The 57,671-nt window shown below is 43.4% G+C and carries 54 protein-coding genes and 2 pseudogenes (1 of these 56 running past the window's edge); 23 read left to right on the top strand and 33 right to left on the bottom strand.

The annotated features are described in order from the left end of the window. Positions 1-910: the 3' portion of a transglutaminase domain-containing protein gene (locus tag IM475_RS03325; protein ID WP_287726677.1), read on the top strand. The gene continues 755 nt to the left of window position 1, outside the view; the window shows 910 of its 1,665 coding nt (coding positions 756-1,665); its start codon lies beyond the left edge, outside the window; the stop codon is at positions 908-910. Here IM475_RS03325 and IM475_RS03320 read toward each other — a convergent pair. The 3 genes from IM475_RS03320 to IM475_RS03310 all read right to left on the bottom strand — a co-directional run bounded on the left by IM475_RS03320 (position 907) and on the right by IM475_RS03310 (position 1,993). Continuing rightward, the gene (locus IM475_RS03320; protein WP_149976144.1) at positions 907-1,173 is read right to left on the bottom strand and encodes a hypothetical protein; all 267 of its coding nucleotides are present in this window, start codon (positions 1,171-1,173) and stop codon (positions 907-909) included. The two genes, IM475_RS03325 and IM475_RS03320, sit on opposite strands and share 4 nt — an antisense overlap. A gap of 138 nt (positions 1,174-1,311) precedes the next feature. Continuing rightward, positions 1,312-1,707: a helix-turn-helix domain-containing protein gene (locus IM475_RS03315; protein WP_353737434.1), complete on the bottom strand. Its 396-nt coding sequence runs from the start codon at positions 1,705-1,707 to the stop codon at positions 1,312-1,314. Beyond that, positions 1,694-1,993: a type II toxin-antitoxin system HigB family toxin gene (locus IM475_RS03310; protein ID WP_287726675.1), complete on the bottom strand. Its 300-nt coding sequence runs from the start codon at positions 1,991-1,993 to the stop codon at positions 1,694-1,696. Before IM475_RS03310 ends, IM475_RS03315 begins: the two co-directional genes overlap by 14 nt. A gap of 337 nt (positions 1,994-2,330) precedes the next feature. On the opposite strand from IM475_RS03310, the gene IM475_RS03305 reads away from it, so the two are divergent. The 9 genes from IM475_RS03305 (at position 2,331) to grrA (ending at position 11,119) form a co-directional block, all read left to right on the top strand. Further along, complete coding sequence (locus tag IM475_RS03305; RefSeq protein ID WP_502865432.1) at positions 2,331-3,101, top strand: sirohydrochlorin chelatase; 771 nt, start codon at positions 2,331-2,333, stop codon at positions 3,099-3,101. Then, complete coding sequence (gene folK, locus IM475_RS03300; protein ID WP_052588148.1) at positions 3,098-3,562, top strand: 2-amino-4-hydroxy-6-hydroxymethyldihydropteridine diphosphokinase; 465 nt, start codon at positions 3,098-3,100, stop codon at positions 3,560-3,562. The genes IM475_RS03305 and folK overlap by 4 nt, the downstream gene beginning before the upstream one ends. Before the next feature lie 170 nt (positions 3,563-3,732). Beyond that, positions 3,733-5,097, top strand: coding sequence for a GTP-binding protein (locus IM475_RS03295; RefSeq protein ID WP_287726674.1), 1,365 nt, complete (start codon positions 3,733-3,735; stop codon positions 5,095-5,097). Positions 5,098-5,236: 139 nt separating this feature from the next. After that, positions 5,237-5,758, top strand: a complete 522-nt coding sequence (locus tag IM475_RS03290; protein WP_287656747.1) for a hypothetical protein — start codon at positions 5,237-5,239, stop codon at positions 5,756-5,758. Between the two features lie 178 nt (positions 5,759-5,936). Further along, a complete protein-coding gene (locus tag IM475_RS03285; protein ID WP_287726673.1) occupies positions 5,937-7,790 on the top strand; it encodes a peptidoglycan D,D-transpeptidase FtsI family protein in 1,854 nt (617 codons plus the stop codon). A gap of 91 nt (positions 7,791-7,881) precedes the next feature. Continuing rightward, the gene (locus IM475_RS03280) at positions 7,882-8,160 is read left to right on the top strand and encodes a hypothetical protein (protein ID WP_287726739.1); all 279 of its coding nucleotides are present in this window, start codon (positions 7,882-7,884) and stop codon (positions 8,158-8,160) included. A 412-nt stretch (positions 8,161-8,572) separates the two neighbouring features. Further along, positions 8,573-9,742 (top strand): PQQ-dependent sugar dehydrogenase, encoded by a 1,170-nt coding sequence (locus tag IM475_RS03275; protein ID WP_287726672.1) that lies wholly within the window; start codon positions 8,573-8,575, stop codon positions 9,740-9,742. An 88-nt stretch (positions 9,743-9,830) separates the two neighbouring features. Next, positions 9,831-10,730 carry an extracellular substrate binding-like orphan protein GrrP gene (gene grrP, locus IM475_RS03270; protein WP_287726671.1) on the top strand — a complete coding sequence of 300 codons (900 nt, stop codon included), beginning with the start codon at positions 9,831-9,833 and terminating at the stop codon, positions 10,728-10,730. 14 nt (positions 10,731-10,744) lie between these two features. Beyond that, entirely contained in the window at positions 10,745-11,119 is a 375-nt protein-coding gene (gene grrA / locus IM475_RS03265) for a GrrA/OscA1 family cyclophane-containing rSAM-modified RiPP (RefSeq protein ID WP_287726670.1), read from the top strand. 59 nt (positions 11,120-11,178) lie between these two features. On the opposite strand, the gene IM475_RS03260 is transcribed toward grrA, so the two are convergent. Beyond that, a complete protein-coding gene (locus IM475_RS03260) occupies positions 11,179-12,279 on the bottom strand; it encodes an alkene reductase (protein WP_287726669.1) in 1,101 nt (366 codons plus the stop codon). 664 nt (positions 12,280-12,943) lie between these two features. Here IM475_RS03260 and IM475_RS03255 point away from each other — a divergent pair. Further along, on the top strand, positions 12,944-14,518 hold the full coding sequence (locus IM475_RS03255; RefSeq protein ID WP_287726668.1) for a B12-binding domain-containing radical SAM protein: 1,575 nt from the start codon (positions 12,944-12,946) through the stop codon (positions 14,516-14,518). A gap of 131 nt (positions 14,519-14,649) precedes the next feature. Here IM475_RS03255 and IM475_RS03250 read toward each other — a convergent pair whose 3' ends face one another. The 3 genes from IM475_RS03250 to IM475_RS03240 form a co-directional block, all read right to left on the bottom strand. After that, positions 14,650-16,494: an AAA family ATPase gene (locus IM475_RS03250; RefSeq protein WP_287726667.1), complete on the bottom strand. Its 1,845-nt coding sequence runs from the start codon at positions 16,492-16,494 to the stop codon at positions 14,650-14,652. Between the two features lie 83 nt (positions 16,495-16,577). Further along, entirely contained in the window at positions 16,578-18,479 is a 1,902-nt protein-coding gene (locus IM475_RS03245; RefSeq protein WP_287726666.1) for an ArsA family ATPase, read from the bottom strand. A 12-nt stretch (positions 18,480-18,491) separates the two neighbouring features. Further along, on the bottom strand, positions 18,492-19,175 hold the full coding sequence (locus IM475_RS03240) for a GvpL/GvpF family gas vesicle protein (RefSeq protein ID WP_287726665.1): 684 nt from the start codon (positions 19,173-19,175) through the stop codon (positions 18,492-18,494). Positions 19,176-19,267: 92 nt separating this feature from the next. On the opposite strand from IM475_RS03240, the gene IM475_RS03235 reads away from it, so the two are divergent. Further along, positions 19,268-19,600, top strand: a complete 333-nt coding sequence (locus tag IM475_RS03235; RefSeq protein ID WP_353737433.1) for a gas vesicle protein — start codon at positions 19,268-19,270, stop codon at positions 19,598-19,600. 123 nt (positions 19,601-19,723) lie between these two features. On the opposite strand, the gene IM475_RS03230 is transcribed toward IM475_RS03235, so the two are convergent. From IM475_RS03230 to IM475_RS03180, 11 genes and pseudogenes are all read right to left on the bottom strand, one after another. Further along, a complete protein-coding gene (locus IM475_RS03230; protein ID WP_287658240.1) occupies positions 19,724-19,987 on the bottom strand; it encodes a gas vesicle protein GvpG in 264 nt (87 codons plus the stop codon). A 14-nt stretch (positions 19,988-20,001) separates the two neighbouring features. After that, positions 20,002-20,736 carry a gas vesicle protein GvpF gene (gvpF, locus tag IM475_RS03225; RefSeq protein ID WP_287726664.1) on the bottom strand — a complete coding sequence of 245 codons (735 nt, stop codon included), beginning with the start codon at positions 20,734-20,736 and terminating at the stop codon, positions 20,002-20,004. 15 nt (positions 20,737-20,751) lie between these two features. Beyond that, positions 20,752-21,225 carry a gas vesicle protein K gene (locus IM475_RS03220; RefSeq protein WP_287726663.1) on the bottom strand — a complete coding sequence of 158 codons (474 nt, stop codon included), beginning with the start codon at positions 21,223-21,225 and terminating at the stop codon, positions 20,752-20,754. A gap of 510 nt (positions 21,226-21,735) precedes the next feature. Beyond that, positions 21,736-22,047 (bottom strand): gas vesicle protein, encoded by a 312-nt coding sequence (locus tag IM475_RS03215; protein WP_353737432.1) that lies wholly within the window; start codon positions 22,045-22,047, stop codon positions 21,736-21,738. Beyond that, positions 22,004-22,414, bottom strand: a complete 411-nt coding sequence (locus IM475_RS03210) for a gas vesicle protein (protein ID WP_287726661.1) — start codon at positions 22,412-22,414, stop codon at positions 22,004-22,006. The genes IM475_RS03215 and IM475_RS03210 overlap by 44 nt, the downstream gene beginning before the upstream one ends. 29 nt (positions 22,415-22,443) lie before the next feature. Continuing rightward, the gene (gene gvpN / locus IM475_RS03205) at positions 22,444-23,484 is read right to left on the bottom strand and encodes a gas vesicle protein GvpN (RefSeq protein ID WP_287658243.1); all 1,041 of its coding nucleotides are present in this window, start codon (positions 23,482-23,484) and stop codon (positions 22,444-22,446) included. A 730-nt stretch (positions 23,485-24,214) separates the two neighbouring features. Beyond that, the gene (gene gvpC, locus IM475_RS03200) at positions 24,215-24,853 is read right to left on the bottom strand and encodes a gas vesicle protein GvpC (RefSeq protein ID WP_002803850.1); all 639 of its coding nucleotides are present in this window, start codon (positions 24,851-24,853) and stop codon (positions 24,215-24,217) included. A 440-nt stretch (positions 24,854-25,293) separates the two neighbouring features. After that, positions 25,294-25,509 carry a gas vesicle structural protein GvpA gene (gene gvpA, locus IM475_RS03195; protein WP_002735503.1) on the bottom strand — a complete coding sequence of 72 codons (216 nt, stop codon included), beginning with the start codon at positions 25,507-25,509 and terminating at the stop codon, positions 25,294-25,296. A gap of 374 nt (positions 25,510-25,883) precedes the next feature. Beyond that, a complete protein-coding gene (gene gvpA / locus IM475_RS03190) occupies positions 25,884-26,099 on the bottom strand; it encodes a gas vesicle structural protein GvpA (protein ID WP_002735503.1) in 216 nt (71 codons plus the stop codon). A gap of 830 nt (positions 26,100-26,929) precedes the next feature. Then, entirely contained in the window at positions 26,930-27,199 is a 270-nt protein-coding gene (locus tag IM475_RS03185; RefSeq protein ID WP_194016327.1) for a hypothetical protein, read from the bottom strand. Between the two features lie 219 nt (positions 27,200-27,418). Next, positions 27,419-27,490, bottom strand: a pseudogene (locus IM475_RS03180) (helix-turn-helix domain-containing protein); the annotation flags it as partial. Between the two features lie 324 nt (positions 27,491-27,814). Between IM475_RS03180 and IM475_RS03175 the strand changes: the two are divergent. Together IM475_RS03175 and IM475_RS03170 are read left to right on the top strand one after the other, a co-directional pair. Continuing rightward, complete coding sequence (locus IM475_RS03175) at positions 27,815-29,152, top strand: helix-hairpin-helix domain-containing protein (RefSeq protein ID WP_287726660.1); 1,338 nt, start codon at positions 27,815-27,817, stop codon at positions 29,150-29,152. A 74-nt stretch (positions 29,153-29,226) separates the two neighbouring features. Continuing rightward, a complete protein-coding gene (locus IM475_RS03170) occupies positions 29,227-30,261 on the top strand; it encodes a M42 family metallopeptidase (RefSeq protein WP_287726659.1) in 1,035 nt (344 codons plus the stop codon). Here the strand turns inward: IM475_RS03170 and IM475_RS03165 are convergent. Further along, complete coding sequence (locus IM475_RS03165; protein WP_287726658.1) at positions 30,258-30,749, bottom strand: hypothetical protein; 492 nt, start codon at positions 30,747-30,749, stop codon at positions 30,258-30,260. The two genes, IM475_RS03170 and IM475_RS03165, sit on opposite strands and share 4 nt — an antisense overlap. A 213-nt stretch (positions 30,750-30,962) precedes the next feature. Between IM475_RS03165 and IM475_RS03160 the strand changes: the two are divergent. The 6 genes and pseudogenes from IM475_RS03160 (at position 30,963) to IM475_RS03135 (ending at position 39,371) form a co-directional block, all read left to right on the top strand. Beyond that, positions 30,963-32,541 (top strand): annotated as a pseudogene (locus IM475_RS03160) (hypothetical protein). A 129-nt stretch (positions 32,542-32,670) separates the two neighbouring features. Further along, a complete protein-coding gene (locus tag IM475_RS03155) occupies positions 32,671-33,114 on the top strand; it encodes a hypothetical protein (protein WP_287726657.1) in 444 nt (147 codons plus the stop codon). 118 nt (positions 33,115-33,232) lie between these two features. Continuing rightward, on the top strand, positions 33,233-34,693 hold the full coding sequence (locus tag IM475_RS03150; RefSeq protein WP_287658249.1) for an efflux RND transporter periplasmic adaptor subunit: 1,461 nt from the start codon (positions 33,233-33,235) through the stop codon (positions 34,691-34,693). 61 nt (positions 34,694-34,754) lie between these two features. Next, the gene (locus IM475_RS03145) at positions 34,755-35,132 is read left to right on the top strand and encodes a four helix bundle protein (RefSeq protein ID WP_287658250.1); all 378 of its coding nucleotides are present in this window, start codon (positions 34,755-34,757) and stop codon (positions 35,130-35,132) included. A gap of 25 nt (positions 35,133-35,157) precedes the next feature. Next, positions 35,158-38,223, top strand: a complete 3,066-nt coding sequence (locus IM475_RS03140; protein ID WP_287726656.1) for an efflux RND transporter permease subunit — start codon at positions 35,158-35,160, stop codon at positions 38,221-38,223. A 155-nt stretch (positions 38,224-38,378) separates the two neighbouring features. Continuing rightward, entirely contained in the window at positions 38,379-39,371 is a 993-nt protein-coding gene (locus tag IM475_RS03135; protein WP_287726655.1) for an aldo/keto reductase, read from the top strand. 165 nt (positions 39,372-39,536) lie between these two features. On the opposite strand, the gene IM475_RS03130 is transcribed toward IM475_RS03135, so the two are convergent. The 6 genes from IM475_RS03130 to IM475_RS03105 form a co-directional block, all read right to left on the bottom strand. Beyond that, positions 39,537-40,388 carry an ADP-ribosylglycohydrolase family protein gene (locus IM475_RS03130; protein WP_287726654.1) on the bottom strand — a complete coding sequence of 284 codons (852 nt, stop codon included), beginning with the start codon at positions 40,386-40,388 and terminating at the stop codon, positions 39,537-39,539. 8 nt (positions 40,389-40,396) lie between these two features. Continuing rightward, on the bottom strand, positions 40,397-41,158 hold the full coding sequence (locus tag IM475_RS03125; RefSeq protein WP_287726653.1) for a helix-turn-helix domain-containing protein: 762 nt from the start codon (positions 41,156-41,158) through the stop codon (positions 40,397-40,399). A gap of 26 nt (positions 41,159-41,184) precedes the next feature. After that, positions 41,185-41,931: a pseudouridine synthase gene (locus tag IM475_RS03120; protein ID WP_287726652.1), complete on the bottom strand. Its 747-nt coding sequence runs from the start codon at positions 41,929-41,931 to the stop codon at positions 41,185-41,187. Positions 41,932-42,584: 653 nt separating this feature from the next. Beyond that, positions 42,585-42,809, bottom strand: coding sequence for a hypothetical protein (locus IM475_RS03115; RefSeq protein ID WP_002738113.1), 225 nt, complete (start codon positions 42,807-42,809; stop codon positions 42,585-42,587). After that, positions 42,787-43,074: a BrnT family toxin gene (locus tag IM475_RS03110; protein ID WP_159249585.1), complete on the bottom strand. Its 288-nt coding sequence runs from the start codon at positions 43,072-43,074 to the stop codon at positions 42,787-42,789. Before IM475_RS03110 ends, IM475_RS03115 begins: the two co-directional genes overlap by 23 nt. 4 nt (positions 43,075-43,078) lie before the next feature. Beyond that, entirely contained in the window at positions 43,079-43,288 is a 210-nt protein-coding gene (locus tag IM475_RS03105; RefSeq protein ID WP_002735725.1) for a type II toxin-antitoxin system HicB family antitoxin, read from the bottom strand. 456 nt (positions 43,289-43,744) lie between these two features. On the opposite strand from IM475_RS03105, the gene IM475_RS03100 reads away from it, so the two are divergent. From IM475_RS03100 to IM475_RS03090, 3 genes are all read left to right on the top strand, one after another. Next, entirely contained in the window at positions 43,745-46,426 is a 2,682-nt protein-coding gene (locus IM475_RS03100) for a HEAT repeat domain-containing protein (RefSeq protein ID WP_287726651.1), read from the top strand. A 1-nt stretch (position 46,427) separates the two neighbouring features. Then, entirely contained in the window at positions 46,428-46,937 is a 510-nt protein-coding gene (locus IM475_RS03095) for a HEAT repeat domain-containing protein (protein ID WP_002782678.1), read from the top strand. A 458-nt stretch (positions 46,938-47,395) separates the two neighbouring features. After that, positions 47,396-47,752: a hypothetical protein gene (locus IM475_RS03090; RefSeq protein WP_287726650.1), complete on the top strand. Its 357-nt coding sequence runs from the start codon at positions 47,396-47,398 to the stop codon at positions 47,750-47,752. 19 nt (positions 47,753-47,771) lie between these two features. Here the strand turns inward: IM475_RS03090 and IM475_RS03085 are convergent, their stop codons facing one another. The 8 genes from IM475_RS03085 to IM475_RS03050 form a co-directional block, all read right to left on the bottom strand. Further along, a complete protein-coding gene (locus IM475_RS03085) occupies positions 47,772-47,879 on the bottom strand; it encodes a putative toxin-antitoxin system toxin component, PIN family (RefSeq protein WP_080602295.1) in 108 nt (35 codons plus the stop codon). Positions 47,880-48,035: 156 nt separating this feature from the next. Then, on the bottom strand, positions 48,036-50,822 hold the full coding sequence (locus tag IM475_RS03080; protein ID WP_287726649.1) for a cation-translocating P-type ATPase: 2,787 nt from the start codon (positions 50,820-50,822) through the stop codon (positions 48,036-48,038). A gap of 223 nt (positions 50,823-51,045) precedes the next feature. Continuing rightward, positions 51,046-52,152 carry a hybrid sensor histidine kinase/response regulator gene (locus tag IM475_RS03075; protein ID WP_287726648.1) on the bottom strand — a complete coding sequence of 369 codons (1,107 nt, stop codon included), beginning with the start codon at positions 52,150-52,152 and terminating at the stop codon, positions 51,046-51,048. Between the two features lie 104 nt (positions 52,153-52,256). Further along, complete coding sequence (locus IM475_RS03070) at positions 52,257-52,694, bottom strand: pentapeptide repeat-containing protein (RefSeq protein ID WP_287726647.1); 438 nt, start codon at positions 52,692-52,694, stop codon at positions 52,257-52,259. Positions 52,695-52,808: 114 nt separating this feature from the next. Next, positions 52,809-54,281, bottom strand: a complete 1,473-nt coding sequence (locus IM475_RS03065) for a BCD family MFS transporter (RefSeq protein ID WP_287726646.1) — start codon at positions 54,279-54,281, stop codon at positions 52,809-52,811. A 72-nt stretch (positions 54,282-54,353) separates the two neighbouring features. Then, a complete protein-coding gene (locus tag IM475_RS03060; RefSeq protein ID WP_287726645.1) occupies positions 54,354-55,181 on the bottom strand; it encodes an Rpn family recombination-promoting nuclease/putative transposase in 828 nt (275 codons plus the stop codon). Positions 55,182-55,388: 207 nt separating this feature from the next. After that, a complete protein-coding gene (gene rpoD / locus IM475_RS03055; protein ID WP_409770802.1) occupies positions 55,389-56,639 on the bottom strand; it encodes an RNA polymerase sigma factor RpoD in 1,251 nt (416 codons plus the stop codon). 704 nt (positions 56,640-57,343) lie between these two features. Next, positions 57,344-57,671 (bottom strand): alpha-isopropylmalate synthase regulatory domain-containing protein (locus IM475_RS03050; RefSeq protein ID WP_287726644.1); only part of this gene is annotated, 328 nt, incomplete at its 5' end.

Genomic DNA, 57,671 nt, shown 5'->3' with positions numbered 1-57,671 from the left:
CGGTTATCTGATCGAATTATCCTACGTCGAGGAATTGGAACCTCTATATAATATCGAACTAAAAGATGTGGAATGGCGCATCGCTTTACCCCTAGAAACACCGCGGCAAAAAATTCGCAGCGTCGAAGCGGTGGGATTGCCTTTTACTGAAGAAATTCAGGACGGGCAGCGGGTGGCAGTATTTAAGTTCAAGCAAATAACCGCCAAACAACGTCATATTTTTGGTTGGAAAGTAGTCCTAGAAGTGTGGGGAATTAAATACCAAATTACCCCCAAAGATTGCGAAGATTTACCCCCCTTACCCGCCGATTTTCCCGATCGCTATTTGATCGATAATGATGATCTGGCTATGAGTACAGAAATTATCCTCAATGCTGCCCAAGAAGCGACCGGTCGGGAAACCAATCTCCTCCGAAAAGTTTATAGTATTCGTAACTACGTCTATGATCAGCTTTCCTACGGCATCAAACCCAACATCGACACCCCCGATATTGCCCTGCGGCGCGGAGTCGGTTCCTGTGGGGAATATGTGGGTTTATTATTGGCTTTGTGTCGTCTCAATGGTATTGCCTGTCGTACGGTAGGACGCTATAAATGCCCACCCCATCCCCTCGAACGCAATTTACCCCTCGAACCGGATTACAATCACGTCTGGATGGAATTTTATCTGCCCTCTATCGGTTGGGTTCCCATGGAGTCTAATCCCGATGATATTTTTGAAGGTGGTCCCTATCCCAATCGTTTCTTTATGGGTTTAGCTTGGTATCATACGGAAATTGCCAAAGATATCCCCTTTGAACGAATGCTCAGTGAAGGACAACCGGTGTTAAAAACCCAAGTTCCCATCGGCGATTTAGCGATTAATCACGTTCAATTCATCATTCTTGAGGAATTAGCCCCAAAAGACTAGAATTCTGAGCCATCATCTAGGATGCCCATTTCTCTATCTCTGGCTTCTTTGAGTTCTTTGACCATTTGCAAACCCGCACCCACACAGAAGCCCAGGGCTGCCCCGGCACCGGCAAAATAACGTCCATAGATGATTTGATAGTTATAGGGATTTTTATAGTTGACTTGGCTGGGATTGCGTTCAATGCGGCTAATGCCATAACCGATACCTGCCCCGACTAAAGCCGTCACTAGGCCTGAAAATAGAACTAGACGAAAGTTCATGATCTTATCTCCCGATGGACTCTGACTTTAGATTATCGCTGAAAATTAGTTCCTGGCAAGCGATAGCAATAATTCGTTAAGTAGTCGTGCCAAATTAATTTCCCTTGAGATGTGTAATTAATTTTCCTTAGTTACTTATCAAGTAAATAAACTGGCATCAACCCGAAAATATGCTCCCAAAGACCTAGCTTCTGACTGATTGATGCTGCGTTGTCCATTAATGATTTGCTCCACCGCATCAGGGGAACCCAAAATAGTAATTAGCTCTGGATATTCTATCTCGTTAGCTTCTATAAGATGCCGTAAAGTTGCTAAAGGATTTCTGTCAGGAATTGGATAATTATCTGCCTCGAACCTTTCGATCAAACTAATCAATAACTCCAGTAAAGCTTCCTCCTCTAAACTAAGTTCCGAGCGATGTTCCAACTCTTGAGCAATTGCGATCACTCGCTCGTTTTCCGCCTCTGTGGTGATTGCTTTTGGTTGATAGTGAGCGAGTAATTCTCCATAGGTTTTAGAATTAAAAGTAAGCATCATTTTTCCAAGTTTCTTTATCGTACTCGGCGTGGGTAAGAATATATTTAATATAGATAGTCTGTCGGTTATAAACTAGATCTACAATTAGACGATAGTGATTTCCTTTAATGTTAAAAACAGTGAAATTACCAACAGATTCAGCACTTTTATAAGTGGCTTGCACATCGATTAGATTTTGCCATTCTGCTTTACTAGCGACTCTATACCAATCATAGAGAGACTCGCAGGAATTAGCGTTGGTCATACAGAAATCGCGAAGTATTCGACGGCTAATTACCCGCATAATACAAATATACCTCTGGCAGTTTCTGTCAATAAGTAGTCGTGCAAAATTAATTTCCTAGTGAAGATAGGCAAGAGGCAAGAGACAAGAGGCAAGAGGTGGTTAGATATGTGTAATTAATTTTGCTTAGGTACTTAGCAATTATATCTCAATATCTAGGCTAACTCAAGCCGGCGGGCTGATTTGCTCACACTTTACATTGCTTAAAATGGTAGCACTTCCCACCAATGGGGATGTTTTCCCGCTTACCAGCTAAATTGAGAATATCAGGGGCATTGATGCCTAAAGGGAGAGAAAATGTATTAGGCTAAAACTAAACTATTTTGGCAAGATTTCTTTGAAGACCTCCTCAGCCTACTTATTGGTTTTCCACGGTAGTCGCGATCCGCGTCCAGCCATGGCGGTGACACGATTAGCAGCCTTAGTTCAAGAAAAAATTAGTCAACCCGCCGAAAGATTGGCGAGTAAATCGGAGTTTAGCCCATCTCTAGCGGTTCTAGAAGCAGATAATCGGGTATTAGTAGGGACTGCCGCCCTAGAATTAGCGATAACACCTCTCCATCAACAAATAGAAGCTTTTGCCCAACAAGCACAAAGCCAAGGATGTAACCGGTTGCAGATTATCCCCCTGTTTCTCCTGTCGGGGGTTCACGTTAAAGAAGATATTCCTGCGGCCGTGGCCAAAGTGCAATCGCCGATTGAGCTAGAGTTAAAGCCCCATTTAGGCAGTTATCAGGGCATAAAATCGCTGTTATCCCGACAATTTGCTGATTTAAGCCCCCAAGACCGCATTTTACTGTCCCACGGTAGTCGTCGCCCCGGAGGTAATCGGGAAGTGGAAAATCTAGCGGCGTTTTCTGGAGCAATTACAGCTTATTGGTCGATAGAACCGAGTTTATGCCAACAAATCGAGAGTTTAATTGCTCAAGGTAGCCAAAAAATCGCTATACTGCCCTATTTCCTCTTTACTGGTGGAATTACCGCCGCGATCGAAGCCCAAGTTTTTCAACTATCACAAAAGCATCCAAATGTCAATATATTTTTAGGTAAATCTTTGGGAGCGACAGGGGAATTAGCCCAAATTATTGTTGAGGAAGGATGTGGATGAAACGGGCAGCGATCGCTTTGGGCGGTAATTTAGGGGATTCAGCGACAATTTTAGGGCAAGCTTTAGGGGAATTAGAGCGAGTCAAAGGAATTAAACTAGAAGCTCATTCCCAATGGTATCAAACCGCGGCCGTCGGGCCGCCTCAGCCCGATTATCTCAACGGTTGCGCCATTGTGCAAGTGGATTTATCGCCCTTAGATTTACTGCATAAATTATTAGAAATCGAGCAGTTATTCGGGAGAGTCCGACGGGAAAGATGGGGACCGCGTACCCTCGATTTAGACTTAATATTTTATGATGACCTGATCTTAGAAACGCCCGAATTACAGATACCCCATCCCCGCTGCCGAGAACGGGCCTTCGTGCTGCTTCCCCTGGCAGAAATTGCCCCCGATTGGCGAGATCCCGTAACCGGAAAAACTATCCTTCAGCTATTGGGCCAATTGGGATTGGCGGAGTAGGATGTTAGATGTTAGGGTTTTAGGGTTTTAGGGTTTTCGTTGAAATTCCCCCATCTCTCCTACTCCCCACACCCCCACGTCCCCATCTCCCCAGATAACCTCATCTCAGTTACCGCCCCGAAACTCTACAATAAAGGCAGCAGCATCAATAAACAGTAAAAAAATCAACCGTGACCAAGACCCCATCGCTCGAGGAAACTCATTACAATCAGGCTAAAGCTAGTTTACAACAGGCTTTAACTTGGTATGCCAGTTTTCGCCGCCATTGGAATTATCCCCCCGATCCCCAACTTCAGGCCGCCGTTAAACAGGATTTGCAGTCCCTAAAATCGGCCTTGGATAAACTGGATGAAACGGTGATTCGGGTGGCAGCCTTCGGGTTAGTCAGTCGCGGTAAATCCTCGGTGGTAAACGCTTTAGTCGGTCAAAAAGTCCTGGCAACTGGCCCCCTGCACGGGGTGACACGCTGGCCGCGATCGGTGCGTTGGACACCAGCTACGGGTAAAATTCAGATAGAATTAATCGATACCCCCGGATTGGATGAGATTGAAGGGGAAGCGCGGGCGAATATGGCCAGAGAAGTCGCTAAAAGTGCCGATTTAATTTTATTTATCGTCGCGGGGGATATTACCCGGACCGAATACGAGGCCTTGGCAGAATTGCGCGGGGCGAAAAAACCGATAATTTTGGTGTTTAATAAGATTGATCTCTATCCGGAAGCCGATCGCCGCCAGATTTTTCAGCAGTTACAGAGATTAGGAACCAATCGGAACGAAAAAACGTTAGAAGATTTGTTAACTAGCGATGAGATAGTTATGGTAGCCGCCGAACCGCAACCGATTCCCGTCCGGGTGGAATACCCCGATGGGCGCGTGGTGACTGAGTGGGAAACCCCTCCCCCCCAAATTGAGGAGCTGCAAGATAAACTCTTAACGATTTTAAATCGGGAAGGGCGATCGCTGCTGGCCTTAAATGCTTTAGTGCAAGGGCAAGAAGCGGAGGAAAATATCGCTAGAAAAACCCTGGAACTCCGGGACAGTCAAGCGGAGGAAATTATCTGGCAATACGCGAAATATAAGGCTTTAGCGATTGCGGCCAATCCGATCGCTATTTTAGACCTACTAGGGGCTTCAATCGTCGATTTGACTCTAGTTCGGGCTTTAGCTCGTTTGTACGGCTTGCCGATTACCAGTCACCAAGCTGGTCAACTCTGGCGGACGCTACTTTTGAGTAGTGGGGGGTTGCTGGTGGGGGAAATCCTCGGCAGTGTGATTATCGGTTTGGGCAAAACGGCGGCGGCGGCGGCCAGTATTTTTGAAAATCCCACCTCTTTAACCCTCTACGGTAGCACCGCTCTCCTACAGGGGGCAATTGCTGCTTATGGAACCTATATCATCGGAAAAGCCGCTAAAATCTATCTAGAACGCGGTTGCAGTTGGGGGGCATCCGGACCGAGTACGGTGATCAATCAAATTCTCGCTCAAGTTCATCCGCAAACTATTTTATATCGTTTACGTCTAGAACTAGAGCAGTGATTTTAAAGGAAAAAGTAGAAAGGAAAAAGGAAAAAAGGCAACAGTTATCAATTAAATATTTCCTCCTGATGACCGACTCCTAATTTTAGAAACTTAATTTTTGACAACGACAACTAGCTAGAAATATTGAGAGAAAATCATGTCTGCTGCCCATAAGTCCTATATTCCCATTCCCGTTTCTCGCCAAAAAAGCCAAGCGAGTCAACGCCGTCCCCAGTCACCAGTAAATCAGGCGACCCCAACGGCTAAACCGGCGACTAAATCGGTGGCGAGAGTTCCCGTGGCCCCGACACAAAAACAATTAGCCTCGCGTCAATTACGTTCCCTTTGCCTCCTAGAAAGAATAGTGGCCGTGATTACTTTTTGTCTGTTGGGTTCGACTCTGGGAATATATGCTTGGACGGTATATATTCCCAAGGTTTGGGACAAAGAATTTGGTAAACTGGAAACACTGCAACGTCACGAGCGCCATCTTTTGGCCACCAATGAAACCCTTAAACATCAACTAGCTCAACAAGCAGAAAAACCCGAAACGGGATTGACTCATCCCCAACCCTTCCAAACTATCTTTTTACAGCGTAAATCTGCCCCGAACCTGAAACCTGCCCCCGCTTCTCAACCCCAATCTACCGTCAATTCTCGACCGAGAAGTGCCTATTAACAGTTATCAGTTATCAGTTATCAGTGGGGAAGTTAACAGTTATCAGATGTGAGTTTTTAAGTGTGCAGTATTAAATAGAAGTTTCCTACTGTCTTGTTACTGATTACTGATTACTGATTACTGATTACTGATTACTGCTCACTGATTACTGCTCACTGATAACTGAAAGATACTTCTCATGACTGACACAAAAAGACCCAAATTTAGAGGTAAAAAAACTCGATCGCCCTCTGGCAGGATCCGGGACAGAAAGTCCTATTTAAACGCCAAAAAACAGCAACAACAGTTAAAAAAATTGCCTTTGAGTAACGGGCGATTGCTGGCGGTGTGGTTGATTTTAGTCATGGGTATTTTGGGGTTAGCTTGGCGATTGTACCAATTACAAATAGTCCAAGCACAGGAATTGCAAAAAAGAGCCAGACAACAGCAAACTACCAGTATTAGACCCTATATTCCCCGACGGGCAATCGTCGATAGTAATGGTAATGTTTTGGCGACCGATCGCTTGATTTATACTCTTTATGTACACCCAAAACTGTTTGCTATTCCGCCGGCAGAAGTGGCTGATAAATTAGCTCCTTTATTAAATATTCCCACTAATCAACTGATTCAAAAATTTAAAGAAAAAGAAACAGGAATTCGTTTAGCCAATCAATTAACCGAATCCGTGGCTAGGGGATTAAAACAATTATCTCTTGACGGTGTAGAATTAGAGGAAAAATACGCTCGTTATTATCCCCAAGACGATGTGGCAGCCGACGTGATTGGCTATGTAGATAAAGAACATCGTGGCCAAGCAGGATTAGAAAGAGGTTCCAGTCAGTTATTAGAAAGAGATCCTTTTTCTGTCAATACAAGACGCATGGGAGACGGGCGAATTTTACCAGCTTTTGTTCCCGATGGTATCTTTCAATTTGATGAATTACAGTTAGAAGTAACCCTCGATTTAAAACTACAAAGAGCCGCTAGGACAGCCCTACGAGAACAGCTAAAAAAATTTAATGCTAAACGGGGAGCCGTCATCGTCATGGACTCCCTTGATGGTTCTCTTTTAGCCCTAGTTTGTGAGCCAACTTTTAACCCCAACGAATACTATAAAGCCAATGTGGCTCTATTTAAAAATTGGACCGTAGCCGATCAGTACGAACCGGGGTCAACTTTTAAACCAATTATTATCGCCCTGGCCATGGAAGCAGGGGCAATTAAAGCTAATACAGTAGTCAATGATCCGGGGGCAATTACTGTCGGTCCCTGGACGATTAAAAATGCCTCTAAACAGGGTTATGGGGCGCTAGATATGGCCAGAGTTCTGCAAACCTCTAGTAACGTGGCCATGGTGCAAATTGCCCAAAAAATGGGGCGAGTTAATTTCTATAAAAGTTTATTAGGATTGGAAATAAATCAAAGGGTTGGCGTAGATTTACCTGGGGAAGTGGCAGGATATCTCAAACCCGAACCAGAATTTCTGGATAATGCCATTGAATCGGCCACCGCTTCCTTTGGTCAAGGTTTATCCCTGACTCCTTTAAAGTTAGTACAATTGCACGGTGCGCTGGCCAATGGTGGCACCTTGGTAACTCCCCATGTGATCAAAGGATTAGCCGACGACCGCGGCCGTTTGCACTGGCGGCCCGATTATCCCAGCAAAAAAGTCTTTTCTCCCACCGTGGCCCGGCAAGTGGTGGAAATGATGGAAACCGTCGTCAGCAAGGGGACGGGGGTAGCGGCCCAAATCCCCGGTTATCGCATCGGAGGCAAAACGGGAACCGCACAAAAAGCTAGTCCGACGGGAGGTTATCTACCTAACGCCAAAATTACCAGTTTTGTCGCGATTTTACCGATCGAATCGCCCCGTTATGTGGTTTTGGTGGTGGTGGATGAACCCAAGGGTGCCAATACTTTTGGCTCCACTGTTGCCGCTCCAGTGGCAAAAACGGTGATGAATACGCTCATTTCCCTCAAAGGTATCCCCCCCACCTCCAAGGTCGTTCCGGAGGGTTCTCCGACCAATAAACCCCCGCGGCACGATTAATTTAAGGGTTGAGGAGAAAAGCCGCTAAATTGTCCCGTAACTCCCATTCTACACCGGGTTTAATTAACCAAAAAAGTGCCAGAAACAAACGTTGAGAAATCAAAATAGGGACTCACAACCCTTGCGCTTTCGCTCTTCGATCTCGAAGGGTTCCGCTTCCAGACGTGCGAGGTCATTTATTCTGACTTCCCCTACCGACGACCAGCTACTGACTCCTAACCCCACCAACAAACTTTTTCAGCAAACCCTATTTAGTCAATTTTTTGAAGATAAGGGAATCGGGGAATTATTGGGAGAAGAAATAAAAACCGATTATATCATCATTGATATAATCGGGAGAGTCATGGATGAATTCAGAATTTTTGAATGATAGCTTCATAAAGTAAAAAAGCGACTGTCGTATCACATTCTAGTCACATCTAACTTATAAGTTTTTGGGGATGTCTATTGATGGACCATAGAAATACTTAAAAATACTAATAGATTGAACGTTTAGGCTCCACACCCAAGGGATTATACTAGAAACAGGCCATAGTGGTCTGTCAAAAATAATGTTCCGAGAACTCGAAAGCATATTTGATGGGACAGCCCTTCAACCCGATGTTCCCTTGTTCCCTTAAATCTAGCGGCGGGTACGGGGGTACGGATTCTTGTCGAGAGCGTATTGCCCAATGAAGTCAAACCGCCTAAAATGTTTCTTAAAACTGCCCGGTTTCTAAAATAGGGTGAGCTTGATTAGTCGGGGAAAATTGACCAATATTTGTATGGGGAGTTACCAACTAATGCTTACTTCTCTTAATCGCATTTTCTCGCCTATAGTATCTGGCGTTTTGCTCACCATAATTATCTCCGGTTGTCAAGTTACAAATGTATTAACTTCGGCGAATAATTCCCAGACAAATCAATGGCAAAAAGTGACCGTAATCGAGGGTTTAGAGCATCCCTGGTCGATGGTTTGGCTACCTAAGGGGGAAATCCTGATCACAGAGCGCCCCGGTCGTTTAAGAGTGGTTAGAGAGGGCAAATTAGACCCAAAAGCCATCGCTGGAGTTCCCGAAGTTTTTGCCGTCGGACAAGGAGGATTGCTCGATGTGGCAATTCATCCCCAATTTGCCCAAAATCGCTGGATTTATCTAACTTATGCCCACGGAGACCAGGAGGCTAATCGTACCCGCGTCGCTCGTGCGGTTTATGATGGTGCAAGCTTGCGAGATGTGCGGGTTATTTTTGAAGTTTCCCAGGCAAAAACCGGCTCTCAACACTTCGGTTCGCGGTTATTATGGCTACCGGATGGCACTTTATTGGTAGCGATTGGGGACGGGGGCAATCCTCCCCTACAATTAGCGGGGGATTTAATTAGAAAACAGGCCCAAAATCTGCAAAGTCATTTAGGTAAAATTATCCGCATCAATGACGATGGTTCCACAGCGAAAGATAATCCTTTTGCGGGTTCTAAAATTTGGAGTTATGGTCATCGGAATATTCAAGGAATCAGCTTTGATCCGATGACTAAAAGAGTCTGGGCAACAGAACACGGAGCGAAAGGAGGGGATGAATTAAATTTAATTGAAAAAGGTAAAAATTATGGTTGGCCATTGGTTTCTGCTAGTCAAGAGTACGGCACTAATACCCCAGTTTCCAGCGAAGAATCTCGCCCAGGTCTGATTGATCCGAAAACAATTTGGACACCTGCGATTGCTCCTTCAGGATTGGTCTTTTACACCGGTAATCGCTTTCCTAATTGGCAGGGAAATTTATTCGCCGGTGGTTTAGTTTCCAGGGATATTCGCCGTCTGTCAGTGGATAAATCGGGTGAAATTATCAATCAAGAAGCGATTCCCATCGGTCAGAGGGTGCGGGATGTGCGTCAAAGTCCCGACGGATTTTTATACCTGCTCACCGATGAAGGTAACGGTCAATTAATTCGCCTTGAACCGCCATCTGATTTGTAAAAGTTCACAGAAATTATTATGGAAACCTTGAAGATTTTTTAGCGACTTCTAGTATAGTTATGTTTGTACGGGAGCAAGCACTCGATTTATGAAGAAAATTTTACAGTTAGTGGGACTAGGTTGCATATTACCTATGTTCCTCGCTAGTGCAAGTTTAGCGGAAACAGTGGTGGAAAAAGTGGCTCGCACGGGGTTTTTGACCGTAGGAACCCGTTTTGATGCGATTCCCTACTCCTACATCAATGATAAGGGGGAATTAGTCGGCTATTCTATGGATGTGTTGGAACGAATTAGAAAACGATTGGAAACTCGTCTCGGTCGTCCCGTCACCCTGCAAATGATTGAAGCTAATCAACCCGGAGAGAAAATTAATCTCATTCGTAGCGGGGACATCGATATCGCTTGTAGTACGGCTTTTACTTGGGAAAGGGCGAAAGTTGTCGATTTTTCCATCAGTTACAGCATTTCTGGGATTAGGATTTTAGCTAAAAAAGGTAGCAATCTCTCCACTCCTCAATCCCTAATCGGTAAACGCATCGCCTTGGTTCCCACTTCTGCGGCCGTCGATGTGATTAAATTAGTACAACCGCAAGCGACAATTGTTACCACCTACAGCACCGTAGAAGAAGCGATCGAAGCTTTAAAAACCGGTAAAATCGACGCAATAGCGGGGGATAGCATCTCTTTAGCGGGAACAATCCTCAGAGATAACCCTAAAATCTACGAAATCGTCCCCGAAGAAGCTCTAGCTAATTTTGGCATCGCTTGCATGGTTCCCGAAAATAACTCTACTTTTTTGGATGATGTCAACTATGCCATTGTTAAAATGATGCAGGATTACATCACCAATGATACGGCCACCGTTAGTCAAATCGATCGCTGGTTCGGTAGTCAAGGCATGGTTCCCATCCCCCCAGAATTATTAAAGGGGTTTTTTGCCTTCAAAGTTATCGAACACGCCCAAATTAATCCCCAAGAAGCCAAATAGGAGCATAAATTCAGGTGAATATCAGCAATAAAACTGGTTTAGTCGGCTTTCTTCTCGCTTTATCTGCCTTCGGTCTGACTAGCACTGCCCAGGCCGCCTCAGACGAGGCTAATCCCATTGAAGCGCGTTTAAGTCGTCTATCTAGCGCTGTACGCGAACGAGTTAACCAACTGCCAGAAGGTACTGCTAATCCTAGTTTACAAGCTTTAGGCTGGGGAGATGGTGGCAATCGCGGTTGGGGGAATGGTCGTGCTGGTGGTTGGGTAAATGGTCGCGGTGGTAGTTTCGTTAATGCGCAGCCCTGGCGCAATGGTTGGTCTGACCGTGGTGGTTTCTTTAATTCCCGACCGCGCTGGGGTAATGGTGGCGGTTTCTTAAATCGTTGGTAAGTAAGGTTGGGTGAGACGATAACTTTATCCTCGTCCCAACCCCGGTTTTACGATGAAATCTAGGGTTTATAACTGGGAAAATCGATATAACCTTCCTTGTCAAAGGAATACCAATCCTTAATCTCAGCATCGGGATTAAGGGGCCAATTATTGGCGAATCTTTCCACCAAATCGGGATTACTGATATAGGGGCGACCGAAAGCAATTAAATCCGCATCTCCTAACTGAATAGCGGCTTCAGCAGTTTCTTTTGTATAACCACAATTGCCGATTAAAGCACTATTAAAAACAGCCCGAAACTCGGATAAAAGCATCGGTTGACCCTTTTGGTGAAAACCAAAAGCCAAGCCATCTAGCAGATGCAAATAAGCTAAATTGTACTCATTTAATCTTTGGGCAATATAGAGAAAAGTTTCTCGAAAATCCTCGGAACCCATGTCATTATAAACCCCATTGGGAGACAGACGCACCCCCACCCGATGACTGGGAAAAACAGTTAAAACTGCCTCGACTACTTCCTGTAAAAAACGATAGCGATTTGCCAAACTGCCTCCGTACTTATCCTGACGCTGATTAGTGGCCGATTGTAGAAAAGTATCGATTAAATAACCATTAGCCCCGTGAATTTCTATGCCATCAAACCCCGCTAATTTTGCCCTCTGAGCGGCTTGGCGGTAATCGGCGACAATTGTGAGGATTTCCTCGGTTTCTAAGGCTCTAGGGGTCTCGTAGGGCTGTTTGCCGATGGGTGTATGCAACTCCCCCTTAATCTTAATTGCGGAAGGGGCAACGGGTAAAGCCCCATTTTCCTGAAAACTAGAATGAGAAGCGCGACCACAGTGCCACAATTGACAAAACATTGGTGTTCCTTTTCTTTGGGCGATTTTTGTCACCATTTGCCATGCTTGCGCTTGTTCATCGGTGTAGATACCGGGGGTATTTTGCCAACCGTTAGCTTGGGGAGAAATTACCGTCGCTTCTGTAATCATTAATCCCGCGCTGGCCCTTTGCCGGTAATACTCGGCCATTATCTCATTAGCAAGACGTTTTTCTCCGGCTCGCGCGCGCGTCATGGGAGCAAGCACAAGACGATTTTCTAGGTTTAAATCTCCCAATTTAAATTGACTTAAAAGAGCCAGGGAAGTAGTGAAGGAAGTCATCGAATTTGCCGATAGAGAATTTAGGTTAATTTTACCGCAATTAGTTAAAACCGGACAATCACACCCCAGGATGATTGACTGTCTATCTGCGAGATTGTCCCTCTCCTAAGTGAGGAGAATTAATCGGATCAACTAGCTGAGTATAATTGATCTTGGTCATAAATATGACTATAATTACTGGTTATTTAATTTATTTATTGTCGAAAATTAAAGAGATATAAACTATGTTTTCTGGTAGTTAAGTCATGATGGTTCGGTATAAAATAGTGTAATTACGCTTATGTTTATCTGACCAGAAATAGTCATTGTCGAGATGTGTAGTAACTGGTGTTTTACCGATCAAATAGACTTCCTAGTGACTGAAACAAAACCCTTACTATTCGGAGCTTGCGAATTTTAAGAGGGTTTTTCAGAATCAGCATTTTTTAGGGAACCTAACCAAAAATACCCAAAAGAGGCACACAGCCCCCAGAGCGCGTTGATAAAAATGGGAAAAAACGAGTTTTTAGCAAGCATCGTGCATTCAATTGTGCTAATCTCCAAAAAATAGCTATTTTTTCACAATTTATTTAGAACTAATTTATGAGTAAAAAAAAAGTCTTGATCGACTTGGGCTTTGTGGCTAGTATGTAAAGCATCTAGCTTCTTCATTGGAGACACCTGAATGAAAGCCCTATTACTATGGCCGCTGATGCCCAACTCCTTTTGGTCCTATCAAGAGACTTTAGATCTAGCCGGTTTAAGATCAACCAATCCGCCCCTGGGTTTAATTACGGTGGCGGCCCTATTGCCATCCGATTGGGAAATCCGGTTTGTTGATCGCAATGTCCGATTGGAAACGGCTTCCGATTGGGAGTGGTGCGATTTGGTAATCATCTCCGCCATGATCATTCAGAAAAAAGACTTTCAAGAATTGATTGCCAAAGGGTTGCAGTTGGGTAAAAAAGTGGCTGTAGGCGGGCCTTACCCCACCTCCTATCCAGAAGTTGCCCAAAAAGCTGGGGCAGATTACCTGATTCTGGATGAAGGAGAACTGACAATCCCTCTGTTCTTGGCGGCCCTGGAGCGGGGTGAACCGAGTGGTGTCTTTAGAGCCAGTGAGAAACCCGATGTAACCATGACACCGATCGCCCGCTATGATCTGCTAGATCTGGATGCCTATCTGGCGATTACTGTGCAGTTTTCTCGCGGTTGCCCCTTTCAATGCGAATTTTGTGACATCATCAACCTCTATGGCCGCAAACCGCGCACCAAAACCCCAGAACAAATGTTGGCTGAGTTGGAGACGTTATATCAACTGGGCTGGAGGCGCTACATTTTTGTTGTCGATGACAACTTCATTGGCAATAAGCGGAATGCCAAGGTGTTTCTGCGGCAGTTGATCCCCTGGATGGAAGAACACCAGTATCCCTTTAAACTGATTACGGAAGCTTCCCTTAATCTGGCCGAAGACAGCGAACTGATCGAGTTAATGGTCAAGGCCGGTTTTATGCTGGTGTTTATGGGGATTGAGACACCAGATACCGATAGCTTAATGGGCATTAACAAGGTTCAAAACACCCGCCAATCCCTGATTGAATCCTGTCACAAAATTACCCGCATGGGGCTGCAGATTATGTCTGGCTTCATTATCGGTTTTGACAATGAGAAACCAGGCGCGGGGCAGCGGATCAAAGATTTTATTATGGAGGCGAGTATTCCCCAGGGGCAGTTTAGCCTGCTCCAGGCCCTGCAAAATACCGCCCTGTGGAATCGCCTGCAACAGGAAGGTCGTCTGGTGGATGGCATGGGTACTTTCCATCAGGGAGCGATGATGAACTTTGAGCCAACTCGCCCGGTGGAAGAGATTACCGAAGAATACATCGATGCTTTCTGGGAAATCTACGATCCTGTTAACTACCTGAAACGAACCTTCAACCATTTCATGATCATGGGGGGATGGCGCGGCAAATCGAACCGTAAATTAGATTGGCAACAGTGGCAATTGTTCCGTTCCCTGCTCTGGCGACAGGGGATTGTCCGACCGACGCGGTTCCGTTTCTGGTGGCAACTGGCGGTGATTGCCTGGGTCAAACCCCGTCTGCTAGAAGAGTATCTAGCAACTCTAGGGATAGGTGAGCATTTTTTTGCCTATCGCTATGAAGTCAGAGAACAATTACTAAAACAACTAGCCGATTTGAAGCAACAGAAAGCAAGGATGACAGAAGCTGGCCCTTTAAATCCACCGATAGCGGCATAAACTAAACTTATACCAATATGGGTGGTGGCTCATTTGATCGCAGAGATTTTGGCAAATTTTCCTTTTTAGGATGGTTTTCCTGAGTTGAGATTCTCCCCCCTTACTTTATTTAAGTAGGGGGGAAAAAAAAATCAATTGGCACGCTGTTCAACCAACAGTTGGTAAGCATGATTAAAATCAGCCGTTGTAATGCGAATCTCAGCCGGGTCAGTCATTCCCTGATGGCGATAACGACGAATTGCCATCAGTGCCGCTTGGTTACATAATAACGCTAAATCTGCGCCATTCCAGCCTTCGGTTGCCTCGGCCCAATAGCCTAAATCCACATCCTCTAAAGGACGTTCATCATTATGGACACCGAGAATTGCTAAACGACTAGAGGCATTCGGTAAATCAACTTTTAACTGTAAATCCAAACGTCCCGCTCGCAATAGGGCAGGATCTAACGCATCTGGGCGATTAGTGGCTCCAATCACTAAAATCGTTGCCCCCGTTTGCAACCCATCTAACTCCGTGAGGATTTGTCCCACAACCCGGTCACTCACTCCTGAATCCCCACTATAACGACCTCTTGCCGGTGCTAAAGTATCAATTTCATCAATAAAAACCACACAAGGTGCTGCCTGACGAGCTTTGGCAAACAACTCACGCACCGCTTGTTCACTCGCACCCACCCATTTACTCAAAAGTTCAGGTCCATTAATACTAATAAAATTAGCTCGCGCCTGAGATGCAACCGCTTTGGCCAATAAGGTTTTTCCCGTTCCGGGGGGACCCCAAAGTAAAATACCTTTGGGAGCTTGGGCTTTGGTTTGCGTATATAATTGCGGATGGAGTAATGCCCCTTCCACGGACTCCTGTAGGGTTTGTTTAATCTGTTCAAGTCCGCCAATATTGTCCCAGTCCACATGGGGAGACTCCACTTCCACAGACCGCAACACCGCCGGTTTAACCTCTTTCAGGGCTTGCAAAAAGTCGGCTTGGACCACCGTCATTGTTTCTGGAATTCGCGAGTCAATTGTAGGAACCTGGCGCCGCAAAGCACTATAGGCCGCTTTCTGGCAAACGGCTTTTAAATCTGACCCGACAAATCCCACCGCATTATCGGCAATCAAATCTAAGGAAACTGATTCATCTAGGGGCATGGAACGGGTGAGAATTTGGAGGATTTCTAAACGGCCCTTGCGGTCAGGCACCCGAAAGAGGACCTCTCGGTCAAACCGTCCAGGGCGACGGAGGGCAGGGTCAAGATGGTCGGGACGGTTTGTCGCCGCTAGAACAATCACCCCTTGACTTTGGGCAAAGCCATCCATTAAACCCAGCAATTGGGCCACCAGTCTTTTTTCTACTTCCCCTTCAACTTTACTACGGTCGGGTGCCATGCTATCAATTTCGTCAATAAAAACGATACAAGGCGCATTCTTACCGGCTTTCTCAAAAATTCCCCGCAGTTTTTGCTCGGCTTCCCCATAATATTTGCTGATCACCTCTGGTCCGACTAAGGCAATATAGTTAACACCGAGTTCTTCGGCCAAAGCACGGGCAGTCAGGGTTTTACCAGTTCCAGGGGGTCCGACTAAGAGAACGCCGCGAGTGGGTTCAAGTCCTAACTTGGCCAACAAGTCGGGGCGTTTCAGGGGAATGGCAATTAGTTCCTTGAGTTCTTTAATCACTTCCGTCAAGCCACCAACGTCTTTCAGGGAAGCCGTGGTCGGTCCTTCGGGCGGTGTCACAGTGTCTTCAACCCCTGAATCAGTGGGAGATGACCGATTGCGATTGACCTCAAAATCATCCCCGCCAGAATTGCTCGGGCGAGAAACTCCCCCTGAACGGGGAATACCGCCAGAACGGGGAATATTACTCAAGGGACGGGAATTAAATTGCATTTCGGTTTTAATTTCCCCTTTTTCGAGTTTCTCTTCCAAGATTTTAGCCAGTTCGACTAATTGCTCGAAGCCTTTGAATAATTCTGCCATAAAATTTCTCCTGAGTCAAGTGAAAGATGGGGACTGGGTGATAGATGGGGTGAAGAAGTCCGACTTGAGCAGACTAATTACCTTTAAAATAACAGATCTGCCGCGCTTTTTACCCGGGCTAGAGGTTCTACTGACCGGGGTAAACTGGGTAAGCGAATCAAAGTTTGATCTGGGAATAAATCCCGATCAATTTCCTCATTAGCATGATAACGATTCTGCACGACGTAACGTTGATAGACTCCCATTTTTTTCAAAGATGCTGTCAATCGCAGTTGTTCGGCAACGATGGCATCTTGGGCTTGCAAAACTCCAATAAATTCTGTATGTTGGGGGTCTTTGAGTTTTTTCTGGGCAGACATCACCTGTTGTCTTAAGATTCGCAATCGTCCCATTAAATCTACACGCCCTAAGACATCTTGATACTTCATCCAAAGCTTAAAAATCCAACTTAACCAATCTCCTAAAGCCGTTGGCATTTCTAAAAATCGCAGGAGATGACCGGTAGGAGCCGTATCTAAAATAATCAAATCTTGTTGTTTCTGGTCTAATAACTCCATTACTTTTACTAGGGACAACATTTCATCAATTCCTGGCAGAGATTGAGCGACAATTTGTCGCCAAGCTTCTGGAGTATAAGCTAGTTTGATGTTCCCTTCTTCCTTACCTTCACCACTAATCATTTCTGCTAGTTCCCATAAATAATCATCCCGAAATTTTTCTAAAACGATATTAGCATCAACTTCTTGACCACTTAAATTATCAGTTAATTGCGTGGATTGATGTCCTAACTTTGTCCCAAAGGCATCTCCCAAAGAATGCGCTGGATCAATAGAAATAATTCTAATTTTTTGCTCGGGATGACGATTCGCTAACGCCCAACCAATGGCCGCGGCAACGGTGGTTTTTCCCACCCCCCCCTTGCCACCAATGATAATGAGTTGGCGTTTGTCGTCAATAAAATCACTAAAACTCGGCAGAATTTTTTGCGGCCATTGAATAGGAGGCGGGGCCATAAATTCTACTTTTTCGATAATTTTAATTTGACTCATGATCTGATCTAATGCTTCACCTCCTAGGGGTTCTTTTGATTGTTGGGGCAGGGTGAAAATTGTCTCTTGACCTGGAATTTTTAGGAATTTATCCAGGAGTTGCTGTTGCTCACTATAGCGATCTAAATTTTGATTAGGATCCGTTAGAATTCGATTAATAAATAAGCTGCCGCAGGGAATATTTAAGTGATGCAAACTATTGAGTAATCGTTCGGTTTCTAATAAACTCATCGGTTCGGCAATTGCCACAATTAAACAAACGGTAAAATCCCGATCTTGTAGGATTCGTTTGCCTTCGGTTAATTCTGCTTGTGTTTTGACTAAAAAGTCATCCACATCATCGGCATTGTAGGTTTTTGAAAAAGTTTGCGAAATAACACGATGTTTTTCTTGAAACAACTCTAAAGAATTTAAAATAATCTCTAAAAAGTCTTTAATTCCCAATAAATTCAAGGTATGACCAGAGGGAGCCATATCAACAACAATTCGATCTACAACATTGTCAATAAGTAATCGCTGAATTTCTAATAGACCCATGATTTCATCTAAACCTGGCCAGTCTAAATCCCAAACAGGAGTTAAATCTTCTCCTTCAACAAAACTGCCCCGTTCTACTAAAAGTTCTAAAAATTTTCCGTATTTTTCTTTAAATTCTAAGAGCAATTTTTCCGCATCTAATGCCCTAACTTTTAAGTTAGGTAAGTCTTTTACAGATAATGCTTGATCGCTAACTTCTGTTTGCAATACATCCCCTAAAGAATGAGCAGGATCGGTTGAGATTAACAGGATTTGTTCCTCGGGAAATAATTTAGCCCAACGGCGAGCAAATCCACAGGAAAGGGTGGTTTTTCCCACTCCTCCTTTGCCACTAAACATAACTAAATGTCGAGTGTCATAACGACTTAGAGAGTTATTTACCAAGTTAAAGTTAGCCATAGAGAAATCAAGTTAAGTAAAGTGATAGGGGGGAGAAACTTGTCCTAATTGTAATTCCCAACGGGGGCAGGCTTTCTGCCAATGCAAGACTTGCTCGATTAGTAAAGGTTCTTCTTGAAAATCAACTAAAAGATAAATTCGTGATTCTGTCCCTGGAGCAGTAATAATTCTCGTTGACGGATAGCTTTGGGTCACTAAATGCACGAAATTTTGCCATTCTGAACCTTGCAAAGTATAAAAATCTTGTTGGGCTTCATAAAGCTGTTTTTTGGCTAAAAAATATTGTCTGCCCTTGCTTTCAGAAAAGAGTACAGGCTCCTCTGGCTTACGGGGAATACATTTTAAAAGATATTCTCCTTTTCCCTCAAGTTCTTCAATTTTTTCTTGATATTCTTGGCCATGAGAACAAAGATGAGTCAGTAAATTTTCTGCCTCTAAAAAAGATGTGCCAAAACGTAAGGGTAAAATAGTGGTTTGTCGAAATAATTCACAGATGACTCGATCATGGCATAAAACCGATTGAATCAAGCGTTCATCATCATTTTGTAAAGTGTCTAAACAAACTTCGGGCTCGACTACGGCCGAGAGCTCTCCACCAGTTATCAGTAACAACGGGTTAGCCATTCCAACGGGTAATGTTAGGCTTTCTATGGGGGTTTTCAAAAAAGCGTAAGTATATAGATTGTACAATTTCATAAGGTTGACCGAAAGAAAATTGACGATTTTTTACGAATTTTTATATTGGGGCGTTGATATGCTAGAATATTCTAAGTTATTCAGGGATTTTTATGACAACCACTCGTCCACCCAGACCAATTAGATCTAAAATTAGCACTATGCCTCGGAAACAATCTGAAGCAGATCACCAACTTGAGCTTTACAAGTTAATTACTGAAAAACAACGTATCCAAGAAAAATTAGAAATGATGGAGCGGCAGATTGAGCAGTTAAAAAGTCGTCTCACGTCTGTGACAGATCAAATTGAGATCACAGAACAAAGTATTCAAAATTTGCGTACAGTCAATCCTCCTAGTGTAGCTAAAAAACCTGATTCCCCCAAAACTGTTGCTCACTCCTCTAATAATTCCAGTAATTTCCAAACTTTTTACCTAGAATATTAAGGCTTAACCAAGGGCTAGTTCTGACCAAGCTTCAACGAGTTCTCCAGCTTGTCAAATCCGCCCTTACTAAGCTTACAATTTGTGATTTTGTTCATGATCTATGTGGTGGGAAAGATTACAAGTTTAGAGAGAAGATTCAGATTCGTTTTCTGCCTCTTCTTCTTCTTCTAAGGCTTGAATTTTTAATAAAAGTTCTTCTTCCTGAATTTCAAACTCCTCCTCAGAAATGTTGCCCATATCGTAAGATAGTTGTAAGGATAATAACAATTTGTGCAAATTTTCCGCCTCATCATATTCTATATCTGCACGCTCTTGAATTTTCTCCCCAATCCAGATCAGACCCCCAATAGGACCGGTAATAGGAAGAAGTAAAAGATCGAGAAACATAACTGATACTCTCCTTAGATAAGTTGGGCAAAGGTATAGGGTGCAGTTAAATTGTTATAGCGAATCCTTAGGCGATCACCAAACTGTTGATCGATCGCTTCAACGTTTTGGCTAAATTCTGGCTCTTGCTCCCAAGGAATTAAATAAGCAGCATTGTAAATCATGTCATCCGTCATCGGATCGCTTTCAATCACCTCTTGGGCCCGATGATTTAATTGCTCTCTAAAGACTTGAATAATGTCTTGTTTCCGTTGCAATACAGTGGCTTCAATGAGTTGACCTATATGGATAATTTCTTCCATATTTAAGTTTTTCCCCATCATCGCATCCCGTTCTTGTTTTAACTTAGGATTAGACTCCAAAGCCGCTTGTAATTCCCACTTATTATCCCAAAAAATCTTAATGCTAACCTCTCGTTGTCCTGACAGTTTAGCAAATAATTCTTTCAGTTGGGTTTTATAGGGAGTAATTAGTTGTTCGGTGACGGATTCCCAGGTTTTGATAACTAAGCCAAACCGCAGGGGCAACAACGTTGTAAACCCTGCTTCCATGACAGTTTCTAATACTTTTTCATGGCAAATTAAATAGCGACGGGATGCCAAATACTTCTCTTTATGAGCAGCGGAGTAGAGAAAACTAAAACCATCAATCATCTGACTGTGAACTGGCTCATTATCAATCCCTTGCAAAACGAGTCCGTCAGGAACTGGTTCGGGAAATATTCCATATAAATAAAGACCCACTGTCATCAGTATTCTCCCAAATTAAAGCGGCTGAGAAGTTAAAACCAAACGAAGCTTTAGATGAATTAGATCTAGTTGAGCTAAACCCAGATCAACATTTCCTTCCACAACAACTCCTGTATTGAGGAGTCGATCCACTAATTCTAACACAGAAGGCTTAATACCCTCCTCTCCCGGGTAATAACTCCCTGCTTCCGGTAAAAGAGTGCCAAACTCTCCTAGGTGGACATTTAAATCTTCTGGCTCAACCTCAAAAATTTCACACAAATAGAGAATTTGTTCTTGCAATTTTTGGATACTTTCTGCGGCTCTATCTAAATCAGACTCACTGAGAACCCCTTTTTCCATCCGGCGAATGATTTGGGCTTCGAGCAATTGGCGTACCAGTTCCACGACAGTTAACAGTAAAGGGGCTAAACCAGCTTGGCTATTACTTTCTGGACGGGTCAGCAAGGCTTGATTATCAGAATCGTAAGGTGTGCAAGCAAGTGTCATGGTTGGAATTGGTAAATGAGCAGTTTTTGATGGTGAGTCTCTAGTGGGGAGCTTGGCCAAGAAATTTTATCTGAGGGAAAATAATGATTTGACATACCCCACACCGTAAACGGACGTGGATTCTTCTAGCATCACTGCTGAGAATTTCTGGCTCAACGAGTCCACTTGAATTAGATTCCTAGCGAAATCCAACCCAGAGGTGGTTCTCTCCTCAGACTTTCGCGACCTTACAGAAGCCTGTTTTCGGGGGACCCGACGATACAGTTCAAAACCTCTAAAATACTTGGTTTCTCTGGTACTTGAAGCGTAGAGCTTTTACCTATAGGAGCATTCCCCTAGAGAACCCCATAACTCTAGTTTTCAAGGTGCGTTCATCGGTTGATGACTGGGTTTTTTAAGCGGTTGCTTACCCGACCCCCTATTCTTAATATCATACATCACATAAAGCCGCCCTAAAAGGGCGAGGCTTTCAACCCAATTTTTCGGTAAACTTCTTTACCGTTTGAGGATTCAATTGAGGAATTTCAATGTATATAAGGAATGTGCCTGCTCGTTCGGACTGGTATCACGGCTCTCCATCGCACTCAATTTGGCTAAGGATTTTAAGGCTTGAAGTCGGCGTGAAAGTTCCAGGTTTTCTGTTAATAAAGCTTGGCATTGGCTAGGGAGGTGGGGATAACCTTGCAAGCTGTTAATCGCCGTTTCCCTTGCTTGATCAAGAGGGGCAATCGTCAACTCGTGTAAATTTCCTAACCGTTGAGGATTCAGGTGAGGAATTTCACGCATCTGAGGAATGTGCTTCATCGTTCGGACTGGTATCATGGCTCTCTATTGCACTCAATTGGCTTAAGGATTTTAGGGTTTCAAGCTCAGTTTCCAGGGTTTGGAGTCGGAGCGAAAGTTCCCGATTTTCTGCTAGTAAAGCTTGGGATTGGCTATGGAGGTAGGGATCACCTTCCCACCAGTTGATTCCCATTTCCCTTGCTTTATCAACAGAGGCAATTAACAAACGAATGCGGATATTTATCAGTTCAGTGGAGGCGATCGAAACGGAAATATCGCCAGCAATCACAATTCCTTTATCTAAAACTCGTTCAAGGATATCCGCCAAACTCGAACCTTGAGTTGCTGTTTTCAGGGCGCTGTTTGATTGGGTTTTGAGCGAGCCAGTAAAAGTGGAAGAAGTCACGGTTGGTTTCACTCAATAAGAGTATAAAATTAGTCTTTTCGCTGGGGCAAGTTGCCTCGCAGTAAAGATTGAATGGCTTTTAACGATTGATTTCCTGTCGAAGGCTCAGAAGTTGACGCTTGGGCATCGGAAGGCTCCTCTTCCTCTACAAAGGATAAGGATTCTAACGGATTGTCCTCGAGGATTTCCCATAAAATCGCTCTTGACTTATCAACAGATAAATTGGTGCGGGACAAAAGAACATCGGCGCAGATATCACGGAAGTCCGAGTCAGAGGAATCAGCCGCAATATCGTGAGAGGCGCAGACTTTAGCAATCATTAAACAAGAGCGCAAACCCGACGTTTTTTCAGTCCCAGTTTTCACCCGGAAGGTTTTGACGAGGTTGACAATAAATAAAGCATCTTCTCGACCAATCCCCGTTTTTTGGGCAAGAATTTCAGTCTGAGTCAGTTGATCTGGTTCAGGCATATTGATAGTTACCAACCGATCCATTAAAGCATCTTGGGTGGCATGAACCCCACAGTATTCTTCTGGGTTGGAGGTGAAAATTGCCCGAAACTGAGAATTGACTTGTAGGTAATCGGGTTGATGGCTAGTGGGCGGCAGGGTGAGAATTTTTTCTTCCAAGGCAGAGAGTAAAACGTTGTTGACCTCAGGTCGAGAACGATTGAACTCATCATAAACTAGGGTAAACCCCTCTCGACAGGCCATCGTTAACCGAGAATCCACCCAATTGTGTTTTAGCTCGTCTTCAACCTTGAGAACGCTGTGGATATAGTTATCCATCAGTTTTTTATGGGTGTAGCCAGACTGGCTACCAATTAAATCGGAACTGGTAAAGTCATCATCGCCAAAGATTAGCATCACAGGTCTGGCTAAACAATTGGCCAGGTGCATTGCCAAGGTGGTTTTTCCCGTTCCTGCCGGACCACATAGATGGATGGAAAAACCAGCGTTTAGATAACGTAAGGCGCGAGTGGCAACTTGATCAATCGAAGGCGTAACAACAAATTGACCGGGGCGAAGGGAGAGGACGGCTCTTCTTGTTTGAGTTTCAGTAAATGTCATAGTCGAAATCTAGTAAATACCATTGATAATCCCCGCCTGAAGCGGACGGATATTCTCGAGCTAACAACTGCTGGTTCAGGTTTCCCTTTAATAACCGAGTAGGCAAGGACGCTCGTGTTACCCGAATTTTACGGCAAGTTTAATCGTCTTTAGCTTTTAAGGCTTACCTCATAATAATATCACAAAAAATTAGGAACTGTCATCAATTAGATCTAGAACCTTGATTATGAAGGTATTTTTAGGATATTCATTAGTCAAGGGTCTAAGGGTCGAAAATTATTGTCTAGATTACTTTTCAAGACTTAAACAATAACAATCTCCAAGCAGATGCAGTCCTTTTCACTTACCTCCTTTGTCAATCTTTGTCAATATAGCGCTTTTCACGTTACTGAGGTATCGACAAGTTTTGCCAACAAAGGGTTTAAGCCTCTTGCCCATGCCTCATTCTGATGAAAACTGCTATAAAATACTACTAATGACAACATTAACTATAAACTAAGTGAAGTTTTATATACTTCTTAATTTACCAGAGACCTAGAGCGGACTAAATAGGAACCCAGCACTTCTAGGTTGAGTCTAGAAACTTAGAAAAGCAGGACTAGCATAGTAGGTTGAAAACCAAAAGCTTATTGTTGTATTCTCAGATAGTCTTCTAGTTTAGCCAGGAAAAGGGACTAGAGGTTTTTTACTCTAGCCCTAGGGTTAAGTGGGTTGGAATTAACCTAGAGATTTATTTGCCAAAAACGTAGATAGACAAATCTTGACGAAATTGACGCAATTCGTCTTTTAGCTGTTTCGCTTCAGCTAAACGTCTTTCTTGAAATTGACTTAAATCATCCTTCACCTGTTTAGCTCGATCTAGATGAAGTTGGCGTAAGTCGTCCTCTAGCTGTTTCGCTGCCGCTAAACGCTGTTCTTGGAATTGACTTAAATCCTCTTTCAGCTGTTTAGCTCGATCTAGATGCTGTTGACGTAAGTCGTTCTCCAGCTGTTTTGCTGCTGCTAAACGTTGTTCTTGGAATTGACTTAAATCGTCCTTTAGCTGTTTGGCTCGATCTAGACGTTGTTGACGTAAGTCGTCGTCTAGCCGTTTCGCTTCAGCTAAACGTTGTTCTTGAAATTGACGTAAATCCTCTTTTTGCTTTTCCGCTTGAGCTAAACGCTGTTTTTGGGTAGCTGTTAAGAACAAGTGGCTTTCCTGTTGAACTTTTTGGAAAGATTGGCGCAAAGCAGTTGCCTGTTCTTGCGCTTGTTTTTGTCTTTCAGTTTTGACATCCAACAGAAAAGATTGTACTTCTCGCGAGAGTTTAGCTACTTCTTCAGCAATCGATAAACGATCCTGGCGGAACTGTTCCATGAGAGCAGGCATGGGGTTGTCCTCAATTACTAAATACTATGGAATGGATTTGACCCAATCACCCGTTAGAAAAACCTTCACGGAGACTGGGGGGAGAGACAGCAGATTTCGACTTTTCTTATCATCCCAAAGTTGAGGTAGGGGACTACCCCAGACTGAGGGGCGCAACCTCCCACCCCCAAAATGGCTTTCTACTCAGAAAAATAGTCAGCCTTACATTCTGGCGATAGACGGTAAACCTAGCTACAAAGGTCAAAATCACGGTTACAAAAATAACTTGTATGGGTCTAGCTTTGTTTTTGCTATCCGTTGCCGTGCCAACCTTGTCAATCATAGACCATTGCGCCCCAAGAGAGGGGTAACTAGACTCAATAGGGATTAAAGAAAAGCCGAAGATCTGGAAAACCTGGTAGGGTTTTAACTCAGCCGATGGGAGAATCTGGGATCAATTCTTAAGCAGGAACCGCTGCAGATTGAGTCAGACCAACGGCTTCAGCATATTTGAGGTAGGTTTCAACCGAAGCGATAACTACACGAGCTTCAATCGCTAATAATTCGATTCCCACGAGAGAGACGCGAGCCCAAGCATCAATAACGATACCTTTGTCAAGAATACGGTCGATAACTTCAGCCAAGCTGGAGGAAGAGTTAGTTTTTTCAACTGCCATGGTAATAGACCTTTTTGTTAGTTTTATAGAGAGTGTACAGCGCTGATCCAAAAGTTGAGATGGCGAGCTACCCCAGACCAAGGGGCGCGGCTTCCTACCCAAAGAATTGCTTTCTATTCCAAAAAATAGTGAGCCTTACACTCTGGTGATTGGGGGTAAACCTAGCTACAAGGGACAAAATCACGGTTACAAAAATAATTTGTCTGCGTCTAGCTTTGTCTTCGCTATCCGTTGCCGTGTCAACCCTATCAATTATAGACTATTGCGCCCCAAGACAGGGGTAACTAAACTCAACAGGGATTAAAGAAAAGCCGAGAGTCTGGAAAACCCGGTAGGGTTTTAACTCAGCCGATGGGAGAATCTGTGATCAATCCTTAAGCAGGAACCGCTGCAGATTGAGTCAGACCAACGGCTTCAGCATATTTGAGGTAGGTTTCAACCGAAGCGATAACTACACGAGCTTCAATCGCTAATAATTCGATTCCGACGAGAGATACGCGAGCCCAAGCATCAATAACGATACCTTTGTCAAGAATACGATCGATAACTTCAGCCAAGCTAGAGGAAGAGTTAGTTTTTTCAACTGCCATGGTAATAGACCTTTTTGTTGTTTTCATAGAAGGTGTACAGTGCTGAAGTCATGGAGGATTCAGAAATCCATTTAGTTTTTCTGCCTTCATCACTTCCGCACTTTTAAAGATAACACCCTTATTTTGTCGTTGTCAATATCTAATCTCAAGTTTTTGGTTAAGAAATGTACGATTCTTTAGTTAAGAAATGTAGTCAATTCTCATTTTTGGGGTTAAGAAATGTAATCAATTCTCAGAAAAAGCCCACCTATGCTTTCATTATTAAGTGATCGCTGGCTCTAGCCAAGAACTTACATAGAACGAATCAACTAATAGTAAAAGCCTTGCTTTGCAAGGCTTTTAGGTGCTTAAGGCACAAATGTATTGAAATTTTAGTTTTAACGTTCGCTATCTTAGGTGTTATTTGCGGGGCTGAGGGGTGGACAGACTTGACAATCTAGCCATCACAATGCGAAGATGTGTGATGGGAAATTCTTGCTTCACAGAAACCTGCTTTTTGAGAGAGTCCCAAAGAGTCTTACAGTCTCTCCACAAGCTTAAACTCCTGACTGCCCATCAGCATTTGTTGACAGGATTCTTATTCCTTCTGATCTTGAATTCTTGGCTGCATTCGTGATAAGTCTTGCATTCTGGACTTATTCATCTTTATATCATTTTTCAAAAGTAATGACAGACTTAGTTGATCACTTCAAAGCGCAATCCCTCTCGGAGAAAGGAATTGCACTTTCAGATGTTAGTCACGACTATTGAAAATTGGTATTAGCTATTTCTTTGTGGACTGTAGCCACTATTTTCAGAGATTGCTGTAATGCGGATTGGTTGACGTTGGTTTAGGTGGATTGACTGGCCAGAAATTGTCTTTGATAGTCTAAAAACTGGCCATGCCATTCCGCAAAACGCCGCTCCCCATCTTTGACTAAAAATTGGCGGTAGGCTTCCGAGGAAATCCAAGGCTTTGTTGGACGTTGTTGGTCCCAACGAGCTTGGTATTCCGCCGTTGATTGACGGCAGTAGTTGTGATAATTTTGGTGCCATTCGCGATAGCGCCGTTCTCCATCCCGCACGAGGGCTTGGCGATAGGCTTCTGAAGATAGACTCATGGTGTTACTCCTTTTCAAATCCCTTGACGGCTTGGCAATAATTATAACACAATCCGTGAACTACCCAGTGCTGACCTCTCGTCAAGGTACGATATAGTCTCTTACCCTCAGGGGCAAGGTTTCTTTGCTATCTCAACTGCTGCATTTTTTCCCGCTTTGGGTTGCTACCCTTTAACCAAATTTAGTAGGACTAGCAAAGAAATTAGTAAAAGCTGTTTATAGGTGTCTTAAACCTTGTGGCAAAGGGCCACAGCTAACCTCATTCAAGAAGTCTAGTTCTTCTTGTTTTTTTCTCCTCGGTTAACATTGATCGTAACCTATGGTAGGTAGAATATACACTTTAGGTATCAATATATATGATGTATATGGTAATTTTTTGGCTCTCTTAGGTTTGGTGGGTAAAATGTATTCTAAGATACAGTCCTGCTGGCGAGCTAGTAGAAAGAACCACAAAGACACAAAGGACACAAAGATTGATGGCTCTTATATAAGTTAAACTTATGTCACAAAGAATAAGAGAGCCATTTTTTTGCCCTTAGCAGCCTGATTTGGCAAAGAAATGCCATATTTCCATTAGCACCATTACAAAAATCTCTGGAGAGTTGAGTTACTAATATGGTTAAAATTATCGGTCGTCAATCCCTGGGAAGGAAACCAGTTTACGATATTGGTGTGGAGAAAGATCATAATTTTTTGCTGGGCAACGGGTTAATTGCCTCCAATTGTTTTAATAAATCTCACTCCACTGCCTATGCTTACGTCACCTATCAAACTGCTTATTTAAAAGCTAATTATCCTGTGGAATATATGACAGCGTTACTAACTGCTAGTAGCGATAATCAGGATAAGGTGGAAAAGTATCGAGAAAACTGTCAGAAAATGAATATCGATGTCGAACCTCCCGACATCAATCGATCGCAAAAACATTTTACCCCGATTGGGCGCAAAATTCTCTTTGGTTTGTCCGCAGTTAGAAATCTGGGCGAAAATGCGATCGAGGCGATTTTAAAAGCCCGGGAAGCTGCGGGAGGAAAGTTTACTTCCTTAGGGGATTTTTGCGAGCGTGTTGATTTGCGAGTGATCAACAAAAGAGCTTTAGAAACGCTAATTTATTCTGGTGCTTTTGATAAAATTCAACCGAATCGCCATCAATTAATTGAAGATTTAGAATTAGTAGTTGCTTGGGCGCAAAAACGCACCAAAGAGAAAGAAAGTGGTCAAATGAATATTTTTGATATGCTAGGAGGTAACACAGAAAATAAACAAGAATCCGAGTTTGAACAGTCTCCCAGTGCAACCGCAGTAGAAGATTTTTCCCTACAGGAAAAGTTAAAACTGGAAAAAGAACATTTGGGTTTTTATGTTTCCGAACATCCTTTAAAAGCTTTACAAAGAGCCGCTCAAGTCCTATCTCCTATCAATTTAGCTGACTTAGAAGAACACAAAACCAGAAAAAAAGTCAGTGCCATTGTCCTATTAAATGCCGTTAAGAAAATTATGACCAAAAAAGGGACTCCCATGGCCTTTTTAACCCTAGAAGATGCTTCGGGACAGTCGGAAGCGGTGGTTTTTTCCGATAGCTACGAACGTCTGCAAAAATTATTAGTGGAGGAAGCAACTTTAATGGTGTGGGGAAAAGTTGATCGCCGAGATGATCGGGTACAATTAATTATCGAAGATGCGGAACCGATCGAAACCATTAAAATGGTGATGGTTAATTTATCGATGCAAGATGTCGTCAACCAAAATCGTCAAAATCTTCTTAAAAGTATTCTGCAATCGGGAGACAAACAAAAGGCAAAAGTTCCCGTTATTGCCACCATTGGTGCGGGAACTCAGCGTCAATTTGTACGTTTAGGACAAAACTATTGGGTAGAGGATGACAATTCGGTGGTAGAGTCTCTAAAAGTTGCGGGTTTTCTGGCTAATTCTGCACCTCTGATTAATCATTAATATTGTTCGCGTAAAACCTTCTCGATTTCCTGTTTCGATAATAATTCTCTTGCGACCCACAAATCAAGACAAATATGGATTTTGATCACCTCTTTGACACTATTGCCACTCTTGTCCTCCATCATTCTCCTAGTGGGATGGAAACGGAAATCGATCGCTTTTTACTAGAACGCTTTCAAGAGTTAGGATTAGAAACATGGCAAGATCAAGCGGGAAATGTCATCGGCAAAATTAGAGGACGAGATTCGACCAAAAAAATTGCTATTACTGGTCATAAAGACGAAATTGGCGCTATTATCAAAGCAATTAATCCCGATGGTACTCTGCAAATTCGCCAACTTGGGGGAGCTTTTCCTTGGATTTACGGAGAGGGAGTGGTGGATATTATCGGTGATCAAGAAACCAGATCAGGAATTCTCTCCTTTGGTTCCCGTCATATTTCCCATCAATCCCCGCAAAAAGTGCAGCAGGAAAACACACCCGTCACCTGGGAATCCGCATGGATAGAGACGAAATTGACTCCGGAAGAATTAGACGCTTGCGGGGTGCGCGTCGGTAGTCGAGTCGTGGTGGGAAAACACCGAAAACAACCCTTTCGACTAAAAGACTACATTGCCAGTTATACCCTCGACAATAAAGCTTCCGTGGCGATTCTTTTAGAATTAGCGGCCAGAGTAATTAACCCCGCAGTGGATATATATCTGGTTGCCTCAGCAAAGGAGGAGGTAGGAGCCTTAGGGGCCTTGTTTTTTACGGCAAATAACCGCTTAGATGCTTTAATTGCCCTAGAAATCTGTCCCCTCGCTCCTGAATATCCGATTAAGGATGGCAGCAATCCTGTGTTATTGTCTCAGGATGGTTACGGTATCTATGATGAGCAATTAAATCAAGAATTACGAATTGCGGCCGAAAAGGCGGGAATACCCCTACAATTAGCTATTATTAGTGGTTTTGGTAGCGATGCCTCCATCGCCATGAAATTCGGTCATATAGCTAAGGCCGCTTGCTTAGGTTTTCCCACCCAAAACACCCACGGTTATGAAATCGCCCATTTAGGAGCCATAGCTAACTGCATTAGCATATTAGAAGTTTATTGTCAAGTAATTTAGCCATTTTTAGCAAAAAACCAGAGCATTAACAGAATAATAGCGATCGCCAGTCCGCTAAAAACAGTATTTTTATGCTGCTCTAACTGCATGGGTGCGGGGGGTTCTTCTTTTTTCTGTTTATTTGTCCCCTTTTTAAATTGCGGTGCGCTATCGGGAAGTTTCTCTAAATCGGGAATCTTGGTCATCCACTCATCTGGGCGTTTGAGACGGGGAGCTTCGATAATATAAAGCAGACGCTTGGCCTGTTCGCGAATTTGATAGATAGGATGGGTAATAAGTTGCTTACAGATTTCACTGGCTTTCTCCCCCTCCCCTAACCCCTGATGGGCAGAAATTAACCAAATTTGAATCTCGCCTCCTTCTCGGGATCCTAAGGAAATTAAGGCTAAAGCCGCATTTAATTGCTGGACACTAAGACGATATTGTCCACGCTCAAAGGCACTGATGCCAGCTTGATAAAGGTCTTGAAAAGAAGGATTTTCGGCCACGGAGTCAAGATCGAGATCAATAAAATTTTACATAAGTATAGCAAAAGCTAAGAAGCAAAAGGAAACTCTCGGCCATCAGCCTTGAATCAGTGATCAGCTTTTCAGTTATCGGTAAACTGATGACTGAAAAGCTCCCCACCTCCGCCATTGAGAATGAGAATCTCAGCAAAAATCCGGTACACTTTCTGCTAAACCTGTTCAAAGCTGCACAATATGAAAGAGAGGAACTATCTCTTACTAAATATACTAGCGATCTCTACCATAATAATTAGTCTAGTTTTAGGGATTTTACTTGACAAAAAAGCCGCCTTGTTAGGAATTTTGGCGGTTCCCGCCATGGTTGCTTCTTTTATCCATCCCCGTCTGGGATTATTAGCCCTAATCATCTATCTTCCCCTGAGTAGTACCGTCACTTTTGCTGTGGCGAGAGTTTTTCAGATAAAAGGCAACTTCATTGGCGAAGAGCCATCCTATGCTCTCTACAAAATCGCCAAGGATGCCTTTTATTTCCCAGCTTTAGCGGCAATTTTACTTAAAACCAAAACTTTTAAGCAATTAAGCCCCCAAATCAAGCCTTTTCTCCTCACGGCTTCAATTTTACTTGCCATCAGCTTGATAACTTTTCTTTTTGTCAATCTGCCCCAAGGAGCAATTGCTGTGGGAATTGTGGGATTAAAAACCCTCCTCGGTTATATTCCCCTAGTTCTCTGTGGCTACTATTTAATCAAGGAAAAACGGGATTTATTCGTGGTTAATCGGCTTTTAATCGTGATGATCCTAGTCTGTTGCGTTTTAGTTCTAATTCAATACTTCTTACTCGTCCAAGGCATCTGTCCCGATAATGAATTCCTCAATCAACTGGAAGTTACTGCCCCGAAATCCGACAGCCAATTTTATCCAGATATTAGCGAAAAAGCCAGCTTGAAAGCTCAGTGTTTTGTCGGCGGTTCGGTGTTGTATAATCCCGAGCGAGGCTTAATTCGTCTCCCCGGCACATTTTCCGATCCTTGGCAATGGAGTTGGTTTTTAGTATCTAGTAGCGTCATTAGTTACGCGGCCAGTTTTAGTGATCCACAAAAAAGATGGCGCGTCGCTGGTTGGGTGGCAATGGTTTTAGTCTTCCTTGCGACTCTGGTTTCTGGACAAAGATTACCTTTATTGCTAGTACCTTTGTTTTACTTGGTTCTTTTTATTGCTACCAGCAAAAATAAGCAAAAGTTACCATTAAAATTGGGAATCTTGGGGTTGCTTTCCCTGCTCGCGGTGACGTTAATTCCCTTTATTCGGGAAAGAGGGCTAAATTTTATCGGTCGCTGGTTATATTCGTCTCCCATTGACTTTGTAGTCGATCAAATGCAGTGGGTCTTCAAATATGCACAGCTTTTTGGTCTTGGTTTGGGCACAGCCAGCAGTGGCGCTCGTCATATAGTGGGAGAAGAGGGAATAAGACTAATTGAAACCTACTACGCTAAACTGATCTACGAAATCGGTATCGTCGGTTTTATCGCTTTTATGGTACTGGTGACAATTCTCTGTATTCTCACCTTTAAAGCCTATTTAAAAGTAAAAAATGCTGCTTTAAAGCATTGGGGTCTCTGTATCTGGATTTTTATACTTTTTATTAGCTATAATCCCTACTATTATCCTCTCTCCGTCGAGCCTGTTTCTGTTTACTATTGGTTATTCGCTGGAATATTGCTAAAACTGCCAGAAATCAGCGATAAATTGGAAGATGAGGCGAGATTTCTCGAAGAAAAATGAAGTGGAGAATCAAGGAGATTTTTATCGATAATTATATTACAGCGTTTCTCAGATAGATGAGGTTCGTTCTTGCATCTAAAATACTTGATTAGCAAGGGTTAGTCTGTGCTTCACCTTGACGAGAAAGGCTGTATCTCTCTACTGATAGGAGTTAACCGCAATGACAGCAGAAACCGTTACCTATTCCCTCGAATCTGTCCTTAAGGAAATTAAAGATAGTATTAAAAGTGTTGATCGAAAGCTAGATACCTTCCAGAAAGATGTGGATCAAAAGCTGGATAATCTCGAAAAAGGTTTCGAGCAAAAGCTGGATAATCTCGAAAAAGGTTTCGAGCAAAAGCTGGATAATCTCGAAAAAGGTTTCGAGCAAAAGCTAGAAACCTTACAGAAAAATGTCGAGCAAAAGCTAGAAACCTTACAGAAAGATGTCACCGATGTGAAGATAGGACTAGCAACTTTAACAGAGAAAGTCGATAGTATGGATAATCGACTGATCAAGGTGGAAGGAACCCAAAGCAACCAAATTTGGACATTAATAACTCTTTTGAGTGGTTCCTTGATTGCTGTGGAATTCCGGGCTTTTTTTATGGGCAACAATCCCTAGGCGATCGCTGGAGAGTAACGAGACTTTCTCACTTTCCCCACAGGCGACCTTTTTCCGTTAGATTATAAATGGATACAAAACTTAACATTTTATCCAGAATCTACCGAGAGGGCAGACCGTGCGGCCAGATACCCTAGAAAATAACCAGCATTCAGCCGATAATTCGCTAGTTCCCGAAATTATCGCATTTAATCCTGAAATTGAGCCAGAGAAAACCGAATACTCGCCAAAACCGACCAAAACCAACTCTTGGCTATCGGGAGGAAAGGGTTTATTTATCGGTGTGGGATTAGGGGTTTTATTGACCCTAGGGGCGACTCGTTTCGCTAATCGACCCCAAACAGCCCAAAACCCCAATACTCAGCCCGTAGCGGCAAAAAATGAGGCACCAGCACAAACAGTAACCACCACTAGGGTAGAATCCACTGCCGTGGCCCGCACCCTGAAAGCGACTGGAAGCGTGGCAGCCGATGAATTAATCCCGATTCTTTCCCAAGCGACAGGACTACAAATCAAAGAAATCTTTGTCGATGAAGGGGATAGGGTCAGCCAAGGTCAAATTCTCGCTCGTCTCGATGATACCGTCCTACAAGCGCAATTAACCCAAGCACAGGCTAATGTCGCCCAATCGCGAGCGCGTTTGGCAGAATTGCAAGCGGGGAGCCGTAAAGAGGAGATCGCTGGAGCTAAACAAACTATTCAACGCATAAAAGCCGAAATTAGTCAAGCTCGATCGGATTGGGATTTGGCTAAAAAACGGGTCCAGAGAAACCAAAGTTTAGAAGCGGAAGGAGCGATCGCCCGGGATCGTCTCGATGAAGTCCTCAACGAAGAAAGAAACAAAGCGGCGATCGTACAACAGACCCAATCCCGTTTAGGAGAAGCAGAGCAGCAGCTGGCACAATTGCAAGCTGGCAATCGTCCCGAGGTGATCGCCCAAGCTACAGCCCAATTAGCGGAAGCTCAAAGCCGTTTAGCCATTGTTAAAGCCCAATTAAACGAGACGCGCCTGATTTCCCCGGTCAGTGGCAAAATTGCCGAAAGAAATGGCCGCATCGGGGATACCACCAACGGTCAAAATGCTCTCTTTAAAATCATCGAAAATGGCCGTTTAGAGCTAAGATTGCGGGTTCCTGAGAATCAATTGCCCTTAATCCGCGTCGGAGCGCCCGTTACTATCACTTCCGATGCTAATACCAGTTTAAAATTATCGGGACAGGTGCGCGAAATTAATCCCATCGTCGATGAGGCATCCCGTCAGGCAACGGTTAAAGTCGATTTAACCGACAATACAGGATTAAAACCGGGGATGTTTTTACGCGGTGCGATCGTAACGAATACTAGCAATAGTTTAACCGTCCCCATGACCGCGGTTTTACCCCAAAAAGATAATCAAGCTCTAGTTTATTTAGTCGGACCTGATAACACCGTTACCGCCAAAACTGTGCAATTAGGTCAAATTATGCCCAATAACCGCGTGGAAATTCTCACCGGTTTACAAGCTGGCGATCGCATTGTGGTCAAAGGGGCAGCCTATCTCGGTGATGGCGACAAAATTACAGCAATCAGCGATCAGTAATCAGTAATCAGTGACCAGTAAACAGTAATCAGTAATCAGTGATCGGTAGCGGGGCAAACGGATGGAGAGTAACGTTTATGATAAAGCTTATAAATTTGCCATTAGGATTGTTAAAGGCTATAAATATTTGTGTGAGAATAAACAAGAATATGTTTTGTCAAAACAGCTATTAAGGAGTGGCACTTCAATCGGGGCTAACATTGCCGAGGCTAATGGAGCTATTTCTCAAGCTGATTTTCGAGCTAAAATGTCAATAGCTTATAAGGAATGTCTAGAAACAAAGTATTGGCTGTCTCTATTGAAAGACACGAATTACATAGAGGAAAGAGCCTTTCAAAGTATCAATGATGATGCGGAGGAAATTGGTAAAATGCTTTGGGCTATTCTAAAAACCTGCCAAGAAAATACCAAAAACCAAAAACCAAAAACTGATAACTGATAACTGATAACTGATAACTGAAATTATGGCTTTTAATATTTCTAATTGGTCTATCAAAAATCCCATTCCGACGATCCTGATCTCCCTGGTTATGGCCTTAATGGGATACATTGCCTTTCTAGGATTAGGGATCGATCGCTCTCCTAATATTGACATTCCGGCCGTGATTATCACCGTTAATCAACCCGGCGCCGGTCCTGAGGAATTGGAAACCCAAGTCACCAAAAAAGTCGAGGATGCGGTGGCTGCTTTGGGTAATATCGATCAAATTACTTCTACCATTAACGAAGGCAGCAGCACCACCACCGTTAACTTTATCCTTGGCACTAACAGCGATCGCGCTACCAATGATGTGCGGAATGCCATAGCGCAAATTCGGCAGGATTTACCCCAAGATGCTAATGATCCAATTGTGCAACGTTTAGAATTTGCCGGGGGTGCGGTGATGAACTATACCATCTCCTCCCCGAAAAGATCGATCGCCGAATTAAGTGATCTAGTCGATCGTCAAATCGGCCGCGCTTTAACGGGAGTGCCGGGGGTAGCACGAGTCGATCGCGTTGGGGGAGTCGATCGAGAAGTGCGTGTAGATTTAGATCCCGGTCGTCTGATCGCCTACGGTATCACGGCTACGGCGGTTAATGACCAAATTCGTAGTTTTAATATTAATTTACCCGGAGGGCGCTCGGAAATCGCCGGCAGTGAACAAACTGTCCGCACCCTCGGCAGCGCTGAAACGATCGAAGATTTAAGAAATTATCAAATCTCTTTACCTAACGGTGATACCGTCCCCTTAAGCAATTTAGGGACAGTTAGCGATAGTTCCAGTGATCCTCGACAAATGGCCCTCTTAGATGGGCAGCCAGTGGTGGGTTTTTCGATTCTACGGGGGACTGGCAGCACCTTGGTGACGGTAGAAACAGCAGTGCGCCAAGAAATCGAGAATTTAAAGAAAAAACTGCCCGAAGATATTAAATTTCAATTAATTTTTACCCGTGCCGACTCAATTCGTGCTAGTTACGAAAGCCTTCTTAGCGATCTCCTGATTGGTTGTATGATGACGGTGATCACGGTGGGTCTATTTTTAGGCAATTGGCGCGCCACGATTATCACGGGTTTGGCCCTGCCTTTGTCCATTTTCCCGACTTTTTGGGTGATGCAGTCCCTAAATTATACCCTTAACGGCATGACCCTACTGGCGTTAGCTTTAGCTTTGGGTAATCTGGTGGATGATGCGGTGTGTATGGTGGAGGACATCGATCAACATTTAGCTATGGGTAAAAAACCCCTGCAAGCGGCCTTTGATGCCTCAAAAGAGATTGGATTAGCCGTTTTAGCCAGTGCGGCGGCAATTATGGCGGTATTCCTGCCAGTAGCTTTTATGGGCGGTGTGCCGGGGCAATTCTTTCAACCTTTCGGCGTTACTGTGGCGGTTTCTACCCTATTTTCCAGTTTGATCGCCGTCACCGTCACCCCGATGTTAAGTGCCTATATTTTACAGCCGAAAAAGCTGAAAACCGGTGATAGTAATCCCTCCTCGCGCCCCCGTTTTCGTCCCTACAAAAGTTTGTTAACTTGGGCTTTACGTCATCGAATCCTGACTTTATTGGCGGCTTTGGCCTTTTTTATCGGTAGTTTACAGTTAGTTCCCTTGATTCCAAAAGGGTTATTTAGTTCTGGGGATACTGGATTAAGTACCATCAGCCTAGAATTGCCTCCCGGTGCGACTTTGAATGATACTGTTGCCGTGGCTAATCAGGTGAATAGTTTACTACAAAAAAATCCCGCCGTCGCTAATGTTTTGGCTATTCCGGGAGATTCGGGACGGGTAAATACGGGGTTAATATATGTTAATTTAGTTCCTAAGGAACAGCGATCGCTAACTCAACGGCAATTTGAGGAACAAACCCGTCGGGATTTCCAGAAGATACCGGGAGCAAGAGTTAGTTTTCGGGCGCAGGGTGGAGCAGGAAGCACTAAAGATGTAGCTATTGTCTTAAAAAGTGAAAATGGCGATATTTTAACCCAAACTGCCCAAAAATTAGAGCGAGAAATGCGGGCTTTACCCGGTTTTGTCGAGGTAAGTTCCGGGGTAAGTTTAGTTAAACCGGAACTGATTATTCAACCGGATCCTGTCCGGGCTGCTGATCAGGGAGTCTCGGTCAGAGTGATCGCCCGTACTGCATCTTTAGCTTTAATCGGCGATAATGAGTTTAATTTAGCTAAATTTAACCTTGCTGACCGACAAATTCCCATCCGGGTGAAAATTGCCAACGATGGACGCAGTGAGATAGAAACTCTGCAAAATTTGCGCGTTCCTAGCAGTAATGGTACGTTAGTACCGCTTAACTCGGTGGCGACAATTAGCTTAGGTAGTGGACCTGCGGAAATTCAACGCTTTAACCGTCAACGTCAGGTTAATATTGGAGCTAATTTAGAGGGAGTTTCTTTGGGAAGTGCGGTGACACAAATTCGCGCTTTACCAATCATAAAAAACCTACCCCCAGAGGTGACAGAAGAACCCTTTGGTGATGCTCGCATTATGCGCGATATCTTTGCTCGTTTTTTGGGGGCGTTAAGTTTAGCAATTATTTCGATCTATGGAATTCTGGTATTGTTGTATAACAATTTCCTCTATCCCCTAGCGATTTTAACTTCCCTTCCTTTATCGATTGGTGGTACTTTAATCGCTCTTTTAATTACCCAAAAAGAGTTAGGTTTATACGCTTTAATTGGCATAGTTTTACTGATGGGATTAGTCACTAAAAATGCCATTCTGTTAGTAGATTTTGCCTTGAGTGGCCTTCGGGAAGGTAAACCGCAATTTAAGGCGATGATTGATTCGGGAGTCTCTCGTTTACGACCAATTATTATGACCTCCGTTTCCACAATTGCCGGGATGTTACCGATTGCTTTAGCTTTAGGTGCAGATGGTGAAATTCGCGCACCGATGGCGATTGCCGTTATTGGTGGTTTTACCACTTCCACCCTATTAACTTTGGTGGTTGTGCCGGTAATCTTTACTTATATCGATAGTTTTTACTATTGGTTCCGGGGATTATTTGTTAAACAAAAACCCAAGTCGATTTAGTAGTAATACCGCACAGAAAACGGGTTTCTCGGAGAAACCCGTTTTCTACTCATGCACTCATGCAAAAAGGGGAATAAATAATCAGTCTTTAATAACCAGATTTAGTATAAAATATCTTGCTGAAAGCTTGAGAAAAAACCCAGAGAAACTGACCCATGAATCCCTTGACAGTCACACATCAAACTCTATCCCTTCCCCCTATGGGCTGCGGTACTTGGGCCTGGGGAAATCGTCTTCTCTGGGGTTACGATGAGAGTATGGATAGCCAGTTACAAGCGGTTTTTAATCTCTGCGTCGAGCGGGGTGTCACCCTATTTGATACGGGAGACTCCTACGGGACAGGCAAACTCAACGGACAGAGTGAGAAGCTATTAGGACGCTTTACAGGGGAATATAGCGGTTATAACGCTGATCATATCCGTATTGCCACCAAACTCGCCCCTTATCCTTGGCGTTTAACCCGTCATGCCATGGTGAAAGCTTGTCAAGCTTCGGCAACCAGATTGGGTCGCCCGGTGGATTTAGTGCAAATGCACTGGTCAACAGGCAATTATGCGCCATGGCAGGAGGGAGGATTATTAGACGGATTGGGGGATTGTCTGGAAAAGGGGTTAGTTAAAGGAGTCGGTTTATCCAATTTTGGACCGAAAAGATTGAAGTCTGCCTATCAAAAGTTTGCCAGTCGCGGCATTCCTATTACCAGTTTACAGGTACAGTATTCTCTCCTTTCTACCTATCCCCTCACTGACTTAGGATTAAAGGAACTATGTGATCAATTGGGTATTAAAATTATTGCCTATAGTCCCTTAGCTTTGGGGTTATTAACGGGGAAATATCGAGATAATAAAAACTTACCCCCAGGATTACGTCGCTTCCTTTTTAGTCAATTAATTCCCGCTATTTCTCCTCTGATTAGTTGCCTAGAAGTTATCGCCCAAGCTAAAAATAAAACTATTAGCCAAGTTTCCTTAAATTGGTGTATCTGTAAGGGAACAATTCCTATCCCCGGAGCTAAAAATATTCGGCAAGCTGAGGATAATTTAGGGGCTTTAGGATGGAGTTTAGACAGTGGAGAAATAGCAGAATTAGATAAAATTGCCGCCGGTTTGGATAAAAAAATGGTACAAAATATCTTTCAAACTAAGTAGGGTATGCTGAATAAATCTAAAAACCTTGAAAGTGCCAGCGATTGGAGTGATTGGGGGGAAAATTCAGGTACTTTTTCCCTGAAAATTAGGTAATTGACCACCTGAAAATGGGTAAAACCCCACACCCCACACCCTGCCACCAGGAAAAACTTTTTGCCGCAAACCCTAAGTATTGTCTTGAGAGACCAATTTTAAGCTAGGACGGGGTTGGATTGTTCCCCCGTAAGCGACGGCAGTATGAGGAGATAGGACAAGATGAGGAGATATACCCAGGGAAATTCGATAGATTTCCCCAGCTTTATCCATTAATTGCTGTTTAACTGGCTCTTTCGGCAAATTTTGCCGCCAAGCTAGGGGAATCCCCTCGATACCGTTGTACAATCCCGCCCAAATTCCCGCTAAAGTGCTGGTTAATTGCCGTTGATAGGGACTAGAATTGGCGCGACGGACGCTAACGGCGAAATCCTCGCTCGTTTGCAGAAAGGTATAGAGAGAAGCTGCGATCGCAATTCCTAAAGGTGAGATATCTTTCGCCCAAGCCGATAAGATGAACTCTAAGGGATGATTTTGCCCTAAAGCTGACTCAATCTGCTCTAATAGCTTATTCTTGGGGTTAATAGTTAGCAATTGCCCCATTAACTGATTTAAAGGCCTTTTTCCCTCTAATAATAGACCTACTGCCTCTCCCCAAATTATTGCTTCTTGTCGGGTTAACTCGGAAATTAAGCCCTTTTTCAGCCAAAAATTTAATCTAGCTTGCCAACGTTCCCCATGGTCAGGCCACGTTAAAATTTCCGGCAACAGCACAAATAATAACGCCGATTCCGACTGCTGCCTAGCTGCGATCGCAATGGGCAAATCTTCCTGAGATTGCAGAGCTTGCAAAAGCAGGGTTGTCCTTGGTGTAGCCTCATAGTTAAAGGCTGGTATTAGGGGTTGATTATGCAAGGATTCCCCAATATATGCCCCGATTAACCCTCCCTGAAGGCGATCAAGGGGTGAAAAGACCTTCTGCATAAATTAGCTCAATTTGCCCGGTAGGTGACTTCCCCGACTTTGCCCGGTTGCCCTAGTTGTTGAGCATGGGCATTATTAACGGCAACGTAAACCCCGCCAGCATTACCCGCTCTCACGGTTAATTCCCGGTTTGCTTGCCAAGTGCGATGGGTTCCCTGGGGCAGCACACCCTCAAATTCTGTCTTCCCATCCACCACCACCCGCAGCCAGCAGTCATCTTCCAGTTTTACCCCCACCACCAGCTGCTGATTATTACTGGTTTTGTTGGCTACCGGTTGAAGGGGGTTGCTTTTCGGTTGGACAATTTGCTGTTGTGGCAAGGAAGGCGGCGGTAAGCGATTCGATTGCAGTACCGATTTTTGCAGGACGTGGGATAGGGTTTGTACGGAACCAATAACTAAGATTAAATAGAGAAAATAGAGATGAATCGGGCGAATTTGAAGACTTGGCAGCGATAAAGACGGTTTTGTTCCCCTAAAAAAGTTATTGACCTTGGTGGGAAAACGCCGGCTAATCGTCTCACCATCCAGGGACAGACTATCGGCAAATTGTTTGATTAACCAACGAATATAAATCGGTTCGGGCAATGCCTCCAAATCCCCCGCTTCCAGCGCTTCTAGGCGATGGCGCGGGATTAGGGTTTTCTGGGCAATGTCCTCGAGAGAAAGGGACTGTTCTAGGCGATTTTTTTGCAAATAAACGCCGATTTCCAGTAATTTGGTTCGCTGTTTATGCTGGGGATCAAGTTGTGATTGGAGAAGGCGAAACATATCGCTATTAGGGGCTGACTTTCAGCTTAGTTAATCTGGTTCTTTAAATATTTCAGTTCATCAAGGGTTAAAAAACGGTAATCACCCAAGGGTAAGGGGGAATTATTACCAGAGTTTAGTTGAATACGACCGATGGCACTGCGATGAAGTTTCAGGACGCGATAGCCTAACTCTTGGGCTACAGAGCGAATCTGCCGATTTCTTCCCTCCACTAAAATAACTTCTAGTAGGGTTTTTTGGTCGGTTTGCTTGAGTATCTCAACCTGTGCGGGTAAGGTTTTTTTTCCCTCTAAGAGGATACCTTCTCGCCAACGCTGGAGAGCAAGTCTATCAATCGCACCATCTAGCCAAACCCGATAGGTTTTGGGCAAATGATAACGGGGATGGGTGAGGGTGAGGGTCAGTTGACCGTCGTTGGTGAGGAGTAAAGCCCCAGTGGTGTTGATGTCCAACCTGCCTACGGGATGTAACCCCGTCTCGCTGGCGAGGGAGTCGGGCAAAAGGTCAATTACCGTCGGCCGGTTTTGTGGGTCCCTACAGGTAGAAACCACACCAATGGGTTTGTTGACCAGTATATACAATCTTTTGGGACGATTGGCCGGTTCAATTTTTTTTCCGTCTATTTCTAGGTGATCTTTTTCCGGGTCGGCTTTTTCTCCTAACTGCACGATTTTGCCATTCCGTCTCACCCGGCCGGCCACGATCATCTCCTCCGCCCTTCTTCGGGAGGCAATTCCCCACTGGGCAAGGATTTTCTGGACTCTCTCCGCCATTTTTTTTTAGTTTTTAACCCTTTCTCTCTCCTATTATAGGCATCCTACAAGGGTTTTTTTTGCCCAAAAAGTGAAGAAAAACCGAATATCTCTGGCTGCCTCTTTGATTTTTTTTCTTTGAAAACTTCTCTAAAAAAAAGGAGTAATCCCTTGACTTGGGCGGCGGCTTCGGTTATACTTTTCTTATAATGGGAATCTGTGCGTTTTCCAGCGGACTCCAACACTCCATTATATATAAAGTCTTATAAAAATATTATAGCGGTGTGCAGTCGTATGAAGTACAGTGTCACGAGCTATAAACCATGCTAGGCAAGGCTTGGTCTGTATCTCACTCAAGCGCTTACCGCTATATTGCAGAAAGCATTGAAAAAAGCAAGCAAAATTTTGCCGACAATTGTTAAAAAAGTCGGGCTAATTTTTTTTACGGGGGGATATGACTTTAAACGGGTTATTTCTCGGTTATCCAAGCGGTTGAGAGAAGAAAGAGATCGGCAATTGATGGAAGTGCGATCTCCAATCTTGTAGGGTGCGTGTTTGCGGCGATAATCTCTGACAAAAAAACAAATTAATAATCCGCACCCCACGCAGCAACTTAATTATTAAATTGGTGCGTTACGCTATCGAATGGCGTACCCTACAGGATTAATGTTAACTTATTTTTCAGGAATAGCAGATAGGATAGCTCGAAGTGCTTTGTTTACATCTTCAGAATTTTTGAAAACTTTAGCGACATCCGATTCTAAGGTTACAGTTATTTTTGTCTCATTTACCTGAGAAGCAAAACGATTAGGATGAGCCTTAGTATAATTAAAATTATATTCAGGAAGTAGGTCATCCTGTAAATTTTGGTTAGTTTTAGAGTCCTGTGTATTTTTCATAGTCTTGACGTTCCTTTTTGGTTGTTAAACGTGCGCTGATAATACGAATCATTTGATTTCTTTCAGTAAAACAAACTACTAAAAGGCGATTCTTGTCATCGTGTCCGATAATAATTTCTCGTTTTTCACCGACCGAATGCCACTCATCATCAAAAATGTAGGCTAGAGGATCTCGAAAAACAGCCTTGGCTTCTTCAAAATTGATGCCATGCTTTTTGAGATTAAGTTTTGCCTTGAGGTTATCCCACTCAAATTGTAATTTCATAAACTTAATTATAGTTCAATCTCCTACTAAACGGTACACTTTTAAATTTTAAGTAATTTTTTTCATGAGAAACTTCTAACCAGCCTTCTATTGCCTCTTTAACCATGACCATCAAATCATCATAATTTTCTGCCCAAGTATGACAACCAGACAAAGCTGGTACATTTGCACAGGAAACATCATCTTCTTGCCAGACAACCACTTTGATATTCATAATAAATATTTTTTATTTACTGAGATTTATTTTAATAATAACATAAACTTGTTTTTTTGTATAAGCCTGATCTTGTAGGGTGCGTGTTTGCGGCGATAATCTCTGACAAAAAAACAAATTAATAATCCGCAACCCACGCAGCAACTTAATTATTAAATTGCTGCGTTACGCTTTGGCTAACGCACCTACGATTTATGTTTATGTTTATGTTTATGTTTCTGTTTGTGGCTAAATTGACAAAAGTTGCTCAAAATATAGCCTTAACAAGATAAATCGGCCTATTCCTAGTTAAGCTGAGTTGAGGATAAGCCGAAACCCTAATTTTACCCTAGCTGGTTAGCTCTATTCTTTCGTGGAAGTTGTGACCAAATCTCCTTAGTCCGAACTAACTTAGCTGACAATTAAAATATTAGAAAGTTTAATCATGGTTCCTTCTCTAACTAACAGACAGCATCAATGATTGACTGGACTCCCTATCTCAAATCAATCTCGGACTCGGAAAAGTACGCCCAGTGGGAGACATTTTACACCCTCACGGACGTAGAGGGAAAAACACGCCCGTCGAAAACTGCACCTTTGCTAAGGGATTTGTGGGTGCAGACGATTGAAAAAGAACCACAAAACCGACAAGAAAGACCAGAAAGACCAGAAAAACCCGAAATATTCACAGTTTTAGATGGTTTACGCGAATATGCGGCTAATCACGTTCTTTTAAAAGGTCGTCCCGGTTCAGGAAAATCGACCGCTTTAGCCAGATTATTATTAGAAGAATCCGTAGAAGCCCAAAGCTTGCGCCTAAATCAACAAAATCAAGCTAAAATCATTCAAATTCCCATTCTCATCGAATTACGCTTGTATGAAACCTCAATTCTTGATTTAATTTTACAATTCCTGCAACGCCATAAATTAATTATTGATAGTAATACCCTAGAAAGTTGGCTGTTAGAAAACCAGAATTTTAGACCATTATTATTATTTGATGGTATCAATGAATTGCCCTCAGATACTGCACGACAGAATTTAAAAAACTTTCGCCAGCAGTATGCAGAAATTTCGATGATTTTCACCACAAGGGATTTAGGCAGCGACGACTTAAACATTGAAAAAAAGCTGGAAATGCTCCCCCTGAGCGAAGCACAGATGCGGGATTTTGTCAAGGCCTATTTGCCTGAAAAAGGCGAAGAAATGCTTAAACAGTTGGGAAATCGTCTCAAGGAATTGGGAGAAACCCCCCTGCTTTTGTGGATGTTATGTGAAGTTTTTAATGAGAAAAGCCAAATTCCTGCTAATTTAGGCTTAGTTTTTCGACATTTTACCGAAACAGTTTATCACCACAAATTAAAAGCAGATGTTTCTACTTACCAAGAATCGCGGGATTGGTGGCGAGAATTGCTGCAAGTGTTAGCTTGGAAAATGACCCAAGGGGAGTCAAAAACTGAGATTCAGGTGGCTATTTCCCGAACAGAAGCAGAGGAAGAATTAAGCAAATTTATCAAAAATAAAGGATTCCCAGAATATTACAGTAAGCAGTGGTTAAAGGATTTACTGAAATATCATCTAATTCACCTAGAAGGTAATGATAAAATTGCTTTTCGCCACCAACTGATTCAAGAATATTACACGGCTGAGGAATTAAAGAAAAAGTTACCCCATCTCAGGGATGAGCAGTTACAGTGGGACTATTTGAATTATCTCAAATGGACGGAACCTGTGGCGTTACTGTTGGGGTTATTGGATAATGAAACCCAAGCAAAACGGGTGGTTAAATTAGGGTTAGAGATTGATTTAAAATTAGGAGCGAGGTTAGCAGGAGAAGTCAACTTTAAGTTTCAAAAGCAGACAGTGGGGTTAGTGCTTGGGTTGGATGTGCCGAAACAGTTTAAGGTGGAGTTATTGGGATTAACAAAGTCTAATCAAGTTGTTAATGAGTTACTCAAGGCTTTAAAAGACTCTGATGGGGTTGTTCGTAGGAACGCAGTCGAGGCTTTGGGTAAGATTGGCACAGAAACAGCCATTGCGGGATTACTCAAGGCTTTGGAAGAATCTAATAAAGATGTTCGTTGGAAGGCAGCCTTCGCTTTGGGTAAAATTGGCTCAGAAACAGCCATTGCGGGATTACTCAAGGCTTTAAAAGATTCTGATAAAGATGTTCGTAGCAACGCAGTCGTGGCTTTGTGTAAAATTGGCTCAGAAACAGCGATTCCGGGGTTACTCAAGGCTTTGGAAGACTCTAATAAAGATGTTCGTGGGAATGCAGCCTTCGCTTTGGGTAAGATTGGCTCAGAAACAGCAATTCCTCGGTCACTCAAGGCTTTAGAAAACTCTGATAGGAATGCTCGTAGGAGTGCAGCCTTCGCTTTGGGTAAGATTGGCTCAGAAGAAGCAATTCCGGTGTTACTCAAGGCTTTAGAAGACTCTGATGGGTATGTTCGTTGGAAGGCAGCCGCGGGTTTGGCTAAGATTAGCTCAGAAACAGCCATTCCGGGGTTACTCAAGGCTTTAGAAGACTCTGATGAGGATGTTCGTGGGAACGCAGTCTGGGTTTTGGGTAATATTGGCTCAGAAACAGCTATTGCGGGATTACTCAAGGCTTTAAAAGACTCTGATGTGTATGTTCGTTGGAACGCAGCCTTCGCTTTGGGTGAAATTGGCTCGGAAACAGCCATTCCGGAGTTACTCAAGGCTTTAGAACACTCTGATGTGTATGTTCGTTGGAAGGCAGCCGAGGCTTTGGGTAAGATTGGTTCAGAAACAGCCATTCCGGGGTTACTCAAGGCTTTAAAAGACTCTAATAAGTATGTTCGTTCGCAGGCAGCTGAGGCTTTGGGTAATATTGGCTCGGAAGCGGCGATGACTGAACTTATCAAATGCCTGAAAAATCCTGATTTTGTCACATTAAATAATGGCGATACTCTCTTTCAAGCTAGAGAAGCACTAGACACAATTCAAAACAAACTTAAATACTATCACCCCCTCCCTGAATCTATTTCTTACTCCACTCAATCCCCAACCTCTGAAACCTCATCTATTACCTATGATTTCAGAGGAGCTACTATTGGCAATTTAGCTCATAATGTGCAAGGAAACCAACAGAATTATCCCCAGCAACCTAATAACAATAACCCAGAGGAAAAATAACATGGTTCAGCAACTTAATAACACCCAAATCGCCATCAATACTTTATTGAATAAACTCAACGATTCTCTCCCCCAGATCCGCGCTAAAGCTGCCGAAGCCTTGGGCAAAATTGGCAATAGCAGCCTTGCCGACACCTTAGTATCCCATTTAATAGGAGAAAATGATCTTAATGTTCGCCTAAATCTGATTCGAGCTTTAGGAGAAATTGGCAATGAATCCGCAATTCCTTATCTAGCTTCCTGCTTATCTGATACTAATCCCGATATTCGGATAATCACGGCGGAATCTCTCGGAAAAATTGGTGGTGAAAAAGCAATATCCTATCTCATTCAATCCCTACAAGATACGGAAGTAAAAGTTCGTGTCACAGCCACAATTGCTTTAGGTGAAATTGGACTAGAAGATGTTATTCCTGATCTAGTAAATGTTTGTTACGATGAAGATGATAGCGTTCGTTTCAGTGCTGTTGATGCCCTCGGTAAAATTGGCTCTCGTTATGCAGTAAACTGATATGAAATTGAGGACAGAATCCCTCGATTTAATTATCAGAACTCTTGCCAAAAGACTATTCACAGACAAGAACCCAAGTATTCGGATTAAAGCCGCTCAATCCTTATTTTGATCCCCCTAAATCCCCCTTGAAAAGGGGGACTTGAATTCGACGTATCGCTTTCATTCAGAGAAATGTTCTCAGTTTTGCCATTATGGATGCTATAATTAGGGCTTGCTGAATAAATGTGAAATGTAGGCAAGATAGGGGTTTTGTGGCTTTTCTTGCGAAACAGGTGCAAGATTTTGAGAGAATCGTGCTTCAGAACCTTGCGTCTTCATCGGCCCGCGTCCTGTAGGGGCGAAGCATTCGGGCAATAACCTATCGGTGAAACCGGAGATTTTCTATCCGAATGCTTCGCCCGTACTTTTTGCCGCAAACCCTAATTATCATCAGTAATCTTCAATCTTTTAATCCTATGTCAGAAACTCCTAAATATGACCTTCGTGGAGCAAATATTGCTAACTTTGCCGATACGGTGCAAGGAGATCAAAAAGCAGTTCAACATAATTACGCCACACCCCAAAATTTAGCCGAAGCCGCCCAAGAAATCCAACAACTTATCAGCCAAATCACCCAAAATTATCCCACTAATACCGAAATTGAAAAACAAACTTTTGTCGCACAAGTTGACGCAGAAATCAAGAAAAATTCTCGTCTAAGAAGCATTTTAATCACGGGAGGAATTGAATTAATTAAAGTCCTCTGTCCTCCCCTCGGTATTCCCATTGAAATGGGTAAAAAATGGCTAGAAACTGATAATTTAAGTGAGTGAACCTAGAATATCAATCCTGTTAGTTAGAAACGATTAGATCGGAATCGCCGCTTACAATACAAGTCGCTTGACTATCGATCTCTGATCCTAAATACTGATTATCTTTATCATCTCTGCAAACCTTGATTTTCTCTAGAAGGTATCGATAATAATACTAAATCTGGTTATTAAAAACTGATTATTTATTCTCCCTTTTGCCTGTCCTCGTAAGTCACCTATGCTCAAGGGATTTAGTATCAGTTTACTGTTTACTGTTTACTGAACAATGAAAAAAACTCCCTGATTATCGCCGATGATACCAACGGGTAAATAATTTTTCTAACTCCACCCAAACGAATAATAAGGTACTAAACCCCAAACATATTAATAATTCTTCTTTAGTTAAAAATTGAGTGCCGAAAAAATCCCGCAGAGCAGGAACATAGATTAACATCAGTTGAAAAATTGTCGTCAGGGTTACTGCTACCCAAAGATAGGGATTAGTCAAAGGATTCATTTCTATGGTAAGATGATCGCTCGATCGCACGGAAATGGCATGACCCATCTGAGCTAAACAGAGAGTAGTAAAAACCATAGTTTTCCATGAACCGGTATTACCAAAAAGCGGATCCAAGCGCACAGCGATCAACATTTGAGTGATATTAATAATCGAAAAAATAATCCCAATTCTCACGATATAACTGCCCAAACCGCGAGCAAAAATACTTTCTTGGGGACTAAAAGGAGGGCGACGCATAATATTAGGAGAAGCGGGTTCCACTGCCAAAGCTAAAGCAGGTAAACCATCAGTAACTAAATTCATCCAGAGAATTTGTAGGGGAGTGAGAGGAGTAACTAAACCCAAAAGAGGCGAAGCAGCGATAGTAATCACTTCCCCGATATTACTGCCGAGAATATATTTAATAAAACTGCGAATATTGTTATAAACCACTCGCCCTTCTTCCGTGGCGGCGACGATGGTGGCAAAATTATCATCGAGGAGAATCATATCACTAGCCTCTTTGGTGACATCGGTTCCGGCGATTCCCATGGCAATACCGATATCTGCTTGTTTTAGGGCCGGAGCATCATTCACCCCATCTCCGGTCATAGCAACAAATTTACCCTTTTTTTGCAAGGCGCGGACAATAGTTAATTTATGTTCGGGGGAGACACGGGCATAGATGTTAGTTTTGTCAATAATGTTTTCTAGCTGAATTGGTGATAATTTATCTAATTCTCGCCCTGAGATGACTAAAGCTCCCGCTTGGGCAATACCAAGACTTTTAGCCACCGCTAGAGCGGTTAATTGATGATCACCGGTGATCATGATTGGACGGATTCCCGCTTCTCGACACCTAGCCACGGCGATTTGTACCTCTGGTCGCGGTGCGTCGATCATACCGACCATTCCTAACCAAATTAGGGCATCTTCGCTGATTTCAGTTGATTCTGGCGGATAAATTAGTGTTTTATAGGCTAATCCTAAGACTCGTAAACCCCTGTTAGCCATAGCATTGTTAGCGACTAAGACTTTTTCTTTTTCCCTATCCCCAAAAGGAAGACTTTCTAATCCCGATTGGTAGGAGAGACACTGTTCAAGAATTAATTCTGGGGAACCTTTGGTAAATAGTACGCGATTGACTCCTTGACAAATGACCGACATTCGCTTTCTTTGAGAAGAAAAGGGGATTTCAGCGATTCTAGGGAACTCTTGCTTGGTTAGGGATAAATTTAAGCCCGCTTTCGCCCCTAAAACTAATAAGGCTCCTTCCGTGGGATCGCCTAAAATGCTATCGTGACCATTATCGAGGTTTAAACTGGCATCGTTGCAGAGGATACTGGCAATTAAAAGATGATGTAATTCTAGATCGGTTTTGGGATCGATCGCCCGTTGCTCGGTGTCTAAAAATTGTCCTTTTGGGCTATATCCTTCCCCAGTAACTAAAAAACTGCGATTAACTGTCTCTATCTCGCGTACAATCATTTTATTTTCCGTTAGCGTCCCGGTTTTGTCGGAACAGATCACATTAACAGAACCAAGGGTTTCTACTGCCGGCAGTTTACGAATCAAGGCCTGACGTTTAACCATGCGTTGAGTACCTAGGGCGAGAGTTAGGGTGATAACTGCGGGTAATCCTTCGGGAACGACGGCTACTGCCATACTAAGGGAAACTTCGACTAATTCCTCTAGGGCCGACCAACCGGCATTGATCAGGCCGATGGTAATAGTCAGGGCCACTAGAATGAGAGAACCAGCAACAAGGACATTGCCCAAGTGAGTCATTCTTTTTTGGAGAGGAGTGGGTTCATTGCCGACTGTTGCTAACATTTGAGCGATTTTGCCTAATTCCGTTGTCATCCCCGTACTGGTAACGATGACCTTGGCCCGGCCTTGCAGTACCTCTGTTCCAGTAAAGACAAAATTTAAGCGATCGCCAAGGGGAGTATCCCTGTCTAAGGGGTCAATGGAGGCGGATTTATTAACACTATTTGCCTCTCCTGTCAAGGCCGATTCGCGAATTTGCAGGTTAAAAGCTTCGATAATTTGGCCGTCGGCGCTGATTTGGGTTCCCGCTTCAATCAGCATGATGTCCCCGGGGACGAGATTAACCGCATCTATTTCTGTGCGTTGACCCTCGCGAATAACATTAACTTGGGGAGAGGAAAGTTTTTTTAAAGCGGCCAGAGCTTTTTCGGCGCGACTTTCTTGCAGATAGCCGAGGATGCCATTGAGGATGACAATTGTTAAGATAGCGATCGTATCTTTGAAGGGAACACCAATTTTAGCCAGATGACCGCGCTGCAATTCCAGTAAATCCAGTCCTCCGGAAATTATGGCCACGGCAATTAAGAGGAGGAGCATAATATTGGTAAACTGATCTAGGAGAATTTGCCAATTACTGCGCCCTGGACGTTCTTGTAGTTCATTTTTGCCATAATATTTAATTCTTTCGGCGATTTGCTCCCTATTGAGGCCATTAACAGCCGAACTACCGAGGATAGATAGGGTGGTTTCCACCGGATAGGTATGCCAAGGTTGTTGCAAGTTAAGGCTAGAATGGGCAGAATAGTCGGCATTAGCGGCCATGGCAAGTGAAGATAGTTGATCTAGATAGATCTTAGCCCTTTCTTTCCAGGGTCACAGAAAAAAACAAATGTTTAAACTGGCTCTTCCTGCTCATAGACAGTCTTAACGAGTAATGTAGATAAGTAGCTGGTTATAATTAAATTGAAGATAGATCCCCCCTTAATCCCCCCTTGATAAGGGGGGTGTCTGAAAGTTTTTAACATCTACCTACTTAGTCAACAGCTTAGTAGGGCAAAGTAAACCAAAATTGTGAACCTTTTTCATCATTATTCATAATGCCAATTTCGCCTCCGTGAGCATGGATAATTTGACGACATAGATATAAACCTAGTCCTAAACTAATCTGATTGTTATTGTTGCCTCGTTGATAGCGATCAAATAATTGTTTTCTCTGGGTTTCGCTAATTCCCACCCCATTATCGGCAATGCTACACCGGAGATAATTACCCTCTAGTCTAGCCGAGAAAGTGATAATTATACCTTGGGGATTGTGTTTAAGAGCATTGGCTAATAAATTCTCAAAAACTCGCCAGAGATGGTGAGCATCGGCATTAACTAAGGGTAAATCGTGGGAAAAATTATTAATTAAAGTTGCTTGATTTTCCTTTAATCTTAACTCCCATTCCTGACCGATCTGTTGACCGATTTCGTAGAGAGATAAAGGCTTTAGTGCTAGGGAAACTCCCCAAAGATCATTTTGTCGGGTTTCGACGAGAGAATCAATTAAAGTTAATTGTCGATCACAACTGTCGGCCATCTGTTGTAAAATCTTCCGGGATACTTCTTTAGTTTCTCCCTGAGAATTTTTAATTAAATTATTTAAGATCATTGACATCCCGATCACGGGATTGCGGAGATCGTGAGAGACAGCATGAAGATAAATTTCTAAAGTTTCCTCAGTTTTTTGACGTTCTTTAATTTCGTTTTGTAGTTGTTTTTTTTGACGGCAAATAGTTAATTGATTTTCGATGCGGGCCATGACTTCTTCCCCTTGAAAAGGTTTAGAAATATAATCGACACCTCCCACTTGAAAAGCTTTGACTTTATCGAAGACATCATCAAGAGCGCTGATAAAAATCACGGGAATTTCTCTGGTGTTTTCATCAGCTTTTAACTGTTCACAAACTTGATAACCATTGAGATCGGGCATATTAATATCGAGGAGGATCAGATCGGGAATTAGCGATCGCACTGTATTCAGGGCCATCTGTCCATTAATCGCTTTCCGTACCTGATATCCCTTCTCGGTGAGCATAATCGACAATAGCCGCACATTATTGGGCAAATCATCGACAATTAAGACACTAGGGCGCGATGTGAGTTGAGTCATGCCGGTTATTTTATAACTCAAACTATTTAGTAAAAGTGTATAAAAAAACAGACGCGACACTCGCATCTGTTACAAAATTAACTATATTTTGAGGACAAGAACATCTAAGGATTTTCACCACCCACAGCGATACCAGTACCATAAATCTGAGCATTTGTCAAGTTAATTCTCTCCATTGATGCACCCGTCACATCGGCATCATAAATCACGGCGCTGGTGAAATTGACTCCATCGAGATCAGCTTGATTCAAACTGGCATTAGTCAGAAAAGCTGCGGTTAAATTTGCGCCTTCTAGGTTAGCATCGGTCAAATCTGCGCCCTCTAAGTTAGCTTCCTCCAGATTAGCTCCCTGTAAATTCGCTTTTCTCAAATCGGCACCGATTAGATGCGCCCCTCTTAAATCTGCACCCCGGAGATCACAGCCCGGACATTCCCGCGTATTCAATAATTGTTGCACCTGTTGGGGATTTTCCGCACCGACGGGGTTAATCAGCAGTAAGGAGGCTAGGGAACCTAGAACAATCATTAAAGTCCTTTTCATCGTTTTAGCCTCCTCTTTCGTTTTCCTCTCTACTTTTAGGATAGGAAAAAAGCTGCTAACTAACTTCCCCCGATCGGGCTAATTCTCCTGTTATCTCACTTTTGCTTGCTTTTGCTAGTCGATCTCTCCTTTCATTACCGTTGCGATCGCTGCTCGGGCATTTTCCTTAAATTCCTTGACATCGACGCGACTTAATAACCAAACTGCTAGGATCATTCCCAGTGCTTGCACGAGGAAAACTAAGCTATAGGCTAAAACCGGGCTAGAAAAGATAACTTTACCGATATTTAAAATCGTACCGCCTAAAACCGTGGCTAATCCCCGGGCGATCGCTTGTGATAATCCCCAAGCGCCGATAAAAGTTCCCGCAGTTTCGGCGGCGGTTAAATCTAACATTAAACTGGTAGCCCCGGCGGTAATCATTCCCGAAGCTAAACCGAAAAAGAGCAAGCTTGATTTTAATAAACTTTGGTCAGCAGAAAAGCCGGCAAAAATCAAGAGAATAAAACAAATTGTTGCAAAAATACAGCCATATTTAGTGGTTTTTTGTTTACCGATGCGGGGAATGAGCATAAATCCCGTGGCGGCAATACCAAAAAGGGTTCCAGTTCCCCAAAAAGCGTTTAATTGGGTGGTTTGGGCGATACACATCCCAAAAACCTCGCCCCCAAACGGTTCCATAATTGCATCCTGCATAAATAGACTCAAAGTCATCATCAGCAGGAAGGTGAAAAATAAACCGGTTTGCCGACTAGCGGTGAGAACTTGTAACGCATCTTTAAAGGTAATTTGATCCTCTCTTTGCACAAGAGTGGACCGACTACTAAAACGAGAATATTTTTTTTCTACGCCAAAAGTCGCTAAAATGCAGAGACCGAAAACGATAGCGGGCATAATCGTGAACACGGGGTTAATTGTCGCCTGTAGTTGCGGAATATTGGCTATGGGGGCTGATTGAGTCGGATCATAGGTCAAAATCTCTGTACCGCAGATATTGGGAGTATCCAGCAAACGAGAACTAACGATCGCCCCGACGACGATTCCCACCATCAGCATTGACCAAACTATAGCAACTAATTGCGATCGATTATCTTCATCGGACACATCCACCAAGAGGGCGGAAAAAGGGGTAGAACTGGCACTTAAAGCGAGTCCGTAGAGGGCGAAAATTAAGGCTAAGAGGGCAATCCAAGCGTAGGAAATGGTATTCCATCCCGAAGTTTGAATACTAAGTCCCAATTGCCAAACTACCTGCAAAGCAATAAAAGCTAAAGCGGTAAAAACTGCCGCCCCAATCCAGACATAACCGCTGCGATGATGACCTAAAATAGTTTTACCGTCGGATCTTTGCCCAAACCAGATGCGTGCTGGACTAACAAACTGGTGCATAGCGATCGCAGCTGCGGCGAGAAAGGGTAAAACTTTTAACTCATCGATCATAATCCGATTGAGAACCCCCAAAGTCAGCAGGGACATAATACCTAGTCCCATCTGAAAGAGTCCTAAGCGAAACATGGTGAAAAGTCCCAGTTTTGGCAGGGGTTTTGGGGATGAGTGAGTAGAATGGGGAATATCGCTGGTAGCCATAGTTAAATCAATACGGGAAAAAAGCCAGTATTTAAAAATTTAACGCAGGACGAGCAGACATCTTCTGGGGATTTAATTTTCTATCTCCAATAACCAAGTGGTCAGATCTGTCAAGCTGGTAAAATCGAGCAGCGCTTCTCCTAAAGTTTCTAATTGTTCTAGAGATAGTTCTCGGATTTGTTGGCTTAAAGTCGAGGATATTTCACCTAAACGACGGTTAAGTAGCCGTAGAATCAAAGAAACCGCTTCTTCTCGTCTTCCTTGTGCTTTTCCACTTTCCCGGATGTCCTGATAAATAACTGATTCGCGCATAATTTCTTCCCTTAATAAACTTCCGATGATTTCCTTACTTAATACTAACCCCGCCAGAATTGCTGTAGCGGCGGCTAAATTGCTTTTTTCAGTTCTACCCTCGATATTATCAATTTTTGCGGCTACTTGTCGTAGAATTTCGGGACGATTAGAGGTTTTTCCTAGATTGGCCAAGGGTAACAATCCTGATAATCCTAACATTTTCTCGGCTGGAATTTCCCAGAGACGAAGCACTTCGTATTCATGACGGGTATTGGGAAGAATAAAAGCGTTTTCCTGCACCAAAGGTGATGAGGTTTCTTTCAGGTAAATTACCACTTGTCGCATGGTTTTTTTGGGGAAGCGACGATAGACTCTAGTGCGATAATCTAACATCCGAAAGGACATTTTTGGGTCAGGTTCGGTCTGGAATTCGAGATGAAGAATAATCTGATCTGATTCTAACAAAATCAGGGCATCGGCCCGAATCGGTTCTAGAGACAGTTCCGAGGGACTCAATTGGGTGAAGGAGAGAGGTTCTCCTAATAACCATTGGGCGAAGTCACGACTATAATTTTCGGCGAGAAATTTACAGACATTATCATACATTTCTTGATTCTAATCAATGAGATATTTATAGTGTTTCTGATCAAGATGAAGTCTAACCTAATTTGGTATCAACGAGCGACTCCCCAAAACAAAAACTTTGTACCTCATCATTAAGATAACTGCTGTAAATTCGATCGAGGTAGGTGCAGATTACAATAAAACTGAGCCTCAAGGAGACTCAGTTTCTAGTTTTTTAAGGGCGGGAAATTAACGAATGTACTCTTTGAGGATACTATTGCGGTTAGGGTGACGCAGTTTCCGCAGGGCCTTGGCTTCTATTTGACGAATGCGCTCGCGAGTGACGTTGAAAATCTGGCCGATTTCTTCGAGTGTTTTCATCCGGCCATCATCTAAACCGTAGCGCAGCCGCAGCACATCGCGTTCGCGAGGACTAAGGGTATCGAGGACGTTTTCTAAATCCTCGCGTAATAGATTTTTAGAAACTTCATCTTCTGGGGTTTCCCCATCCGCTTCGATAAAGTCTCCTAAACGGGAATCTTCTTCTTTACCGATAGGAGTCTCTAGAGAAATCGGTAATTGGGCAGATTTGGCAATAAAACGCAGTTTTTCGATAGTCATCTCCATCTTGGTGGCGATTTCTTCCTCGGTGGGTTTGCGACGCATTTCCTGAGAAAGAATCTTGGTGGTTTTTTTGATCCGAGAGATGGTTTCGTAGAGGTGGACGGGAAGTCTAATGGTGCGGGATTGATCGGCGATCGCCCGGGTGATGGCTTGACGAATCCACCAAGTGGCATAGGTGGAGAATTTATAACCCTTTTCGTGGTCGAATTTTTCGGCGGCGCGGATCAAACCGAGGGAACCTTCTTGAATTAAATCTTGGAAGGAAAGACCGCGATTCATGTATTTCTTGGCGATCGAAACCACTAAACGCAGGTTCGATTGTACCATTTTTTCCTTAGCGCGACGACCATGGTACAATCGACGCTTAAAGGCCGATAAGTATTCCTTTGATTTCGCCAGCCATTCTTCTACCATGGGAGCCGTTAGCTCCGTCTTACCTAAATAAGCCTTAATATCCGATAATTTCGGTTCTTTTTCCGATTTTTCGGCGATAATTCTTTCGATGCGCTCGAACAGGAAAACCTGTTTTCCCCATTCAGCATCGCTATAGAGGCAAAAATCTTCGCGAATGCGTTCTAATTTCAGTAGATCGGCGATTTTTCTCGCTAATTCGATCTCCTCCTCCGCTCTCAATAACCGAATCCTGCCAATCTCTTGCAGATAAATCCGAATCGAATCTTCCGTATAGGGTTTTTTTCTGGCCGCGTCGCGACGACGAGCGCTGGCAAGGCGGCGGTTTTTTTTGCCATCGTTGCTATCGCTGGTTTCTTCTAGCTCTAACTCGATATCCTCATCATCGAAGTCTTCGTCTAGGTCAATCAAATCTAAATCCAATTGCGGCTCGGTAAGGGTTAGTACATCGTGGGCCTGCGTCATGCCGTTTTCCTCTTGCTCCTTCTGTGCAAAACTAGAAGATCGAATCTCAATCTAGGTGATACTGAACGAATTTGTGTCTCCAATCCGAGACGGGGAAAGACTTTTCCGATTGTAGCTTTAATTACAACAAATGGGAGAAGATCTTTGCTTAAATTCTCTTGTGTCGATGCGATTTTAGCGACACGGAATGCTGTTTTAGCTCGGTCAACTCATAATCTGGCTCCTGCAAAAATTGGGTAAATGGCTGGAGGACTGGAATCCGATCGCCGGTTTGTCTGCGGTGTTGACCAGATAGCTAACAATCAAAGGAATTATTGGACGGGTTAACTGTTCCCAATGGCAAGGGGAACAGCATCCCTATTGGCCCTTGCTAATTCCTTTAGTCTTTAGCTATTGTATTTAATTTGATCGGATTCTTACGGATAAATTTCATCCCTCATTGCTTTTACGCGAATCTGTTTTTGGTACATTAGCACCATGATTAATCAGAGCGCAAGCTCATAATATTAACTTAGCAACATTTTAGAAATTTGCGAGACAAATTTAAGATTTTCTCCAACAGCGCCATGGGAATTATGAATTATGAATTATGAAGTGGGGTGGTCACTGCGTGCGCGTTGCGGGGGGAAGTGGGGAAGTGGGGTGATGGGGTAGTGGGGGAATTTCAAGTAACACCCTAACACCCTAACACCCTAACACCCTATCTAGACTTGTAGCATTTCGGGGGTTTTTTCCTTCTGCTGCAGTGCGACATGGAGACGGTTTAAGGCACTGACGTAGGCGCGAGCGGAGGCGACAATAATATCGGTATCGGCTGCGCGAGCAGAATAGGTGCGTCCTTCGTAACGGAGACGGATAGTCACTTCTCCCAAAGCATCGATTCCCTCGGTAACTTCCCGCACCGAGAAAGAGATTAATTCGTTAGGAATCTGCACCACTCGATCGATCGCTTTGCAGAGAGCATCTACCGGTCCTGTACCAATGGCCGCATCGGATAACTCGCTACCGTCGGGAGTGCGAATCGTTACCGTG

Source organism: Microcystis sp. M061S2, assembly GCF_020245605.1.
Lineage (GTDB): Bacteria > Cyanobacteriota > Cyanobacteriia > Cyanobacteriales > Microcystaceae > Microcystis.
This window is presented reverse-complemented; position numbering and strand designations above follow the sequence as displayed.

Coding starts and splice junctions, on each gene's coding strand:
- IM475_RS03135 (WP_287726655.1), top strand. CDS start 38,379: ATGAATCCCTTGACAGTCACACATCAAACTCTATCCCTTCCCCCTATG.
- IM475_RS03275 (WP_287726672.1), top strand. CDS start 8,573: ATGCTTACTTCTCTTAATCGCATTTTCTCGCCTATAGTATCTGGCGTT.
- IM475_RS03060 (WP_287726645.1), bottom strand. CDS start 55,181: ATGTATGATAATGTCTGTAAATTTCTCGCCGAAAATTATAGTCGTGAC.
- IM475_RS03080 (WP_287726649.1), bottom strand. CDS start 50,822: ATGGCCGCTAATGCCGACTATTCTGCCCATTCTAGCCTTAACTTGCAA.
- IM475_RS03170 (WP_287726659.1), top strand. CDS start 29,227: ATGGATTTTGATCACCTCTTTGACACTATTGCCACTCTTGTCCTCCAT.
- IM475_RS03245 (WP_287726666.1), bottom strand. CDS start 18,479: ATGGCTAACTTTAACTTGGTAAATAACTCTCTAAGTCGTTATGACACT.
- grrP (WP_287726671.1), top strand. CDS start 9,831: ATGAAGAAAATTTTACAGTTAGTGGGACTAGGTTGCATATTACCTATG.
- IM475_RS03100 (WP_287726651.1), top strand. CDS start 43,745: ATGATTGACTGGACTCCCTATCTCAAATCAATCTCGGACTCGGAAAAG.
- IM475_RS03315 (WP_353737434.1), bottom strand. CDS start 1,707: ATGCTTACTTTTAATTCTAAAACCTATGGAGAATTACTCGCTCACTAT.
- IM475_RS03140 (WP_287726656.1), top strand. CDS start 35,158: ATGGCTTTTAATATTTCTAATTGGTCTATCAAAAATCCCATTCCGACG.
- gvpA (WP_002735503.1), bottom strand. CDS start 26,099: ATGGCAGTTGAAAAAACTAACTCTTCCTCTAGCTTGGCTGAAGTTATC.
- IM475_RS03290 (WP_287656747.1), top strand. CDS start 5,237: ATGTCTGCTGCCCATAAGTCCTATATTCCCATTCCCGTTTCTCGCCAA.
- gvpA (WP_002735503.1), bottom strand. CDS start 25,509: ATGGCAGTTGAAAAAACTAACTCTTCCTCCAGCTTGGCTGAAGTTATC.
- IM475_RS03090 (WP_287726650.1), top strand. CDS start 47,396: ATGTCAGAAACTCCTAAATATGACCTTCGTGGAGCAAATATTGCTAAC.
- gvpF (WP_287726664.1), bottom strand. CDS start 20,736: ATGACAGTGGGTCTTTATTTATATGGAATATTTCCCGAACCAGTTCCT.
- IM475_RS03075 (WP_287726648.1), bottom strand. CDS start 52,152: ATGACTCAACTCACATCGCGCCCTAGTGTCTTAATTGTCGATGATTTG.
- IM475_RS03065 (WP_287726646.1), bottom strand. CDS start 54,281: ATGGCTACCAGCGATATTCCCCATTCTACTCACTCATCCCCAAAACCC.
- IM475_RS03215 (WP_353737432.1), bottom strand. CDS start 22,047: ATGATACCAGTCCGAACGATGAAGCACATTCCTCAGATGCGTGAAATT.
- IM475_RS03130 (WP_287726654.1), bottom strand. CDS start 40,388: ATGCAGAAGGTCTTTTCACCCCTTGATCGCCTTCAGGGAGGGTTAATC.
- gvpC (WP_002803850.1), bottom strand. CDS start 24,853: ATGCCTGCTCTCATGGAACAGTTCCGCCAGGATCGTTTATCGATTGCT.
- IM475_RS03105 (WP_002735725.1), bottom strand. CDS start 43,288: ATGAATATCAAAGTGGTTGTCTGGCAAGAAGATGATGTTTCCTGTGCA.
- IM475_RS03230 (WP_287658240.1), bottom strand. CDS start 19,987: ATGTTTCTCGATCTTTTACTTCTTCCTATTACCGGTCCTATTGGGGGT.
- IM475_RS03155 (WP_287726657.1), top strand. CDS start 32,671: ATGACAGCAGAAACCGTTACCTATTCCCTCGAATCTGTCCTTAAGGAA.
- IM475_RS03250 (WP_287726667.1), bottom strand. CDS start 16,494: ATGGCAGAATTATTCAAAGGCTTCGAGCAATTAGTCGAACTGGCTAAA.
- IM475_RS03185 (WP_194016327.1), bottom strand. CDS start 27,199: ATGAGTCTATCTTCAGAAGCCTATCGCCAAGCCCTCGTGCGGGATGGA.
- IM475_RS03260 (WP_287726669.1), bottom strand. CDS start 12,279: ATGACTTCCTTCACTACTTCCCTGGCTCTTTTAAGTCAATTTAAATTG.
- IM475_RS03235 (WP_353737433.1), top strand. CDS start 19,268: ATGACAACCACTCGTCCACCCAGACCAATTAGATCTAAAATTAGCACT.
- rpoD (WP_409770802.1), bottom strand. CDS start 56,639: ATGACGCAGGCCCACGATGTACTAACCCTTACCGAGCCGCAATTGGAT.
- IM475_RS03285 (WP_287726673.1), top strand. CDS start 5,937: ATGACTGACACAAAAAGACCCAAATTTAGAGGTAAAAAAACTCGATCG.
- IM475_RS03255 (WP_287726668.1), top strand. CDS start 12,944: ATGAAAGCCCTATTACTATGGCCGCTGATGCCCAACTCCTTTTGGTCC.
- IM475_RS03310 (WP_287726675.1), bottom strand. CDS start 1,993: ATGCGGGTAATTAGCCGTCGAATACTTCGCGATTTCTGTATGACCAAC.
- IM475_RS03120 (WP_287726652.1), bottom strand. CDS start 41,931: ATGGCGGAGAGAGTCCAGAAAATCCTTGCCCAGTGGGGAATTGCCTCC.
- gvpN (WP_287658243.1), bottom strand. CDS start 23,484: ATGACATTTACTGAAACTCAAACAAGAAGAGCCGTCCTCTCCCTTCGC.
- IM475_RS03125 (WP_287726653.1), bottom strand. CDS start 41,158: ATGTTTCGCCTTCTCCAATCACAACTTGATCCCCAGCATAAACAGCGA.
- IM475_RS03175 (WP_287726660.1), top strand. CDS start 27,815: ATGGTTAAAATTATCGGTCGTCAATCCCTGGGAAGGAAACCAGTTTAC.
- IM475_RS03320 (WP_149976144.1), bottom strand. CDS start 1,173: ATGAACTTTCGTCTAGTTCTATTTTCAGGCCTAGTGACGGCTTTAGTC.
- IM475_RS03095 (WP_002782678.1), top strand. CDS start 46,428: ATGGTTCAGCAACTTAATAACACCCAAATCGCCATCAATACTTTATTG.
- IM475_RS03220 (WP_287726663.1), bottom strand. CDS start 21,225: ATGACACTTGCTTGCACACCTTACGATTCTGATAATCAAGCCTTGCTG.
- IM475_RS03240 (WP_287726665.1), bottom strand. CDS start 19,175: ATGAAATTGTACAATCTATATACTTACGCTTTTTTGAAAACCCCCATA.
- folK (WP_052588148.1), top strand. CDS start 3,098: ATGAAACGGGCAGCGATCGCTTTGGGCGGTAATTTAGGGGATTCAGCG.
- IM475_RS03070 (WP_287726647.1), bottom strand. CDS start 52,694: ATGAAAAGGACTTTAATGATTGTTCTAGGTTCCCTAGCCTCCTTACTG.
- IM475_RS03110 (WP_159249585.1), bottom strand. CDS start 43,074: ATGAAATTACAATTTGAGTGGGATAACCTCAAGGCAAAACTTAATCTC.
- IM475_RS03145 (WP_287658250.1), top strand. CDS start 34,755: ATGGAGAGTAACGTTTATGATAAAGCTTATAAATTTGCCATTAGGATT.
- IM475_RS03115 (WP_002738113.1), bottom strand. CDS start 42,809: ATGAAAAATACACAGGACTCTAAAACTAACCAAAATTTACAGGATGAC.